Source organism: Streptomyces sp. SX-6, from assembly GCF_059089585.1.
In genome coordinates this window covers 114,834-170,853 of sequence record NZ_JBTHHU010000006.1, presented here as the reverse complement: position 1 = coordinate 170,853, position 56,020 = coordinate 114,834, and the positions used below count along the sequence as shown (strand labels likewise).

55 protein-coding genes and 2 pseudogenes (2 of these 57 only partly in view) are annotated in these 56,020 nt (G+C 71.3%); 27 read left to right on the top strand and 30 right to left on the bottom strand.

Annotation, left to right across the window (positions count from 1 at the left end; translation table 11 throughout):
• Positions 1-1,592, top strand: the 3' portion of a protein-coding gene (locus ACV530_RS09855) for an alpha-mannosidase (RefSeq protein ID WP_494331935.1). 1,420 nt of this gene lie to the left of the window's left edge; only the last 1,592 of its 3,012 coding nucleotides appear in the window; its start codon lies off the left edge, out of view; its stop codon occupies positions 1,590-1,592.
• A 101-nt stretch (positions 1,593-1,693) separates the two neighbouring features.
• Here the strand turns inward: ACV530_RS09855 and ACV530_RS09850 are convergent, their stop codons facing one another.
• Positions 1,694-2,281 (bottom strand): hypothetical protein, encoded by a 588-nt coding sequence (locus ACV530_RS09850; RefSeq protein WP_494331934.1) that lies wholly within the window; start codon positions 2,279-2,281, stop codon positions 1,694-1,696.
• 245 nt (positions 2,282-2,526) lie between these two features.
• Here ACV530_RS09850 and ACV530_RS09845 point away from each other — a divergent pair, with 245 nt between their 5' ends.
• The 3 genes from ACV530_RS09845 (at position 2,527) to ACV530_RS09835 (ending at position 6,735) form a co-directional block, all read left to right on the top strand.
• Positions 2,527-3,090: a hypothetical protein gene (locus ACV530_RS09845; protein ID WP_494331933.1), complete on the top strand. Its 564-nt coding sequence runs from the start codon at positions 2,527-2,529 to the stop codon at positions 3,088-3,090.
• Between the two features lie 79 nt (positions 3,091-3,169).
• A complete protein-coding gene (locus ACV530_RS09840) occupies positions 3,170-5,884 on the top strand; it encodes an alpha/beta fold hydrolase (protein WP_494331932.1) in 2,715 nt (904 codons plus the stop codon).
• The gene (locus ACV530_RS09835; RefSeq protein WP_494331931.1) at positions 5,881-6,735 is read left to right on the top strand and encodes an ABC transporter permease; all 855 of its coding nucleotides are present in this window, start codon (positions 5,881-5,883) and stop codon (positions 6,733-6,735) included. The genes ACV530_RS09840 and ACV530_RS09835 overlap by 4 nt, the downstream gene beginning before the upstream one ends.
• Positions 6,736-7,173: 438 nt before the next feature.
• Here the strand turns inward: ACV530_RS09835 and ACV530_RS09830 are convergent.
• The 10 genes and pseudogenes from ACV530_RS09830 to ACV530_RS09785 all read right to left on the bottom strand — a co-directional run.
• A pseudogene (locus tag ACV530_RS09830) lies at positions 7,174-7,557 on the bottom strand (ATP-grasp domain-containing protein); the annotation flags it as partial.
• A gap of 476 nt (positions 7,558-8,033) precedes the next feature.
• On the bottom strand, positions 8,034-8,639 hold the full coding sequence (locus ACV530_RS09825; RefSeq protein WP_494331930.1) for an HD domain-containing protein: 606 nt from the start codon (positions 8,637-8,639) through the stop codon (positions 8,034-8,036).
• Positions 8,636-9,460: a hydroxyethylthiazole kinase gene (gene thiM / locus ACV530_RS09820; RefSeq protein ID WP_494331929.1), complete on the bottom strand. Its 825-nt coding sequence runs from the start codon at positions 9,458-9,460 to the stop codon at positions 8,636-8,638. The genes ACV530_RS09825 and thiM overlap by 4 nt, the downstream gene beginning before the upstream one ends.
• Positions 9,457-10,713 (bottom strand): glutamate-5-semialdehyde dehydrogenase, encoded by a 1,257-nt coding sequence (locus ACV530_RS09815; protein WP_494331928.1) that lies wholly within the window; start codon positions 10,711-10,713, stop codon positions 9,457-9,459. The genes thiM and ACV530_RS09815 overlap by 4 nt, the downstream gene beginning before the upstream one ends.
• A complete protein-coding gene (locus tag ACV530_RS09810; RefSeq protein ID WP_494331927.1) occupies positions 10,710-11,957 on the bottom strand; it encodes an aspartate aminotransferase family protein in 1,248 nt (415 codons plus the stop codon). Before ACV530_RS09810 ends, ACV530_RS09815 begins: the two co-directional genes overlap by 4 nt.
• The gene (locus tag ACV530_RS09805) at positions 11,954-12,964 is read right to left on the bottom strand and encodes a peptidase (protein WP_494331926.1); all 1,011 of its coding nucleotides are present in this window, start codon (positions 12,962-12,964) and stop codon (positions 11,954-11,956) included. Before ACV530_RS09805 ends, ACV530_RS09810 begins: the two co-directional genes overlap by 4 nt.
• Positions 12,965-13,060: 96 nt before the next feature.
• A complete protein-coding gene (locus tag ACV530_RS09800) occupies positions 13,061-14,029 on the bottom strand; it encodes a hypothetical protein (protein WP_494331925.1) in 969 nt (322 codons plus the stop codon).
• Positions 14,030-14,121: 92 nt separating this feature from the next.
• Positions 14,122-14,568 (bottom strand): nitroreductase family deazaflavin-dependent oxidoreductase, encoded by a 447-nt coding sequence (locus ACV530_RS09795; RefSeq protein ID WP_494331924.1) that lies wholly within the window; start codon positions 14,566-14,568, stop codon positions 14,122-14,124.
• Positions 14,569-14,641: 73 nt separating this feature from the next.
• Positions 14,642-15,526 (bottom strand): SDR family oxidoreductase, encoded by an 885-nt coding sequence (locus tag ACV530_RS09790; protein WP_494331923.1) that lies wholly within the window; start codon positions 15,524-15,526, stop codon positions 14,642-14,644.
• Positions 15,523-16,278 carry an SDR family oxidoreductase gene (locus ACV530_RS09785; protein ID WP_494331922.1) on the bottom strand — a complete coding sequence of 252 codons (756 nt, stop codon included), beginning with the start codon at positions 16,276-16,278 and terminating at the stop codon, positions 15,523-15,525. Before ACV530_RS09785 ends, ACV530_RS09790 begins: the two co-directional genes overlap by 4 nt.
• 89 nt (positions 16,279-16,367) lie before the next feature.
• Here ACV530_RS09785 and ACV530_RS09780 point away from each other — a divergent pair, with 89 nt between their 5' ends.
• The 5 genes from ACV530_RS09780 to ACV530_RS09760 are packed head-to-tail and all read left to right on the top strand — an operon-like array spanning position 16,368 to position 20,635.
• Positions 16,368-17,117: an enoyl-CoA hydratase family protein gene (locus ACV530_RS09780; RefSeq protein WP_494331921.1), complete on the top strand. Its 750-nt coding sequence runs from the start codon at positions 16,368-16,370 to the stop codon at positions 17,115-17,117.
• Between the two features lie 14 nt (positions 17,118-17,131).
• Complete coding sequence (locus ACV530_RS09775) at positions 17,132-17,977, top strand: CoA transferase subunit A (RefSeq protein ID WP_494332032.1); 846 nt, start codon at positions 17,132-17,134, stop codon at positions 17,975-17,977.
• Positions 17,974-18,675 carry a CoA-transferase subunit beta gene (locus ACV530_RS09770; protein WP_494331920.1) on the top strand — a complete coding sequence of 234 codons (702 nt, stop codon included), beginning with the start codon at positions 17,974-17,976 and terminating at the stop codon, positions 18,673-18,675. The genes ACV530_RS09775 and ACV530_RS09770 overlap by 4 nt, the downstream gene beginning before the upstream one ends.
• Positions 18,672-19,754: an NAD(P)H-dependent flavin oxidoreductase gene (locus ACV530_RS09765; RefSeq protein ID WP_494331919.1), complete on the top strand. Its 1,083-nt coding sequence runs from the start codon at positions 18,672-18,674 to the stop codon at positions 19,752-19,754. The genes ACV530_RS09770 and ACV530_RS09765 overlap by 4 nt, the downstream gene beginning before the upstream one ends.
• A 20-nt stretch (positions 19,755-19,774) precedes the next feature.
• Positions 19,775-20,635, top strand: coding sequence for an SCO6745 family protein (locus ACV530_RS09760; RefSeq protein ID WP_494331918.1), 861 nt, complete (start codon positions 19,775-19,777; stop codon positions 20,633-20,635).
• On the opposite strand, the gene ACV530_RS09755 is transcribed toward ACV530_RS09760, so the two are convergent.
• From ACV530_RS09755 to ACV530_RS09745, 3 genes are read right to left on the bottom strand one after another with little or no spacing between them, the layout of a single operon-like run.
• Entirely contained in the window at positions 20,636-21,793 is a 1,158-nt protein-coding gene (locus ACV530_RS09755) for an acetyl-CoA C-acetyltransferase (RefSeq protein ID WP_494331917.1), read from the bottom strand.
• A gap of 26 nt (positions 21,794-21,819) precedes the next feature.
• On the bottom strand, positions 21,820-22,431 hold the full coding sequence (locus ACV530_RS09750) for a TetR/AcrR family transcriptional regulator (protein WP_494332031.1): 612 nt from the start codon (positions 22,429-22,431) through the stop codon (positions 21,820-21,822).
• Positions 22,432-22,445: 14 nt separating this feature from the next.
• A complete protein-coding gene (locus ACV530_RS09745) occupies positions 22,446-23,252 on the bottom strand; it encodes an SDR family oxidoreductase (RefSeq protein WP_494331916.1) in 807 nt (268 codons plus the stop codon).
• Positions 23,253-23,297: 45 nt separating this feature from the next.
• Between ACV530_RS09745 and ACV530_RS09740 the strand changes: the two genes are divergently transcribed.
• Positions 23,298-24,128: an enoyl-CoA hydratase gene (locus ACV530_RS09740; protein ID WP_494331915.1), complete on the top strand. Its 831-nt coding sequence runs from the start codon at positions 23,298-23,300 to the stop codon at positions 24,126-24,128.
• A gap of 98 nt (positions 24,129-24,226) precedes the next feature.
• Positions 24,227-27,643: an NACHT domain-containing protein gene (locus ACV530_RS09735; protein ID WP_494331914.1), complete on the top strand. Its 3,417-nt coding sequence runs from the start codon at positions 24,227-24,229 to the stop codon at positions 27,641-27,643.
• 14 nt (positions 27,644-27,657) lie between these two features.
• On the opposite strand, the gene ACV530_RS09730 is transcribed toward ACV530_RS09735, so the two are convergent.
• From ACV530_RS09730 to ACV530_RS09710, 5 genes are read right to left on the bottom strand one after another with little or no spacing between them, the layout of a single operon-like run.
• Positions 27,658-27,954: a DUF1330 domain-containing protein gene (locus ACV530_RS09730; RefSeq protein WP_494331913.1), complete on the bottom strand. Its 297-nt coding sequence runs from the start codon at positions 27,952-27,954 to the stop codon at positions 27,658-27,660.
• On the bottom strand, positions 27,951-28,274 hold the full coding sequence (locus ACV530_RS09725; RefSeq protein ID WP_494331912.1) for a DUF1330 domain-containing protein: 324 nt from the start codon (positions 28,272-28,274) through the stop codon (positions 27,951-27,953). The genes ACV530_RS09730 and ACV530_RS09725 overlap by 4 nt, the downstream gene beginning before the upstream one ends.
• A 59-nt stretch (positions 28,275-28,333) precedes the next feature.
• Positions 28,334-28,873, bottom strand: a complete 540-nt coding sequence (locus ACV530_RS09720) for a hypothetical protein (protein WP_494331911.1) — start codon at positions 28,871-28,873, stop codon at positions 28,334-28,336.
• The gene (locus ACV530_RS09715) at positions 28,870-30,324 is read right to left on the bottom strand and encodes an ATP-binding protein (protein WP_494331910.1); all 1,455 of its coding nucleotides are present in this window, start codon (positions 30,322-30,324) and stop codon (positions 28,870-28,872) included. The genes ACV530_RS09720 and ACV530_RS09715 overlap by 4 nt, the downstream gene beginning before the upstream one ends.
• 8 nt (positions 30,325-30,332) lie before the next feature.
• Positions 30,333-31,034: a response regulator gene (locus ACV530_RS09710; RefSeq protein ID WP_494331909.1), complete on the bottom strand. Its 702-nt coding sequence runs from the start codon at positions 31,032-31,034 to the stop codon at positions 30,333-30,335.
• 166 nt (positions 31,035-31,200) lie between these two features.
• Here ACV530_RS09710 and ACV530_RS09705 point away from each other — a divergent pair, with 166 nt between their 5' ends.
• Complete coding sequence (locus tag ACV530_RS09705; protein WP_494331908.1) at positions 31,201-32,847, top strand: acyl-CoA dehydrogenase family protein; 1,647 nt, start codon at positions 31,201-31,203, stop codon at positions 32,845-32,847.
• 3 nt (positions 32,848-32,850) lie between these two features.
• Here the strand turns inward: ACV530_RS09705 and ACV530_RS09700 are convergent, their stop codons facing one another.
• Positions 32,851-34,152, bottom strand: a complete 1,302-nt coding sequence (locus ACV530_RS09700; protein ID WP_494331907.1) for a cytochrome P450 — start codon at positions 34,150-34,152, stop codon at positions 32,851-32,853.
• Between the two features lie 58 nt (positions 34,153-34,210).
• Here ACV530_RS09700 and ACV530_RS09695 point away from each other — a divergent pair, with 58 nt between their 5' ends.
• From ACV530_RS09695 to ACV530_RS09665, 7 genes are all read left to right on the top strand, one after another.
• Positions 34,211-34,624: a PaaI family thioesterase gene (locus tag ACV530_RS09695; protein WP_494331906.1), complete on the top strand. Its 414-nt coding sequence runs from the start codon at positions 34,211-34,213 to the stop codon at positions 34,622-34,624.
• Positions 34,625-34,766: 142 nt separating this feature from the next.
• A complete protein-coding gene (egtA, locus tag ACV530_RS09690) occupies positions 34,767-36,005 on the top strand; it encodes an ergothioneine biosynthesis glutamate--cysteine ligase EgtA (RefSeq protein ID WP_494332030.1) in 1,239 nt (412 codons plus the stop codon).
• Entirely contained in the window at positions 36,002-37,330 is a 1,329-nt protein-coding gene (egtB, locus tag ACV530_RS09685; RefSeq protein ID WP_494331905.1) for an ergothioneine biosynthesis protein EgtB, read from the top strand. The genes egtA and egtB overlap by 4 nt, the downstream gene beginning before the upstream one ends.
• Positions 37,330-38,073: an ergothioneine biosynthesis protein EgtC gene (gene egtC, locus ACV530_RS09680; protein ID WP_494331904.1), complete on the top strand. Its 744-nt coding sequence runs from the start codon at positions 37,330-37,332 to the stop codon at positions 38,071-38,073. Before egtB ends, egtC begins: the two co-directional genes overlap by 1 nt.
• Before the next feature lie 46 nt (positions 38,074-38,119).
• Positions 38,120-39,094: an L-histidine N(alpha)-methyltransferase gene (egtD, locus tag ACV530_RS09675; RefSeq protein ID WP_494331903.1), complete on the top strand. Its 975-nt coding sequence runs from the start codon at positions 38,120-38,122 to the stop codon at positions 39,092-39,094.
• Complete coding sequence (locus tag ACV530_RS09670; RefSeq protein WP_494331902.1) at positions 39,091-39,564, top strand: universal stress protein; 474 nt, start codon at positions 39,091-39,093, stop codon at positions 39,562-39,564. Before egtD ends, ACV530_RS09670 begins: the two co-directional genes overlap by 4 nt.
• 106 nt (positions 39,565-39,670) lie before the next feature.
• Entirely contained in the window at positions 39,671-39,892 is a 222-nt protein-coding gene (locus ACV530_RS09665) for a hypothetical protein (protein ID WP_494331901.1), read from the top strand.
• A 48-nt stretch (positions 39,893-39,940) separates the two neighbouring features.
• Here the strand turns inward: ACV530_RS09665 and ACV530_RS09660 are convergent, their stop codons facing one another.
• The 3 genes from ACV530_RS09660 to ACV530_RS09650 all read right to left on the bottom strand — a co-directional run bounded on the left by ACV530_RS09660 (position 39,941) and on the right by ACV530_RS09650 (position 42,174).
• Positions 39,941-40,540: a TIGR03086 family metal-binding protein gene (locus ACV530_RS09660; RefSeq protein WP_494331900.1), complete on the bottom strand. Its 600-nt coding sequence runs from the start codon at positions 40,538-40,540 to the stop codon at positions 39,941-39,943.
• A gap of 225 nt (positions 40,541-40,765) precedes the next feature.
• Positions 40,766-41,617, bottom strand: a complete 852-nt coding sequence (locus tag ACV530_RS09655; protein ID WP_494331899.1) for a helix-turn-helix domain-containing protein — start codon at positions 41,615-41,617, stop codon at positions 40,766-40,768.
• A 23-nt stretch (positions 41,618-41,640) separates the two neighbouring features.
• The gene (locus tag ACV530_RS09650) at positions 41,641-42,174 is read right to left on the bottom strand and encodes a DUF6879 family protein (protein WP_494331898.1); all 534 of its coding nucleotides are present in this window, start codon (positions 42,172-42,174) and stop codon (positions 41,641-41,643) included.
• A 707-nt stretch (positions 42,175-42,881) separates the two neighbouring features.
• Here ACV530_RS09650 and ACV530_RS09645 point away from each other — a divergent pair.
• Complete coding sequence (locus ACV530_RS09645; RefSeq protein WP_494331897.1) at positions 42,882-43,724, top strand: hypothetical protein; 843 nt, start codon at positions 42,882-42,884, stop codon at positions 43,722-43,724.
• Positions 43,725-43,859: 135 nt separating this feature from the next.
• Here the strand turns inward: ACV530_RS09645 and ACV530_RS09640 are convergent, their stop codons facing one another.
• From ACV530_RS09640 to ACV530_RS09630, 3 genes are all read right to left on the bottom strand, one after another.
• Positions 43,860-44,243, bottom strand: a complete 384-nt coding sequence (locus tag ACV530_RS09640) for a VOC family protein (protein ID WP_494331896.1) — start codon at positions 44,241-44,243, stop codon at positions 43,860-43,862.
• Between the two features lie 221 nt (positions 44,244-44,464).
• Positions 44,465-44,767, bottom strand: coding sequence for a hypothetical protein (locus tag ACV530_RS09635; RefSeq protein WP_494331895.1), 303 nt, complete (start codon positions 44,765-44,767; stop codon positions 44,465-44,467).
• Complete coding sequence (locus tag ACV530_RS09630) at positions 44,757-45,944, bottom strand: helix-turn-helix domain-containing protein (RefSeq protein ID WP_494331894.1); 1,188 nt, start codon at positions 45,942-45,944, stop codon at positions 44,757-44,759. Before ACV530_RS09630 ends, ACV530_RS09635 begins: the two co-directional genes overlap by 11 nt.
• A gap of 175 nt (positions 45,945-46,119) precedes the next feature.
• Here ACV530_RS09630 and ACV530_RS09625 point away from each other — a divergent pair, with 175 nt between their 5' ends.
• The 6 genes from ACV530_RS09625 (at position 46,120) to ACV530_RS09600 (ending at position 51,329) form a co-directional block, all read left to right on the top strand.
• Entirely contained in the window at positions 46,120-46,335 is a 216-nt protein-coding gene (locus tag ACV530_RS09625) for a hypothetical protein (protein ID WP_494331893.1), read from the top strand.
• A 139-nt stretch (positions 46,336-46,474) separates the two neighbouring features.
• On the top strand, positions 46,475-47,806 hold the full coding sequence (locus ACV530_RS09620) for an aminotransferase class III-fold pyridoxal phosphate-dependent enzyme (protein WP_494331892.1): 1,332 nt from the start codon (positions 46,475-46,477) through the stop codon (positions 47,804-47,806).
• Positions 47,807-47,821: 15 nt separating this feature from the next.
• The gene (locus tag ACV530_RS09615; RefSeq protein ID WP_494331891.1) at positions 47,822-49,060 is read left to right on the top strand and encodes an SIR2 family protein; all 1,239 of its coding nucleotides are present in this window, start codon (positions 47,822-47,824) and stop codon (positions 49,058-49,060) included.
• A gap of 101 nt (positions 49,061-49,161) precedes the next feature.
• Entirely contained in the window at positions 49,162-50,484 is a 1,323-nt protein-coding gene (locus ACV530_RS09610; protein ID WP_494331890.1) for a UDP-glucose dehydrogenase family protein, read from the top strand.
• 71 nt (positions 50,485-50,555) lie between these two features.
• Entirely contained in the window at positions 50,556-51,017 is a 462-nt protein-coding gene (locus tag ACV530_RS09605) for a GNAT family N-acetyltransferase (RefSeq protein ID WP_494331889.1), read from the top strand.
• 96 nt (positions 51,018-51,113) lie between these two features.
• Positions 51,114-51,329: a dodecin gene (locus ACV530_RS09600; protein ID WP_494331888.1), complete on the top strand. Its 216-nt coding sequence runs from the start codon at positions 51,114-51,116 to the stop codon at positions 51,327-51,329.
• Positions 51,330-51,350: 21 nt separating this feature from the next.
• On the opposite strand, the gene ACV530_RS09595 is transcribed toward ACV530_RS09600, so the two are convergent.
• The 4 genes and pseudogenes from ACV530_RS09595 to ACV530_RS09580 all read right to left on the bottom strand — a co-directional run bounded on the left by ACV530_RS09595 (position 51,351) and on the right by ACV530_RS09580 (position 55,611).
• The gene (locus tag ACV530_RS09595) at positions 51,351-52,136 is read right to left on the bottom strand and encodes a YncE family protein (protein WP_494332029.1); all 786 of its coding nucleotides are present in this window, start codon (positions 52,134-52,136) and stop codon (positions 51,351-51,353) included.
• A gap of 297 nt (positions 52,137-52,433) precedes the next feature.
• Positions 52,434-53,834 (bottom strand): annotated as a pseudogene (locus ACV530_RS09590) (alkaline phosphatase family protein); the annotation flags it as partial.
• Between the two features lie 229 nt (positions 53,835-54,063).
• Complete coding sequence (locus ACV530_RS09585) at positions 54,064-54,360, bottom strand: putative quinol monooxygenase (protein ID WP_494331887.1); 297 nt, start codon at positions 54,358-54,360, stop codon at positions 54,064-54,066.
• An 87-nt stretch (positions 54,361-54,447) separates the two neighbouring features.
• Entirely contained in the window at positions 54,448-55,611 is a 1,164-nt protein-coding gene (locus tag ACV530_RS09580) for a cytochrome P450 family protein (protein WP_494331886.1), read from the bottom strand.
• A gap of 164 nt (positions 55,612-55,775) precedes the next feature.
• Here ACV530_RS09580 and ACV530_RS09575 point away from each other — a divergent pair, with 164 nt between their 5' ends.
• Positions 55,776-56,020, top strand: the 5' portion of a protein-coding gene (locus ACV530_RS09575) for a MarR family winged helix-turn-helix transcriptional regulator (protein WP_494331885.1). The gene runs 235 nt beyond the window's last position; 245 of the gene's 480 nt are visible here — the first part of the coding sequence; it begins with the start codon at positions 55,776-55,778; its stop codon lies beyond the right edge, outside the window.

Here is a 56,020-nt window from a genome sequence, read left to right as displayed (position 1 = left end):
TGCTGGCGCGGGCGAAGCGGCTGGCGGATCTGGAGGGCTCGGCGAGGGTCGTCTTCGAGAAGCCGTCGGCGTTCTTCGAGAAGGCGCACGCGGAATACGCGAACGCACCCGTGTGGGTGGGCGAGCTGTACCTGGAGCTGCACCGGGCGACCCTGACCAGCCAGGCCCGCACCAAGCAGGGCAACCGGCGCTCCGAACACCTGCTGCGGGAGGCCGAGTTGTGGGCGGCGACGGCAGCGGTGCGGGCCGGGTTCCCGTATCCGTACGATCAGTTGGACCGGCTGTGGAAGACGGTGCTGCTGCACCAGTTCCACGACATCCTGCCGGGCACCTCGATCGCCTGGGTGCACCGGGAGGCGGCGCAGACGTACGCGGAGGTGGCGGCCGAGCTGGAGGCCGTCATCGGGGACGCGCTGGCCGCGCTCGCCGGGGACGCCTCGTCCGGTGGCACCGTCGCCTTCAACGCCGCGCCGCACCGGCGCGCGGGCGCTCCCGCGCTGGGTGCCGCGCCTGCGGGGCGCTGCCGCCCCGCGCCGTCCGTGGTCCGGCCGCGCGAGGGCGGCGGCCATGTGCTCGAGAACGGCCTGCTGCGGGCGGAGGTCGACGGGCGCGGGCTCGTGGTCTCCGTGTACGACAAGGAGACCGGCCGCGAGGCGGTGGCGCCGGGCGGGGCGGCGAACCTGCTCCAGCTGCACCAGGACTTCCCGAACCAGTGGGATGCGTGGGACGTCGACCACTTCTACCGCAACACGGTCACGGACCTCACGGAGGCGGAGCTGCTGGAGCCGGTGGAGGACGGGGTGCGGGTGGTCCGCTCCTTCGGCCGCTCCCGCGTCGAGCAGCGCATCACCCTGGCGGCGGGTGCGCGGCGCTTGGACCTGGCGACCGAGGTCGACTGGCACGAGACGGAGAAGTTCCTCAAGGCCGCCTTCCCGCTCGACGTCCGCACGGAACGCATCGCCGCCGAGACGCAGTTCGGACACCTGTACCGCCCGACCCACACCAACACCAGCTGGGACGCGGCCAAGTTCGAGGCGTGCGCGCACCGTTTCGTGCACCTGGAGGAGCCGGGCTGGGGCGTGGCGCTGGTCAACGACTCGACGTACGGCTACGACGTGACGCGCTCGGCGCGCGAACCCGGCACGACCACGACGGTGCGGCTGTCACTGCTGCGGGCGCCGCGCTTCCCCGACCCGCGTACGGACCAGGGCGTGCACCGCTTCCGGTACGCGCTGGTGCCGGGCGCGTCGGTCGCGGACGCGGTGTGCGAAGGCCACCGCATCAACCTGCCCGAGCGGCGGGTGCCGGGGGACGCGTCCGTCGTACCGCTGGTGGAGGTGGACAACGACGCGGTCGTGGTGTCGGCGGTCAAGCTCGCGGACGACGGGAGCGGCGATGTGGTGGTCCGGCTCTACGAGTCGCTGGGCGGCCGGGCACGGGCGACCGTGTCCCCCGGTTTCGGGCTCGCCTCCGCCGCGTACTGCGACCTGCTCGAACGGCCCCTGGAGCCGGCCGGTGCCGAGGACGGCGAAATCCCGCTCACGCTACGGTCGTTCGAGATCGTCACGCTGCGGCTGGCGGTTGCGCGCTGAGGCTTGTCCGGCGCGGCTCGTCGCCTCTCCGCCCCCGGGGCCCGGGGGCGGAGCCCCCGAGTCCTTCCCCGCCGCGACGGCGACCAGCCACGACGGTAGCGTCAGCGCTTCGGCATCCAGTGGTGGACCTTGAAGTGTCCCTTCTCCAGGGTCTCGAACGGGGCGCTGCCCATGCACTTGCCGACGCTGTTCGTCGGTACGCCGTCCATGGCCCAGCTGTAGCCGAGCCGGTTCGTCTTGCCGTCGTCGAGCACGGTGAAGCCGAACCGCTTGCCTCTGAGGTCCCCGATCGCCGGGAGGCCCGGTGCGCCCTTGAAGTGCGACTCGGTGACGATGCCAGTGGCCACGGCGACCGGACCGCCGGTCAGCAGGCAGTCGATGCGGCCCTTGAAGTAGCCGCCCCACTGCTTGCCCATGTGGTGGCTGGCGGAGAAGGTGCCGTGCGCCTTGTCGGCGAACCCGTGGGCGTCGAAGGTGAAATAGACGTTGTCGCCGGGCTTGCGCTTGAGCTTGCCCGATCCGGTGAGCGAGGGCTCGTCGGCGGTCTTCCGGACGGCCTCGGTCTTGCGGACGGTCTCGGCCGCCGCAGCCGACGCCGATCCCGTCGTGCCGAGAGCCAGCGTGCCGCCGGCCATACAGACGGTGAGGGCCGCGGCGGAGACGGCGAAGGGGTGGCGCATGCGGGCCATTGCTTCCTCCTGGCAAGGGTGTTGTCGAGGTGACGGGATCACAGTGCCGTCCGCCGCAGGGGCGGCACATCCCACCACGGGCCGGTGGCGCTCCACCGCGCGGCGGAAGCGCAGCAGTACCGGGGGACACCCGTTCTCAGCCGAAAGAGGCAGTAACTGTACTAACGTTCCGGGTCGTACCAGGCATACAGCCGCCAATACGCTATACCCGACATTCCACCTTGGGTAGTTGCCGGGAGGCTCCTGTGTACGCACCCCGTACCCTCGTCGCACTCGCCGCCACCGCGGCCATCACGGCCGCGGCCGTCGTCGCCACCGGGACCGCCGGAGCGAGCGGGCCGCCGCCCTCTCCGCACCGGAGCGATTTCGCCCAGTTGTCGTCCGCCGTCGACCAGGAGCAGAACGGCACGGTGAAGACGGTGCAGTTCGAGCAGGTCGACGGCCGGAACGGCGTCGACGTCACCAAGGATTCGGTCACGGTCCAGCACGACGGCACCTATCTGCTCGTCGTCGCGCCCCAGGTGTTCACCGAGGAGGGGGGCGTCCAGGAAGGCAACGACCCGACCCGGGGGTGTGCGGACACCTGGTTCTCGGTCAACGGCAGAGACATGTCCGACAGCGGCGTGCGCCTGTGCCAGGCCGCGACCCACAGCACGCACGTGGTCGTCTCGCAGTCCGTCACGCCGCTCAAGGCGGGCGACGTCGTACGGGTCAAGTCCAAGGGCGAGAAGGTGAAGTTCGACGCCACCCGCCCCTCGGACGGCCCGCTCATCCCCAGCGTGATCCTCAGCGTCGCCCGGGTCTCCTGACGGAGACGACGGTCACGGAGACGACGGCCACGAACACGGCCGCCGCCTGAACGGAAGAGCTGCCGAATAGGCTTTCGGCATGAAACTGCGCTTCCCCCGACGGCGGCGCGGGCGGCTGCTCGCCGCCGCGGCCGCCGTCGCCGTGTTCGCCGGGGCGGGCACCTGGACGGTGGCCGCGGCCACCGGCGGTGACCCGCCCGTGCACCGCGAGGACCGGTACCTGACGGTGCCGGAGAGCCCCGGGTCCACGGCCACTGTCCGCATCGACACGTCCTTCTTCACTTCCGGCGACCCGGGCCGCAGGCCCGCCGTGCTGCTCGCGCACGGCTTCGGCGGCAGCAAGGAGGAGACGCGCGGCGAGGCGGAGGAGCTGGCGCGGGACGGGTACGCGGTGCTGACCTGGTCGGCGCGCGGCTTCGGGAAGTCGGGCGGGCGGATCGGGCTCAACGACCCGGACCGTGAAGTGGCCGACGTCAGCCGGATGATCGACTGGCTGGCGAAGCGGCCCGAGGTGCAGCTCGACAAGCCGGGCGACCCCAGGGTCGGCGTCGCGGGCGCCTCCTACGGCGGTGCCGTGTCCCTCCTGGCCGCCGGGTACGACAAGCGGGTCGACGCCATCGCCCCGCAGATCACGTACTGGAACCTCGCCGACGCGCTCTTCCCCGGCGACGTCTTCGCCAAGCTGTGGGCCGGGATCTTCTTCACCACCGGTTCGACGTCCGCCCCGGTGGGCACCGGCGGGACGGCGGGCCCCTCCTCCTCAGGCCCCGCCGCCTCGGGCTTCGGCTGCGGGCGCTTCGAGAAGGCCCTGTGCGACATGTACGAGCGGGTCGCCGTCGCCGGGAAGCCGGATGCGCAGGCCCGTGAACTGCTGGAGCGGCGCAGTCCGTCCGCCGTCGCCGGGCGGATCAAGGTGCCCGCGCTGCTCGTCCAGGGACAGAGCGACTCGCTGTTCCCGCTCGGCCAGTCCGACGAGGCGGCGAAGGCGATCGGCAGCAACGGCGCGCCCGTGGCCGTCGACTGGATCGCGGGCGGTCATGACACCGGCGTCGGCGAGAGCGACCGGATCACGCAGCGCACCCGTGCGTGGTTCGACCGCTACCTCAAGGGCGACCGGGGCGCGGACACCGGCCCCGCCTTCCGGATCAGCCGGACCGGGGGCATCGACACCACCGCCGGGGCGCCGCTCCTGCGCGGGGCGAGCAGCGACCGCTACCCGGGGCTGCGCGACGGGCTGCGCCCGGTGCCGCTGGCGGGCCGCGAGCAGCGCTTCGGCAACCCGGCGGGCGCGGCCCCGCCCGCGCTGTCCGCCGTGCCCGGGCTCGGCGCGGTGGCCGGGGTGCCGGGGCTGGCCACGGGCCTGGCGATGGACTTCCCGGGCCAGTACGCGCGCTTCGACTCGCCCCGGCTCGAGGAGAGCGTGCACGTCACCGGTACGCCGACCGCCAAGGTCAAGGTCGCCTCGGACACCGGCGAGGCCGTGCTGTTCGCCAAGGTCTACGACGTGGGCCCCGACGGGAAGCAGCAGTTGCCGGGGCAGCTCGTCACGCCGGTGCGGGTGAGCGATGCGAAGGACGGCCGGGAGGTCGAGCTGCGGCTGCCCGCCGTCGACCACACCTTCGAGGCCGGGCACCGGATGCGGCTCGTGCTCTCCTCCACCGACCTCGCCCACGCCTCCCCGGCGCAGCCGGCCACGTACACCGTCTCCCTGGCGGGCGGCGGGCTGAGCGTGCCGACCGCGCCGGAGGTACGGGCGGACGCGGACCCGCTGCCGTGGTGGACGTGGGGCCTGCCGCTCGCCGGCGTGGCCGTCGCGGCGGCCGTGCTGCTGACCGGACGCCGGCGTACGGCCGTGCCCGCGCCCGACCCGGCGCTCGCCGATGTGCCGCTGCAGATCACGGACTTGACCAAGCGCTATGCCAAGTCCGCCGACCGGTATGCGGTCCGGGATCTCTCCTTCCGTGTCGAACGCGGCCAGGTGCTCGGGCTCCTGGGGCCCAACGGCGCGGGCAAGACCACGACCCTGCGCATGCTCATGGGCCTCATCCGCCCCGACGGCGGCGAGGTCCGTGTGTTCGGGCATGCGATCCGCCCGGGTGCGCCCGTGCTGTCGCGGGTGGGGGCGTTCGTGGAGGGCGCGGGTTTCCTGCCGCATCTGTCGGGGCGGGCCAATCTGGAGCTGTACTGGCGGGCCACGGGCCGTCCGGCCGAGGACGCGCATGCGGAGGAGGCCCTGGAGATCGCCGGGCTCGGCTCCGCGCTGGAGCGTGCGGTGCGCACGTACTCGCAGGGCATGCGGCAGCGGCTGGCGATCGCGCAGGCCATGCTCGGGCTGCCGGATCTGCTGATCCTGGACGAGCCGACGAACGGTCTCGACCCGCCCCAGATCCGGGAGATGCGCGAGGTGATGATCCGCTACGCGGCGGCCGGCCGCACCGTGATCGTCTCCAGCCATCTGCTGGCCGAGGTCGAGCAGAGCTGTACGCACCTGGTCGTGATGGACCGCGGGCGACTGGTGTCCGCCGGCCCGGTCGCGGAGATCACCGGCTCGGGCGACACCCTGCTCGTGGGCGTCGAGGGCGGCGTCACCGAGGCCGTGGCGGGCAAGGTGGCCGCCCTGCCGGGCGTGGCGTCGGCCGTACGGTCCGACGAGGGGCTGCTGGTGCGGCTCGACGGCGCGACAGCGCCCGAACTGCTGGTGGAACTGGTCCGGTTGGAGGTGCCGGTGGCGAGCGTGGGCCCGCACCGGCGGCTCGAGGACGCGTTCCTGACCCTGATCGGAGGTTCGGCATGAGTACGGCGCAGGCAGCGGCGCCCGGCTACCGGGCGCGGCACACCCTGCCGCTGCGGGTGGAGGCGGCGCGGCAGTTGCGGCGCAGGCGCACGCTCGTGGTCGGGGCCGTCCTGGCCGCCCTCCCGTTCGTGCTGATCGCCGCGTTCGCCATCGGCGGGCACGGCGGCGCGCGCGACGGGCGGGTGTCGCTGATGGACACCGCCACCGCTTCGGGGGCGAACTTCGCGGCCACCACACTGTTCGTCTCGGCGGGCTTCGTCCTGGTGGTGCCGGTGGCGTTGTTCTGCGGGGACGCGGTGGCCTCGGAGGCGAGCTGGTCCTCGCTGCGCTATCTGCTCGCGGCCCCGGTGCCGCGGACCCGGCTGCTGCTGAGCAAGCTGGCGGTGGCGCTGGGGTTCAGCGCGGCGGCGATGGTGCTGCTGCCGCTGGTGGCGCTGGCGGCGGGCACGGTCGCGTACGGCTGGGGCCCGCTGCGGATCCCGACGGGCGGTTCGCTGTCGGGGGCGGTCGCGGCCGAACGGCTCGCGCTCGCCGTGGTGTTCGTGTTCGTCGGCCAACTGGTCACGGCCGCGCTGGCGTTCTGGCTGTCGACGGTCACGGACGCGCCGCTCGGTGCCGTGGGCGGGGCGATGGGGCTGACGATCGTCGGCAACGTCCTGGAGGCGGTCACCGCGCTGGGGCACTGGCGCGAAGTGCTGCCCGCGCACTGGCAGTACTCCTGGCTGGACGCGCTCCAGCCGCAGCTGGAGTGGGGCGGCATGGTCAAGGGGACGGCCGTGTCGGTGTCCTACGCGCTGGTGCTGTTCGCCCTCGCCTTCCGGCACTTCCGGGCGAAGGACGTCGTGTCCTGACGGCCGCCCGACCGCGGTCCGCAGCGCGGGCAGGGAGTCGCTCTCCAGATAGATCTGGGCCACCCAGTGGGACTGTTCGTGCCCGCGGTCGGACACCGGCCAGCCGTCCGGGCGTTCGCGGAGCCCGGCGACGCGCACGAGGGAGCCGAGCAGGCCGGCGATCGGTTCCAGGCCCGCGTAGGCGGGGGCCGGACCGCCCGTACCGCCGCGCTGCCGCAGGTATTCGCTCGGGTAGAGGTGCACGGTGGCCGCCGCCCGGGGGCAGAGGTGGCCCGGGGCCAGGGGGCGGGCGGTGGCCCGTCCGCCGAGCAGGGCGTCGGCCAGTGCGCCGCCGAGGTCGGTGCCGTAGGCGTGGTCGCACTGCCGCAGGACCGTCCGGCCGGGGAAGCGGGCGGCGGTCTCGATGACGGCGCAGGAGCCGTCGGCCATCAGTTTCAGCTCCACGTGCACCGCGCAGGTGGACAGGCCGAGGGCTTCGACGACGCGGCACGCGGCGGCCACCACCCGGTGCTGTTCCGCTTCGGGCAGGGACGTCGGGGAGATGTGCCCGCTCTGGGTGAACGGCGGCACCTTGGGGGTGACGTCCGTGATCGCGACGGGGACGAACTCGCCCTCGCACACGAGCCCTTCGACACAGACCTGGTCGCTCAGCCCCGTGCACGGGTACCACTGCGCGGCGTCGCCGACGAGCAACTCCTCGGCCAGGAAGCTCTGCTGGTGTCCGGTCAGGGCGCCGAAGCCGTCGAGGGACGACCGGGCCGCGCGGAACGCCGCCGCGGCGTCGCGCGGGTGGTCGATCCGCAGGATGCCCGCGGCCGACATGCCGCACCGGGGCTTGAGCAGCAGCGGGCCGTCGAGGTCCGCGAAGGCGTCGGCGACGTCGGCCGCGTCCGTCACCGCACGGTAGCGGGGCGTACGGAACCCGGCGATGTGCAGCGCGTCGCGCATCCGCAGCTTGTCGCGGGCCCGCTCCGCGCCGGCCGCACCGGCTCCCCGCAGGCCGAGCCGTTCGGCCGCCTGGGCCACGGGCACCGACCAGGGCTCGCTGGCGGTGGTGACGGCGTCGGCCCCCCAGGCCCGGGCCGCGGCGGCGACCCGGGCATCGGCGTCCCCGGCCAGGCTTTCGGTGAGCACAGTGTCGGTGAGCACGGGGATGCCGAGGTGGTCGAACAGGGCCCGGTCGGCGGGCTCCAGCCGTTCGGGGCGCGGTACGTACACGGCGACCCGGGCGCGGGCCTGCCAGGGCGGCAGCAGGTACGCGGCCGGCGGCCCGCCGTGGTCGTGGACGACGAGGGCCCTCATGACAGGAGCTCCGGCCGGGCGGCGGGCGTGTAGTAGAAGGCCCGTTCCTGCGGCGCCTCGGGGAACAGGGCGTCGCGCATCACGTCGTACGTGGCCCAGTCCGCCCAGTGCACCAGGGCCGATTCGGGGGTGCGCACCGTGGACTCGCCCTCCACGGAGTGGGTGGCGATGATGTGCACCACCAGGTCGTCGAGGCCCATCTCGGCGGCGAGCCGCGCGCCCACGAAGGGGTGGCGGAGCAGCAACGGGCCGCGCAGCACGGGCCCTTGGGGCGTGGGGCGGAGCAGTGCGAACAGGCCGACGTCGTGGAGGAGGGCGCCGGCGACCACCCGGTTGACATCGACGCGGGCCCCGACCATCTCGTTGCACCGCTCGGCCATGTCTCCGGCCGCCGCGGCCACCAGGCGCAGGTGCTGCACCAGGGACACGCCGGGCCGGACGACCGGGGGGCCGCCCGAGGCGGTCTCCTCGGTGTAGGGCAGCTGTGCGGGGTCGTCCCAGCCGCCGCGGCGGGCGGCCTCGGCGAGGACGCCGACCGTGCTCTTGCGCAGGACGGAGTCGTTGATGCGCTCCAGTTCGGGCATCAGGGTCTGCCAGGTCATGGCGATGCCTCCTCCCTGGTGATGTCCGCGTCGGTCAGGGCCGCGAGGGCGTCGTGGAACGCGGGCAGGAAGTGTCCCGGCCCCGGCGCGCGGGCGGCGGCCCGCTCCCCCGCCAGGCCGTACGCGCGTACGCCCGTCACCACGGCCGCGAGGACGTCCGGCGGCGTGGGCGGGGCCACCGCGAGGAACGCGCCGAGCACCGCGGAGCGTGCGCTGCCGGTGCCCACCACCTGTCCCATCACCGGGGCGCCGCCCTCGACCGTCACGAGGCGGCCGTCGCAGGCGATGTGGTCGGTCGCCCCGGACAGGGCGGCCACGGCGCCTGTGGCGGCCGCCGCCCGGCGGGCCACCTCGGGGGGCGGCAGGGCCACGGCGACCGAGTCGGCGCCCCGCGCGGTGGCCTCGACGCCTGCCAGGAAGGCGAGTTCGGCGGCGTTGCCCGACACCACGGTGACCGCGCCGGTGCCGACGAGGGAGCGCACCACGGTACGGCGGTGGGCGGTGGCGAGCACGCCGACGGGGTCCAGGACCACGGGGATGGTGGCCGTGCGGCAGGCGCGTGCGACCGCGAGCACGGTGGCGTCCGCGCCCGGCACGGACGTTCCGATGTTGAGCACCACCGCGTCGGCTCCCAGGGCGGCCTCGACGGCCTCGTCCGCGTCGTGGGCGAAGAAGGTGCTCGCGCCCAGCGACTTCAGGGCCTGGGCGCAGGCGGCCATCGACACCAGGTTGGTGATGACGTGCACCAGCGGGCCGCGGTCGCGGATGCGGGTCAGCGCGTCCGGCAGCAGGGTGTCGTCGGGGCGGGCCGGGCGGGTCATGGCGTCTCCCTGACCTGTCCCGACCCGGTGATGACGTACTTCTGCGAGGTCAGGCCGGTGACGTCCACCGGTCCCCGGGCGTGCAGCTTCTGGGTGGAGATGCCGAGCATGGGGCCGAGCCCGAATTCGTAGCCGTAGGTGAACCGCGTCGAGGCGTTGACGTAGACCGCGGCGGCGTCGACCTCGCGCTGGAAGCGCAGCGCGTTTTCCTGACACTGCGTCACAATCGCTTCGGAGTGCCCGGTTCCGTACGTCCCGATGTGCTCGATCGCCTCCGTGAGGCCGGGCACGACGCGCAGGGCGAGCGTGGGGCCGAGGTATTCGGTCGCCCAGTCCCGGTCCGTGGCGGCGGTGACGGACGGGTCGGCGGCCCGTACGCCCGGGCAGCCGCGCACCTCCACCCCTGCGGCCGCCAACTCCCGTACGAGCACGGGCAGATAGGCGTCGGCGAGCGCCTGATGGACCAGTACCGTCTCCACGGCGTTGCACATCACGGGGGCGGAGAGCTTGGCGTTGAGCACGATCCTGGTGGCCATGTCCCGGTCGGCGCCGGCGTCGACGAAGATGTGGCAGTTGCCCGCCCCGGAGGCGAGGACGGGGTACGGGCAGCGGCGGCGCACCTCCGCGACGAAGTCGTCGCCGCCGCGGGCCAGGACCAGGTCCAGCGGTTCGGGGCCGGTGAGCAACTGCCAGACGGCTTCCCGGCGTTCGTCGCGCAGGTACTGGACGACGTCGGCGTCGATGCCCTCGGCGGCGAGGCAGCCGCGTACGAGCCGGGCGAGGGCGCGGTTGGTGCGGCCGCATTCCGAGCCGCCGCGCAGCAGGATGGCGTTGCCGCTCTTGACTGCCATGGCGGCCGTCTCGAGGGTGATCTCGGGGCGGGCCTCGTACACGGCCGCGACGACTCCGAGGGGGACGCGCATCCGGCCGACCCGCAGCCCGTTGGGCCGGGGGCCGAGGTCGTGGATCTCGCCGACGGGGTCCGGCCGGTCGGCGAGTTCGCGGATGCCGTCGGTGATCCGGGCGAGCCGGGCGGCGCCGAGGGCCGCCCGGGAGGCGTGTTCCGAAGCCGCCCGTATCTCGGCGGCGTTGGCGGCACGGAGGGCGGGGGCCTGTGCGGCGACGGTGTCGGCGATCCGGTGCAGCAGCCGCTGCTTCGCCGCGGCGTCCAGCCGCGCCGCGGTGCGTGCGGCGTACCGTGCCCGCCGCACCTGTTCGCGGGGCGTCGCCAGGGCACGGAGCGTCGCGGTCATCCGCCGCTCACCTCCCGCAGCGCCGCACAGGCGGCGTCGCACAGCAGGTCCGTCTCGGCGACGGTGAGGTTGAGCGGCGGGGTCAGGCGGACGACGGTGCGCCGCTGGCCCCCGGCGGAGCTCAGCACACCGGCGGTGCGCAGCGCCGCCATGAAGGCCCGTGCCCGCTCGGGCACCGTGAACTCGATGCCGATGAGCAGTCCGCGCCCGCGGACGTCGGTGACGACCGCCTCCCGGCCGGCCGCCGCCCGGGTCAGGGCGTCCAGCAGCCGCAGGCCGGCCGCCTCGGCGGCGCGGGGCAGCCCGGCCTCGTCGATCTCGTCGGCGACCGCCAGGCCGACGGCGGCCGTCAGGGCCACGTTGCCGCCGAAGGTGGTGGAGTGGTCCACGGGCTCCCAGCAGGTGCCCACGTCCTCCCCGGCCAGCATCGCCCCGACGGGCAGCCCGGCCCCCAGCGCCTTGCCGACCACCAGGATGTCGGGGACCACACCGGTGCGGTGGTGGGCGAACATGCCGCCGGTGCGGCCGAATCCGGTGAAGACCTCGTCGAAGACCAGCAGTGCTCCGCGCTCGTCGCACAGGCGGCGCAGCGCGCGCAGGAACGCGTCGGGCAGGGGCACGGCCCCGCCCACGCCCAGGACCGGTTCGGCGATCACGGCGACCAGGTCGTCCTGGAGCCGTGCGTCGAGGGTCCGGACCAGGCCATCGCAGTCCTCGCCGTCGGCGGGTACGGGCAGGTGCACGATGCCCGGGTAGAGGCTGAAGCCGGGCAGGCCGCGTTTGTAGATGCTCATTCCGGTCAGGGCCAGGGCGATGCCGGAGCGGCCGTGGTAGCCGTCCTCCAGTGCCACCAGGGAGTTGCCGTAACGGCCTTTGCGGCAGGCGTACTTCTTCGCCACCTTGACCGCCGCCTCGACGGCCTCGCCGCCGCTGTTGGCGAAGAACACCCTGCGGAACGAGGGCCCGGCGAGTTCCAGGAGCCGCTCGGCGAGGGCGAGCACGGGCTCGTTGAGCTGGAAGCTGGAGTGCACCAGGAGGCGGCTCTGGCGCTCGATCGCCTCCAGTACCCGCGGGTGGCCGTGGCCCAGGGCGTGCACCCCGGGCCCGGCGACGGCGTCGAGGTAGCGGCGTCCGTCGGCGCACTCCACCCAGGAGCCCTTGCCGCGCACCACGGCCGGCTCGGCGAGCAGGGTCGGGACGAGCACGTCGGCGCGGACGCCGGCCACCGTCGGGGCGGCGGTCACGAGTGACCGTCCGCGATCGAGCCGAGCGCGTCGTCGCGGGCCTTGACCGCCGCGGCCAGCGGGCCGTCGCCTTCGACGTTCAGGCCGTCGGGCGGCGGCGGTGCGCCCGCCGCCGTGCCGGGCGGGCTCTGCCGCATCTCGGGGGCGAAGCGCTCCACGGTCTCGAGCACGATGGCGGCCTGGTCGGCCATGCGTTCGCCGTCCACGCCGTCGGTGACCACGCCGTGGGCGGCCAGGGAGGAGTTGCCCGATTTCAGGTGCACGGGCCGGGCGACCCGGACGATGTCGGGGACCTCGTAGGTGCGGATGAACCCGCCGGAGGCCGGGGGGTTGTCGGTGTGCAGGTCCAGCGGTACGTGCACCGACTGCCGGATGGTCGCCATCGCGGCCAGCGGGAGGTCCCGTACCGGGTTGACGCTGTCGGCCCCCAGCCCCGCCAGCAGCTGCACGCTGGCGGCGTTGGCGTATCCGAGGTGCGCCGAGGCCTTGAAGCGCACCTCGGCGGGTATGCGCCGGTGGGTGCGGGCCCGGGCCAGGACGTGCAGCAGGCCCTCGTCGTAGACGACGAAGTTGCGGCAGCCCAGCTCGATTCCGCGCAGGACGTCGTCGAGTGCGTTGCGCACCTGGTCCATGCCGCGCAGCCGGTAGCCGATGAAGCCGCCCTGCGGTGTGAGCCGGGTCGGGCTGGTGTCGTAGGTCGCGCGCGGGCCGACGGAGAAGAACATCGCGGCACCCTCGTCGTGGGCGAGGGCCAGGCAGTCCTTCACCTCCTGGCGGGTGTGCCGGAACAGCCCCAGCGTCTCGGTCGCCCGGTTGACGACGATGCCGCGGCGACGGGCCCGGCGGAACACACCGGCCAGTGTGGCAAGGCTGTTGATGACGGGGATTTCCACGCGGAAATCCGCGCCGTCCTCGAAGGTGGCGGGCGAGGCCGCCATTCCGTGGTCGTCATGTGCCGCGAAACCCAATTGCTTCAATATCTCGGCACCGGGTGTCGTCGTATTCATTCGCACCCACCACCTCTCGGGGAGGCCTGAGACACATGGATTCGACCATAACAGCGGGCCGGATCACCGCAACTCGTCCCCGGAATTCAGCGGATGTCAGCGGATGTCCGGGGCCGCCAGCACCACCTTGCGGCGGTAGGGCTCGCCGCTCGCCATGAGCGTGTAGGCGCGCTGCGCCTCCTGCACGGGCAGCACGTGCGAGACCACCGCCGCGAGGGCGTCGCGGTGGCCCAGCGCGAACGCCTCGGCGCGCCGCAGGTACGGCGCCCACGGCGGGGTCACCGCGGTGCGCAGCGTCAGGCGCTTGCGGAACAGCTCCTCGAACGGCAGCCGGTACCAGGGCTGCGAGGGCACCCCGAAGGCGAGGATCTCGCCGTCCGCGCGGCACAGCCGCACCGCGGTGGACAGGGTGCGTTCCTGGTGCCCCACCGCCTCGACGCACAGGTCGGCGCAGTCCGGGCCGAGGTCGTCGGCGTCGCGGGCGATGGCGTCGAACCCGAAGGCGGCGGCATCGTCCGTGACGACGCGCGGATCCACCCCGAGCACGGTGCGCGCCCCGCGGTCGCGCGCCACCAGCCCGTGCAGCAGCCCTACCGGCCCGCACCCGACCACGACGACGGTGCGTCCGCGCATCTCGTCGCACCGGTCGGCCCCGAACAGCACCGTGGCCAGGGGCTGGACGAGGGTGGCGACGGCCAGCTCGCGGCGCTCGGTCCAGCGGCGGTCGAGCATGCGGTACCGCCCCACCTCGACGGTGAAGTGGCCGCGCAGCCCGCGGTCCTCGGACGGTACGGCGATCACGTGCCGCCCCTCCAGGGAGGCGTCCTCGGCCGCCCGGGTGACCACGCCGACGCATTCGTGCAGCGGAAATCCCGAGAGCGAGCGGCCGCCGGACGGTCCCGCCATGAATTTCGGCATGTCGCTGCCGCAGATTCCGGCCGCCAGGAAACCGACCTCGATACCGCCGGGCGAAATGCGTTCCGCGCGCTGCTCGCTGGATTCCCGCAGGGTCCCCGGGCCGACAAGTCGGAATGCCCAGGTGCGCTCGTCCGTGCCGATCGACAATTCAGCCACCTCTCCGGGAACGGTGCAACACGGCCCACACGTGCGTTCGTTGCCACGTGCGGGCCGGTTCCAAACAGCCGGAGCGGCCGTGCTCAGTGCTCGCCGGGCGCGGGTTCCAGGACGAAGACCGGGATCACGCGGTCGGTCTTCTCCTGGTAGTCGGCGTAGTCGGGAAACGCCTGGACGGCCCGCGCCCACCAGAGGGCCTTCTCCTCCCCGGTGACCTCACGGGCCGTCATGTCCCGGCGCACCGGCCCGTCCTGGAGCTCGGCCCGGGGGTCGGCCACGAGGTTGTGGTACCAGACCGGGTGCTTGGGCGCGCCGCCCAAGGACGCGACGGCCGCGTAGCTGCCCTCGTGCTCCACCCGCATGAGCGGGGACTTGCGGATCCTTCCGCTCTTCGCACCCCGGGTCGTGAGGATGATGACGGGCATCCCCCGCAGCGTCGTGCCCTCGGTGCCCCCGGACCCCTCGTACTGTTCGACCTGTTCGCGCACCCACGGTGTCGGACTCGGCTCGTACTCGCCTTCGAGCGGCATGTCATTCCTCCGTCGTCATAGCCTCGTATTTCTGCACGACCCTGCCGCACCACTGTCGTCCAGGCAAGATCGTCTACTGCGTCCCATGGACGGGCCGGGCCACGCGGGCCTCGGTGAGCAGGCGGCGTACGGCCTCCCCCGCCCCGGCCGGGGTCCAGCGGTCGCCCTTGTCCGTGACGGGGCCGGGGTGCCAGCCCTCCAGCACGGTGATGCGCCCGCCCTCGGCGCCGAAGACCTGGCCCGTGACGCCCTCGGAGGCGGCGGAGCCGAGCCAGACGACGAGCGGGGAGACGTTCTCCGGGGCCATGGCGTCGAAGGTGCCGTCCTGCGGGGCGGCCATGGCCGCGGCGAAGGTGTGCTCGGTCATCCTGGTGCGCGCGGCCGGGGCGACGGCGTTGACCTGGATGCCGTAGCGGGCCAGTTCGGCGGCGGCGACCAGGGTGAGGGCGACGATACCGGCCTTCGCCGTGGCGTAGGCGGCCTGGCCGACGCTGCCGAACAGCCCTGCTCCGGACGTGGTGTTGATGACGCGCGCGTCCGGGGCGCGGCCCGCCTTGGCCTCGGCGCGCCAGTATGCGGCGGCGTGCCGGAGCGTGAGGAAGTGGCCCTTGAGGTGGACGCGGACGACGGCGTCCCAGTCGTCCTCGGTGAGGTTGACGAGCATCCGGTCGCGCAGGCAGCCGGCGTTGTTGACCAGGGTGTCCAGCCGGCCGTAGGTCCGCAGGGCGGTGGCGACGAGAGAGGCGGCACCCGCCGCATCGGCAATGTCGCCGCAGTGCGCCACGGCGTCGCCGCCGCGCTCCCCTATCTCCTCGGCGGCCCGCCGGGCGGGGTCCGCGTCGAGGTCGTTGACGACGACCCGGGCGCCCTCGGCGGCGAGGGCGAGCGCGTGGGCCCGGCCGAGGCCGCGCCCGGCGCCGGTGACGGCGGCCACACGGCCGGTGCAGATTCCAGTCAACTCTCGTACCTCCCGGGCACGTTGGCTGCGGACAGGAAGGCGGGCCGCTCCCCGCCGCCGTGGACGAGCAGGCTCGCCCCGGTGATGTAGGCGGCGTGGTCCGAGGCGAGGAAGACCGCGGCCTCGCCGGCCTCGTCCGGCTCGGCGAGGCGGCCGAGCGGCACGGTGCGGGCGACGGCGGCGAGGCCGTCCGCGTCGCCGTAGTGCAGGTGCGCGGACTCGGTGCGCACCATGCCGAGGACGAGCGTGTTGACGCGGATGTGCGGGGCCCATTCGACGGCCATCGTGCGCGCGAGGTGCTCGAGCCCCGCCTTGGCGGCCCCGTAGGCGGCGGTGCCGGGCGAGGGGCGGGTGCCGCTGACGCTGCCGGTCATCACGATGGAGCCGCCGCCCTGTTGGCCGCGCATGATGCGGTGGGCGGCGAGCGAGGCGGTGAGCGGTGCCGTGAGGTTGAGCTCCAGGACGCGGGCGTGGCGCTCGGCAGGCGCGTCGTCCAGCGGCCGCCAGGGTGTGCCGCCGGCGTTGTTGACCAGGACGTCCAGCCGCCCGTACTCGTCCGCGATCCGGTCGAACAGGCCGTGGATCAGGTCGGGTTGACGCAGGTCCACGGGCAGGAAGCGGGCGGCTGACGGCTCGTCCGGCGGGTGGCGGGCACAGACGACGACGTGCGCGCCCGCCCGCGTGAACGCCCGGGCGATGCCCGCGCCGACGCCGCGGGTGCCACCGGTGACGACAACGACCCGTCCGTCCATCTCGCCGCCCTCCCGCGACGGCCGGTTCACTGCTACCGTCGCACCAGTTCACCTAACAAACGTTTGGTGGAAAGGTAGCTGATCCCCCGATGGGTGTCTCCACCGCACGCCCCGAACCGGGCATCGCCGTCGTCACCGTGGACTTCCCTCCCGTCAACGCCCTTCCGGTGCGGGGCTGGTACGACCTCGCCGGGGCCGTACGGGCGGCAGGGGCCGAACCCGAGGTGCGCTGTGTGGTGCTGGCGGCGGCCGGGCGGGGCTTCAACGCGGGCGTGGATCTCAAGGAGATACAGCGCACGCCCGGCCACGACGCCCTGCTCGGCGCGAACCGGGGCTGCGCCGAGGCGTTCGCCGCCGTCTACGAGTGCGAGGTCCCCGTCGTCGCGGCGGTGCAGGGCTTCTGTCTCGGCGGCGGTGTGGGCCTCGTCGGCAACGCCGATGCCATCGTGGCCGCGGAGGACGCCGTCTTCGGGCTGCCCGAGCTGGACCGGGGGGCGCTCGGCGCGGCGACCCACCTCGCCCGGCTCGTGCCCCAGCACCTGATGCGCACGCTGTTCTACACCTCCCGCACGGTCGGCGCGCAGGAGCTGCACCGGCACGGAGCCGTGTGGCGCGTCGCACCGACAGCCGAACTCCCACAATATGCACAGGAATTGGCACGCGAGATCGCCGCGAAGGACGGCACCCTGCTGCGGCTGGCCAAGGCGGCACTCAACGGCATCGACCCCATGGACGTGCGCCGCAGCTACCGCTACGAGCAGGGCTTCACCTTCGAGGCCGGCCTCAGCGGCGTCGGCGCGGCGCGCCGCCGGGCGTTCCTGGAAGGAGGGCCGGCGTGAGCGCCGACAAACGGATGACGGCCGACGAGGCGGTGGCCCGGCTGCACAGCGGCATGACCATCGGGATCGGCGGCTGGGGTTCGCGCCGCAAGCCGATGGCGCTCGTCCGGGCCCTGCTGCGGTCCTCCCTCACCGACCTCACCGTGGTCTCCTACGGCGGCCCGGACGTGGGGCTGCTGGCCGCGGCGGGGAAGATCCGCAGGCTGGTCACCGCCTTCGTCACCCTGGACTCCGTCCCGCTCGAGCCGCACTTCCGCGCGGCCCGCGAGCGCGGGGCGCTCGAACTCACCGAGCTGGACGAGGCGATGCTCATGTGGGGGCTCACGGCCGCCGCGCACCGCCTGCCGTTCCTGCCCGTACGGGGGCTCGGTTCCGACGTGATGCGGGTCAACCCGGAGCTGCGTACGGTCGTCTCGCCGTACGCGGACGCCGAGGAGCTCGTCGCCGTGCCCGCCCTGACGCTGGACGCGGCCCTGGTGCACCTCAACCGCGCGGACCGGCGCGGCAACGCCCAGTACCTGGGGCCGGACCCGTACTTCGACGACCTCTTCTGCGAGGCCGCCCGGGAGGCGTACGTCTCCTGCGAACGGTGCGTCGAGAGCGCGGACTTCGCGAAGGAGGGCGGTCCGCAGACGCTGCTGGTGCAGCGGCACTGCGTCACCGGGGTCGTCGAGGCACCGGAAGGGGCGCACTTCACCTCCTGTGCGCCGGACTACGGGCGCGACGAGGCCTTCCAGGCGGCGTACGCGCAGGCCGCGCGCTCCCCGGACGGATGGCGGGAGTTCACGGAGCGCTTCCTGTCCGGGAGTGAGGACGGCTACCGGGTGGCGGTGGCGAAGTGGCGCGGGGGGCGGGCATGAGCCGGGCCGACGTGTGCGCCGTGGCCTGCGCGGAGGCGTGGCGCGGGGACGGCGAGATCCTGGCGAGCCCGATGGGTGTGATCCCCTCGATCGGGGCGCGGCTGGCCCGGCTCACGTTCGCGCCGGACCTGCTGCTCACCGACGGCGAGGCGCTGCTGGTCGCCGACGACGGCAGCGTGGAGGGCTGGCTCCCCTACCGCAGGCACCTCGCGCTGGTCACCGGCGGCAGGCGGCACGTGATGATGGGCGCGAGCCAGCTCGACCGGTACGGCAACCAGAACATCAGCCGCATCGGCGACTGGCGACGGCCGGACCGTCAGTTGCTCGGGGTGCGCGGTGCTCCCGCCAACACGCTCAACCATCCGGTCAGTTACTGGATCCCCCGGCACTCCCCCCGGGTGCTGGTCGACAAGGTGGACATGGTGTGCGGCGTCGGCCACGACCGGGGGCAGCGGGTACGGATCCGGTGCGTGGTGACCGACTTGGCCGTGCTCGACTTCACCGGCCCGGACCGTACGATGCGCGTCCGCTCCCTGCACCCCGGGGTGACCGCCGGGCAGGTGCGGGCCGCCACCGGCTTCCCGCTCGCCGTGCCCGCCGGGGTGCCGGTCACCCGGGAGCCGACGGCCGGTGAACTGCGGCTGCTCCGCGAGGTGATCGACCCGGAGGGCAGGCGGGAGCGGGAGGTGGGCGGATGACACTCGTCGCACCGACGCTCGTCACGCCCCTGACCCGGCTCGTGGGCGTCCGGCACCCCATCGTGCAGACCGGCATGGGCTGGGTCGCGGGCCCCCGGCTGGTCACGGCGGTGGCCCGGGCCGGCGCCCTCGGGGTGCTGGGGTCGGCGACCATGACCGTACCCCAACTGCGTTCCGCCGTACGGGAGGTGAAGGAGCGCACGGACGCGCCTTTCGGCGTCAACCTCCGTGCGGACGCCGGGGACGCGGCCGAGCGCGTCCGCGTCCTGATCGACGAGGGCGTGCGGGTGGCCTCCTTCGCACTGGCGCCCTCGCGCGAGCTGATCGCCCGGCTCAAGGACGCCGGGGTCGTCGTCATCCCCTCCGTGGGCGCCCGGCGGCACGCCGAGAAGGCCGTCGCGTGGGGCGCCGACGCGCTCGTCGTGCAGGGCGGCGAGGGCGGAGGCCACACCGGGGAGGTCGCCACGACCGTCCTGCTGCCACAGGTGGTCGACGCGGTGGACGTCCCCGTCGTCGCGGCGGGCGGCTTCCACGACGGCCGCGGCCTCGTCGCCGCGCTCGCGTACGGCGCGGCCGGCATCGCGATGGGCACCCGCTTCCTGCTGACCGCCGACAGCACGGTCCCGGCCCGGGTGAAGGCCGTCTACCTCGCCGCGCAGGCCGGGGACGTGACCGTCACGCGCAAGGTCGACGGCCTGCCCCACCGGATGCTCCGCACCCCCTTCGTCACCGCCCTCGAACGGGCCGGTCCCGCCTCGGCGTTCGCCCGGGCGGTACGGCACGCGGCGGCCTTCCGGCACGTCTCCGGGCTGGGCTGGGGGCAGTTGCTCCGGGACGGACTGGCCACGAAGCGCGGCAGGGACCTGGGCTGGGGCCAGGTGCTGCTGGCCGCGAACACCCCGATGCTGCTCAAGGCGGCCATGGTGGACGGCCGTACGGACCTCGGGGTGATGGCCTCCGGGCAGGTCGCCGGGGTCATCGGGGACCTGCCGTCCTGCGCCGAACTCGTCGGCCGGATCATGGACCAGGCGAGCGCGACTCTGCGAAGGTTGCCCTCGCCATCCATGTCGACGGATTGACGATTGACGGAGGTCTCGCGATGGAGGAACCCACGGAACCCACCACGGTGGCCCGTGCGCTCTGGCAGCTGTTCGAACCGGTCCACGCGGTCACCTATTTCGCCCCCGAGGCGCTGGCGGCCTACGAGGAGGCCGGTCTGCGGGGCTGGCGCCGTGGCTACTTCGCGGGCCGGGCCGCCCCGTTCGGGCCCGTCGGGCCGGAGCCGGTGGCGGCGGCGTTCTTCGGCTTCGCCCCGGGCATGGTGGCCCGGGCGCTGCCGTCGGTGTGGGAGATCGTCTCGCCCGGCCAGGCCCTCGGCATCCGGCGCGCGGGGGCGCGCGCCGCGCTGGAGCGCCTGCTGTCCGGGCTGGAGGACGAGGCCGGGCGGGCGGGCGTGCTGCTCGGCGAGTACGCCCGGGGGCTGGACCACAGCGGGCGGGTCCTCGCCGCCGCGAACGGGGCGCTGGGCTTCCCGGCCGACCCGCTCGACCGGCTGTGGCACGCGACCACGCTGCTGCGCGAGCACCGCGGGGACGGCCATGTCGCGGCCCTGGTCGCGGCCGGGCTGGACGGCTGCGAGATCCTCGTGCTGCGGGCGGGCGCCGACATCCCGCGCTCCGAACTCCAGCCGTACCGGGGCTGGACGGACGAGGAGTGGGACGCGGCGGCCCGGCGGCTGGCCGGGCGCGGCCTGCTGTCGGAGGACGGCTCGGCGACGGACGAGGGCCGCCGGCTGCTGGCGCGGGCCGAGGAGGCCACGGACCGGGCGGCGGCACGCCCCTGGCAGGAGCTGTCCGCGGCGGAGGTTAAGGAACTGACCGACGTCCTGCGGCCGTTGGCCGGAGCCTGCGCCTCCGCGCTGCGGTTCCCCAACCCGATGGGTCTGCCGGACCCGTCCTGATCACAACCGTTCGATGACGGTCACGTTGGCCTGTCCGCCGCCCTCGCACATCGTCTGCAGCCCGAACCGTCCGCCGGTGCGCTCCAGTTCGTGCAGCAGCGTGGTCATCAGCCGTGCGCCGGTGGCTCCGAGGGGGTGCCCCAGGGCTATCGCGCCGCCGTTGACGTTGACCTTGTCCGGGTCGGCTCCGGTCTCCCGGAGCCAGGCCAGGACGACCGGGGCGAACGCCTCGTTGACCTCGAACAGGTCGATGTCGCCGAGGGTCAGGCCGGTCTTCTTCAACGCCTGCGCCGTGGCGGGGATGGGGGCCGTCAGCATGCGGATCGGGTCGTCGCCGCGCACGGAGAGGTGGTGGATGCGGGCGCGAGGCGTGAGGCCGTGGTCGGCGACGGCCCGTTCGCTCGCGATGAGCAGGGCGGCGGCGCCGTCCGACAGCGGCGAGGAGACGGCGGCGGTCAGCCGCCCGCCCGGGACGACCGCGGGGAGGGCGGCCATGCGCTCGAGGGTCGTCTCCCGGCGCGGGCCCTCGTCCGCCGTCACGTCCCCGTAGGCGGCGAGCTCGCGGGCGAAGCGGCCCTCGTCCGCGGCCCGTACGGCCCGGCGGTGCGAGCGGAACGCGTACTCCTCCATCTCCCGGCGGGAGATGCCCCATTGGTCCGCGATCAGCTCCGCGCCGTGGAACTGGTCGACGGGCCGGTCGCCGTAGCGCTCCCGCCAGCCGCGCGAGCCGGCGAACGGCCCGTCGACCAGACCGAGCGGGACGGCAGCCCTGCGCGTGGCGAAGCCGACGGGGATCTGCGACATGTTCTGGGTGCCGCCCGCGACGACCAGGTCCTGGGTGCCGGAGAGCACGGCCTGGGCGGCGAAGTGGACGGCCTGCTGCGAGGAACCGCACTGCCGGTCGACGGTGACCCCGGGCACGGACTCGGGGTACCCGGCGGCCAGCCAGCTGGTGCGGGCGATGTCACCGGCCTGCGGGCCGACCGCGTCGAGGCAGCCGAGGACGACGTCGTCGACCGCGGCCGGGTCGACCCCCGTGCGCCGCATCAGCGCCCTGATGACGTGCGCCCCCAGGTCTGCGGGGTGCGCGGCGGCGAGACCTCCGCCGTGCCGGCCGACCGGGGTGCGTACCGCTGCGACGATGAATGCCTCGGCCATGGTGCAACTCCCTAGATGCGTACGGCCTAGATGCGTACGGCGATGCCGTCCAGGACCATCGACAGGTACTGCCGGGCGATCTCCTCCGGGCTGTGCGGGCCGCCCGGGCGGTACCACGAGACCGCCACCCACACCGTGTCGCGCAGGAAGCGGTAGGTGAGACGGACGTCGAGGTCGGTGCGGAAGACTCCCTCGGCGGCCCCGCGCCGCAGGGTGCCCAGCCACACCTCCTCGAACTTCCTCCGGGACTCGGCGAGATAGCCGAAGCGGGGCCGGTCCGCCAGGTGCCGGGCCTCCTTCTGGTAGACCGCGACGGCGGCACGGTGCCGGTCGATCTCGCGGAAGGACTCGGTGACGAGGGCCTCGAGGGTCTCCCGGGGGCCGAGCCCGGCGGCGAGCACGGCGTCGTAGCCGCTCCACAGCTCGTCCAGGAAGGTGGAGAGGATCTCGTCCAGCATCGACTCCTTGGAGTCGAAGTGGTAGTAGAGGCTGCCCGCGAGCATGCCCGCCTCGTCCGCGATCCTGCGCACGGTGGTGGCACGGTAACCCTGGGCGGCGAACACCTCGGCGGCGGTCGCCAGCAGCTCGCGGCGGCGCTCGGGCGAAGCGGGCACGGTGGTCTTCTTGCTGGTCGGCACGGTGTCATTGTCGGTCACGCGCGCTGGCTGCTGACGGAGACGGTCTCGCCGGTCATGTACGAGGAGTAGGGACTGGCGAGGAAGACGATCACGTTGGCCACCTCCCAGGGCTGCGCGGCCCGCCCGAACGCCTCCTGCCGGGCGAGCTCCTCGAGCAGGCCGGGGGTGGTGACCTTCGCCAGGTGAGGGTGCAGGGCCAGGCTCGGCGCGACGGCGTTGACGCGCACCCCGTACGCCGCCGCCTCCACCGCCGCGCACCGGGTGAGGGCCATGACCCCGGCCTTGGCGGCGGCGTAGTGCGCCTGGCCGCGCTGAGCGCGCCAGCCGGCGACGGAGGCGTTGTTGACGACGGTGCCGCCGGTGCCGCCCGCCCGCATGCGCCGCAGGGCGGCGCGCGTGCAGCGGAACGTGCCGGTCAGGGTGGTGCCGACGACCGCGTCCCACTGCTCGTCGGTCATGTCCGTGAGCTCCGCGGTGCCGCCGAGGCCCGCGTTGTTGACGAGGATGTCGAGCGCACCGTGGCGCTCCTCGGCGAGGTCGAGCAGAGCGGCGATCCGCGTCTCGTCGGTGACATCGCATGACACGCCCGCCACCCGCTCCTCGCCGAACTCCTCGGCGAGCGCGGCGACGACATCAGCGAGCCGGCGCCCATGCGCATCACCGAGGACGACGCGGGCACCTTCCTCGAGGAAGCGCCGGGCCGTCGCCCCGCCGATGCCGGTTCCCGCCGCGGCGGTGATCACGGCGGTGCGGCCTGACAGCAGTGCATGCCCGGGAGGACAGGGGCTGGGAGGACAAGAGGAAGCCTCGACGCCGCTCATGAGCGCACGGTAACCTACCAAACACTTGTTAGGGAAGGACTCGGCATGACGGTGCGCTACGAGCTCCACGGCCCGGTCGCCACGGTCACGATGGACCGCCCCGAGTACCGCAACGCCCAGAATTCCGCGATGACTTACGCCCTGGACGACGCCTTCGGCAAGGCCGCCGCCGACGACGCCGTCAAGGTCGTCGTCCTCGCGGGCGCGGGCGACCACTTCTCAGCGGGCCACGACATCGGCAGCCCGGGCCGCGACGCCCATCTCCCCTTCCCGCGCCGGGCGGGCCTGTGGTGGGACCACTCGGACAAGGCGGGCGCGGAACAGCGGTACACCCGCGAGTCCGAGGTCTACCTGGGCATGTGCCGCCGCTGGCGCGAACTGCCGAAGCCGGTCATCGCCTCGGTGCAGGGCGCCTGTGTGGCGGGTGGGCTGATGCTGGCGTGGGTGTGCGACCTGATCGTCGCGAGCGAGGACGCCTTCTTCGCGGACCCGGTGGTACGGATGGGCATCCCGGGGGTGGAGTACTTCGCCCACCCGTGGGTGATGCCGCCGCGCATCGCGAAGGAGCTCCTGTACACCGGCGACCGGATGAGCGCGCGGCGCGCGTACGAGGTCGGCATGGTCAACCTGGTCGTACCACGCGACCAACTCACCGCCCGCACACAGACCTTGGCCACCCGCATCGCCACCATGCCCCGCATGGGCCTCGCCCTCGCCAAACGCGCCGTCAACCAGGCCGAGGACCTCCAGGGCCTCCACTCCGGCCTGGACGCGGCCTTCGGCCTGCACCACCTGGCCCACGCGCACAACGCGGAGACGTCCGCGGACGCGCTCGGCGGGATGGATATCCGCGCGATGAGGGACGAGGCCGGCTGACCGCACGGCCGTGTTGCGATACGCCACGGCCGTGCTTCCATGGAATTACGCGGCAGCGCTCCCGCCCCTCCCCGGTGCGAACAAGAGGGAGCGAAGCGATGATCAAAGTCGTGCGGCACCCGGAGGGCAAGAAGCGCCCGCACAACGCGCCCTGGTACACGCTCTATCCGCGGCGGGGCCTGTCCCGCCTCGGACAGGGGCTGCGATACCGCTGGCGCACGGCTCGGACCCGGTGGGAGGCGCGCCGCAGCATCGTTCCCGATCGCAGCTGGCGCCACTGGCAGCCATCCTTCACCTGGCTCATCCACGCCTATGCCATTTTGGGCACGCTGCTGTTGCTGTTGTTGGCGGATCAGTACCTCAACCCTACCCCGTTGTTCAAGCATTTGGAGAACGGGGACGGGTTCAAGACGGCCGTGGAAATCGTCGGCCCCTTCCTGATGACCGCCTTGTTCCTGGGGATCTTCCTGCTCTTCTGGTACCGCAAGACCAGGAAGCCGGTCGTGGAGAAGGCTCGCAAGAGCCCTCATGAGCTGGTTCCCACTTCGGGAACGATCGTCGACCAGATCGTGGGGCGCCGGGAACTCGCCCAGGTCATCGCGCAGACGCTCCGCGACCGCAGAACACGCAAGCCCTATCTGCTGATCGGCGGGGTCGGAACCGGAAAGACCGCCGTTCTGGTGGAGTTGACGCGCTTGCTGGCGGAGCAGCATGCGGTCCCCGTCCCGATTGAACTGCGTGAGGCTGCCACCGATGGTGAGCTCGATTTCGAGAAGATAGCCAAACGTCGCTTTCTGGAGCTGGCGGACCAGAGTGCCCCCACCATCGCGCAGGGCGAACGGACCTGGCGGCAATTGCGTCTGGACGACAAGGCGGTCGTCATCGCGGACGGCCTGGAGGAGGCCGTACAGGACGAGCAGCATCGGGACGACCGCGACAGCATCATCCGTCGCGCCATCGACCGCGCGTACCGGCAGGAGCTGCCCCTGATCATCGCCTCCCGCCCGCACACCCCACTGGAAAGCGCACCGGCGGCGATCATGGAGCTGGAGCCGCTCAGCGAAGAGGCGGCACTGGAATACCTGTTGCAGGACGCACGGGAGGCGGATGAGCGGCGGCTGGACTGGATCGTGGAAACCGCCAACGTCTCGGACTCGCCGATCTATATGCAGATCGCCCGGATGCTGCAACAGAACGACTGTCTGGAGCACTTGGGGCTGCGTCACCACCCGGACCCCCTGGACACCCGCAGCCATGACTGCTCAAGGCTGCGGCTGCTGCTTCTGGACACGTGGCGGCAGGCGCTGGTCGAGGGGCGTCTGAAGAGCGAGCTGGTGATGTCCCGCACGGAGCGCGAGGAGAGCATCGAAGCGATATCCGCGCTGGCTTGTGTAGGGCTGATGCAGGACAGCCTTGAGGTGATCTTCGACGACGTCATCGGGCGAGGCGCGGAACGCGCGGCGGCAGGCGACCCCTCGGCCCTGACGGCAGGACAGTTGGAGATCATCACGCGGGCGGCACGGGATGCCATCGCCTCGGTCAGTGGTGAGGTTCTGGCCGAGGACAAGTATCAAGTTCACCGACAACTGGCGAAGTACGCCGCCTTCGGGCATCAGCTCGGCCTGACGGTGAGCTATGAGAACAAGGTGCGCTTCCCGCACAGCATCATCCAGGCATTCCTCGGTTTCCATCTGCTGAGCCGCATGGCCGATGAGAAGGTTGTCGAGATAGTGGAGCCCGCACTCGAAACGCCAGGCCCCGGACGAGAATTGCTGATAGCACTGATTCTTCTGTCGCGGCAACGTCCGGATGCCGCCGAGGCGTTGACCCGTATGCTGTGTGACGCCACTGGTGGCCGCAAGGACGCCAAGGCTTTGGATCTCTGTGCCGCGGCTCTGGAGATCTGCGCCGTGACTCCGGATCTGTTGGAGCGCGGTGACATCGCCGGGGAACTGAAGAGAGCCTGGAAGGAGGTTCTGGACGATCCGCGGACGGTCGAGGAGGCGAAGCTGCGGCTGGTGCGCCGGTACGGTGAGGTGCTGCGGGAGGCAAGCGAGACAGGTAGGCAGCCCTCCTACGACCTGCTGTTCGAGATCGGCTGTATCGAGGAGTCGCATCCCATTCGGCTGGCCATAGCCCAGGAGATGGGTGCGGGTGGCGATGCTGCGTACCGGGCAATGCTCAAGGGCTTTGCATCGGGTGAGGATCCCGTGGCGCGATTTCTGCAGGAAAAGCGCAGGCTTCAGAGAGAGCGGGCGGACGTCTACCAGGAGTGGTTGAGCACTGCCGACGCCCAGGGAAACGAGCGGCCCCAAGATGAGGATTTCCGCAGGCAAGTGGAGGACTTGGAACGGTCCAAGGAACGACTCTGCCGTCAATTCGTCATGCGAGGCTGGACAGTTCCCATGCTCGTGGGCTCGGTCAGCGAGAAGTACCGTGACGAGGCGAAGGAACGGCTCGACTTCTGGCTGGAACACCTCGACCCCGCCGCCAACGGGCAGCCCGACCTGCCGCTTTGCTTGGAGATCGCACTGGCCCAGGGTTTCAAGAACATCGCGAACCGAAGGCGGCGGCACCCCAGCACCTCCGAGGAGACCAGGACCTTCCTGATCCAGCGGGCCGAGAAGATGCTCGGCCGCAGCCGCTACTGGTACTCCCAGCTCAGTCTGCTGCAGGCGCTGTGCCTCTGGGAGCTGCCGGATGCCGTAGGACAGGAGGCCAGAAGCACGGCGGAGCACCGGCGGAGGCGGCGGTCGCGCGCGTCATCGACCAGCGGTCACGACCAGGCGGCGCGCGGCACCACCGACCCCGTACAGTCGGTGGCGCACTGGCTCTCCCTGATCGGCTCCGAGCATCGTGCGGCGGCGGGCGGCGCCGACCACGACCAGCTCCTCCATCCCTTTGTGGCGGAGACGGGCGATCTGGTGACGCTGGCTCTGGAGACGGGGCATCCGGAGTTGTTCATCTGGATCGACGAGAAGCGGGCCCTGGACAACGTGGGGTCCCGGCCGGCCGATCCGGACCGCTACCGTAAGCACAGTCTGTGGATCCCTCCCTCCGTGGGCTGGAGCATTCTCCATCCCCGTGCCCAGCGACTGGTCGCCGACGTCCTCATCATGAACAACCTCACCTGGCGCAACGGGAAGTTCGACGAAGTGGAGGAACGGCTGAGGCTGGCGAACCAGGGGAGACTCCCGCCCTGCCTCACCCAAGACCGCGGCCCGCTGCATCCCGAGTTCACCGTCGGCAAGGCGGAGGCCGACCAACCCGGCAGCACCTGTCTGTCCAACTGCCGCTTCCGGCTGTGCCCTTACCCGCCCCGGGGCCGTCAGCCGCAGGCCGAGATCGAGGAGCCGTTCTGCCGGCAGCAGCAGGCACTCCTGCACACCAGGGCGCATTGGCACCTGGTCGCGGTGAGCCGCCATACGCCGCCCTGGGTCGGCACCCCTGTCAGAAAGCTCCACTCCTTCTGGGAGACGATGGCAGACCGCACCCGCACCACGGCCGGCCGTTAGCCCACCTCGCGCACTCAGGAGGGCTTCACGCCCCGTACCAGAAGCACCGGCCCCTCGGTAGCTGCCAGGCGGTCCTTGGAAATGTCCAGGTATTCCGGCGAGTTGGCCCATGCGGTGAACGCGTCGTGGTCCGGGAAGGCCAGGAGGATCACCTTGTCCTGGTTCCATTGACCCTCGACCACTTCCGGCTGTTCGTCGGCTGCCAGCAGCCGGCCGCCGTACTGGTGGAGCACCGGCATGAAGCGGGCCACGTAGGTCTCGTAGCGGGGGCGGTCGTGGACGGAGAGCTGGGCTATCGCGTAGACGGTCATGACGTCGTCCTGTCGGTGACTTCGGGGACGATCATCGCGGAGACGGGGACAGTGGCCGCGAGCCGCTCCTCGAGAAGCTGCTGGTACCGGTCCGAGGTGTAGACGGCGTGGGCGTGGTCGGCGTCGCGGAAGCGCAGGACGACCGTGTGGGTGCCGCCGGGCGGGCGCCCGGTCTCGGGGAGGTGGACCGTGCGGTCCGTGCTGGCGAGGAGTTCGCCGGAGCCGGGCGGCGCCAGCAGGACGGGCGCCGCGGCCTCGCGGTACGCGTCGAGGCGTTCGGGGTCGGTGACGTCATAGTTCAGGATCAACAGCGCGGTCATGGCAGCACAGTCCGCCCACCGCGTCCGTGCGGGCAAGGCGGTGTGACGGAAGTCTCCGCTCAGGAACCCACGTTGACGGGCGAGAAGGGGCCGGGGCAGGTCAGGTCGGAGAGCTTCTTGCCCAGGCCGGCCAGGGTCACCTTGACCTCCCTGGCCGGCAGGCCGCCCGGCACGGAGTTGCTGGCCGCCGTGCACACGAGCTGATTGCGCGCGGTCTGGCTGAGGCGGCTGACATCGAGGGGCAGGCTGATGGCCGCCTTCCCCTCGCCGGTGCTGATGGTGATCCCCCCGCCCGGCTTCATGCCGATGTCGCTGTAGAGGCCGCGCAGCCGCTCGGCCTCGTTGGGCCCCTGGAGCATCAGCAGCACAGCCTCGTCCGCGCTCACCGGCCCGTTCGCCGGGCGCCGCACCGGGAAGACGCTGTTGCTGTTGGGGATGGCGAAGTAGAGGGTCACGTCCTGTGCACGCACACCGGGCCGTTTGACCCCGGTGGCGGGCTGCCCGAACTCGATGACGTCCGTGGACTCGACACCACAGGCGGTGAGCATGCCCAGGGCCAGCACCACGGCTGCCGCTGCTGTCGCGCGTCGTGTTCTCACGTCTCGTCACCTCCGGTGCGCAGCGGGAGGTCCACGGTGAACACGGCTCCTCCCTCGGGCCTGTTGGCGGCCCGGATGGTCCCGTCGTGCAGGCGCACGTTCTCCAGGGTGATGGCGAGGCCGAGGCCGCTGCCCTCGGAGCGGACCCGGGCGGCGTCCGCCTTGTAGAAGCGGTCGAAGACGTGCGGCAGCACCTCGGGGTCGATGCCGTCGCCGTGGTCGGAGACCTCGATCAGCAGCCGCTCCTCCTCGGTGGCCCGGACCGTGACGCACACGGGTTCCCCGCCGTGCCGCAGGGCGTTGCCGACGAGGTTGGCGACCACGACGTCGATGCGGCGGGTGTCGAGCGACGCCCGTACGCCCTCGGGCAGTTCGGCCCGCACCTTGTCCTGCCAGCCGCGCGCCTGGAGGGTCTTGCGCACGGTCTCGGCGACGTCGACCTCGTCCAGGTGCAGGGAGGCGGCGCCCGCGTCGAAGCGGGAGATCTCCATCAGGTCCTCGACCATGCGGGCGAGCTTGCCGGTCTCCTCGCTGATGAGGCGCACGGCGTAGGCGGTGTCGGGGTCCAGCGCGCCGGCGCCGGCGTCGTCGTCGAGGACGTCGACGACGGCGGTCATCGCGGCCAGCGGGGTGCGCAGTTCGTGCGACACGTCGGCGGCGAAGCGGCGGGAGTTGGCCTCCATGCGGCGCAGTTCGGCGACGTTCTTCTCGAGGGCTTCCGCCATGCCGTTGAACGTCCGGGAGAGTTCGGCGAGTTCGTCGCGCCCGGTGACCTCGAGCCGGGTGTCGAGCGCGCCCTCGGTGATCCGCTGGGTGCCGCGGCGCAGTTCGCGTACCGGGCGCAGCACGCCGCGGGCGGCGATCAGGGCGGGCACGATGGCGAGGGCGACGGCGGGCAGGGCACCCTTCTGGGCGGCCTCCACGAGGGCCTGGACGTTGGCCTGGTCCTCACGGAGCGGCACCTGGGCGTAGACCTCGAGGCCGGACATCTGGGAGGTGTTGCTGTAGGTCACGGGCAGGCCGATGACGAGCCAGGGGCGGCCGCCGAGGTCGACGCGCTGGACGGCGGGGATGCCCGCCCGGACCTTCTTCTGTACGTCGGCGGGGATAGCCGAGCCGGGGCCCATGCCGGCGGCGGAGACCATGGGTTCGTCCTTGTAGCGGGCGGAGACGATCCAGTGCTGGGTCTCGCCGGCGCGGCCGAGGCCCTGGGTGAACTTGGCCAGGTCCGAGGTGTTGGGCGGGAAGTCGTTGAGGTCGGGCGCCTGGGAGTTGACCTGTCCGCGCAGGGTGTCGACGGCGGCGTCCTGGGTGTGCTTGAGGATCGCGGTGCGCGCGGAGCGGAAGGTGAGCCCCGCGGTGGCGAGCGCGCTCAGCGCGGCGACGAGCAGGAAGGCCACGACGAGCCGGGCGCGCAGCCCTCGTACGAAGGAGCCGGCGCGGCGGAGCACCGGCGGTCTCACAGCGGGCCGAACCGGTAGCCGAAACCGCGGACGGTCTGGATGTAGCGGGGGGTGCGCGTGGAGTCCTCGACCTTGGTGCGCAGCCGCATCACGCAGGCGTCCACGAGGCGGGCGTCGCCGTGGTAGCTGTGCTCCCACACGTGCTCGAGGAGCTGCTGGCGGCTGAAGACCCGGCCGGGGGTGGCGGACAGGTAGAGCAGCAGTTTCATCTCGGAGGGGGCGAGCGCGAGGTCCTGGCCGTGCTTGGCGACGAGCAGGCCGGCACGGTCGATGGTCAGGTCGCCGTGGGTCTCGGCGGCCTGGGGCGTCGGGACCGCCTCGCCCGCGCCGTCGACCGGGGCGGCCCGGCGCAGGACGGCGCGGATGCGGGCCTCGAGGACCTCGCCGCGGGCGGGCTTGACGATGTAGTCGTCGGCGCCGGCCTCGAGGCCGAGGACGACGTCGATGTCGTCGCCGCGGGCGGTGAGCATGATGATCGGGATCTGCTGGGTGGCGCGGATGCGGCGGCAGACCTCGAAGCCGCTGACGTCGGGGAGCATCAGGTCGAGCAGGACGAGGTCGGGCCGGAAGGCGCCGAGCGCGGCGATCCCGGCCTCGCCGGTTGCCGCGGCTTCGACGTCGTGGCCGCGGCGGCGCAGGGTGAGGGTGACCCCTTCCCGTACGGCCCGGTCGTCCTCGATCAGAAGCACGCGTGACATGAGGACAGTATCGGTCGGGTAAACACACGAATGCGCCACCTGTCTGCCACCTGGCAGAACTGTCACTGATTCCTCATAATCCCCGCCCGCCCCACAGGCATCGAGGCACCGAGGATAATGACCGGCACCGATTGACTGAACCCCGTCAAGACGACCGGAGGTCGACGTGAGTGCCACGCATGAGGTCTTCAACCAGGCTCCGCCCCTGACCGGCTTCTCCACCGCCGACGAGCCGGCCCTGCTGGAGGCCCTGCGGCGCGACGGCGGCGGCTGGGGCGAGGCGGAGGTGCGCGAGCTGGGTGCCCGGGCCGGCACGGAGGAGGTGCAGGAGTGGGCGCGGACGGCCGAGAGCAACCCGCCAGTGCTGCGCACCCACGACCGGTTCGGCCACCGGATCGACGAGGTCGACTTCCACCCCTCCTGGCACCACCTGATGGCCGCGGCCGTCGAGAGCGGCCAGCACGCCGCCCCCTGGGCGGACGCACGCCCCGGCGCCCACCTGGTGCGCGCGGCCAAGTTCTACGCCTGGGCCCAGGCCGAACCCGGCCACGGCTGTCCGATCTCGATGACCTACGCCTCCGTGCCCGCCCTGCGCGCCCAGCCCGAGCTGGCCGCCGCCTACGAGCCGCTGCTCGCGTCCCGCACGTACGACTACGGGCTGCGCCCGCCGCTCGGCAAGCGGGGACTGATCGCCGGCATGTCGATGACGGAGAAGCAGGGCGGCTCGGACGTCCGGGCCAACACGACGACGGCCGTGCCGGCCGGCGACGGCTCGTACCTGATCACCGGGCACAAGTGGTTCACGTCCGCGCCGATGAGCGACGTCTTCCTGGTGCTGGCGCAGACGGAGCAGGGCCTGACGTGCTTCCTGATGCCCCGCGTGCTGCCCGACGGCACCCGCAACGCCCTGCGCCTCCAGCGGCTCAAGGACAAGCTCGGCAACCGCTCCAACGCCTCCGCGGAGGTCGAGTACGACCAGGCCGTGGCCTGGCCGGTGGGCGAGCCCGGGCGCGGGGTGCGCACGATCGTCGAGATGGTCAACATGACCCGCCTCGACTGCGTCATCGGCTCCGCCGCCGGCATGCGGGCCGGGCTGCGCCAGGCCCTGCACCACGCCCGGTACCGGAAGGCGTTCGGCACGGAGCTGATCGACCAGCCGCTGATGCGCAATGTGCTGGCCGACCTCGCGGTCGAGTCCGAGGCCGCCACCGTGCTGGCGATGCGGCTCGCGGCGGCACTGGACCGCTCCGAGGCCGGGGACGCCGCCGAGGGGGCGCTGCGGCGGCTGGGGCTGGCGGCGGGCAAGTACTGGGTGTGCAAGCGGGGCAGCGCCCACGCCGCGGAGGCGCTGGAGTGCCTGGGCGGCAACGGCTACGTCGAGGAGTCCGGCATGCCCCGCCTCTACCGGGAGGCTCCGCTGCTGTCCATCTGGGAGGGCTCGGGCAACGTCGCGGCGCTGGACGTGCTGCGCGCGCTGCAGCGCGAACCCGCCGTGCTCGACGCCTACTTCGCCGAGGTCGGCGCGGCGGCCGGGGCGGACGCCCGGCTCGACGCCGCGGCCGGGCGCGTCCGTACGCTGCTGGGCTCGCTCGACGATCCGCACCGGGCCCAGCTGCTCGCCCGCCGTCTCGCCGAGCAGCTCACGCTCGTCCTCCAGGGCAGCCTGCTCGTCCGCCACAGCACCCCGGCCGTCGCGGACGCCTTCTGCGCCTCGCGGCTCGACGGCGACTGGGGCGGGGCGTTCGGCACCCTGCCGCCCGGCACCGCCCTGGGGGCGGTCCTCGAGCGCGCGGCGGTGAAGGACGCGGGGTGACCCTCAGCGGGCCGGCCGCCACCGGACGGGCAGGTGTTTGAGGCCGTTCTGGAGGTTGGACGTCAGCCGTACGGCCTCGCCCGCGCGCTCGAGGCCGGGCAGCCGGTCCAGCGCGGCCCGCAGCATGGCCCGCAGCTGGGTGCGCGCGAGGTGGGCGCCCAGGCAGACGTGCGGGCCGTACCCGAAGCTGACGTGGTCGTTGGGCGTGCGCGTGATGTCGAAGCGGTCGGGGTCGGCGAAGACGCGCTCGTCGCGGTTGGCGGAGGCGTGGTAGACCACGACCTTCTCGCCGCGGCGGATGCGCCGGCCCGCGAGCTCGGTGTCCCGGGTGGCCGTGCGCCGGAAGTCGATGACGGGCGGCCAGTACCGCAGGATCTCCTCCACGGCCGGGGCCGTCAGCTCCGGCCGCTCCCTCAGCAGCGCGCACTGCTCCGGGTGGTCGAGGAGGGTCAGCAGCCCGCCGGGGATGCCGTTGCGCAGCGTCTCGTTCCCGGCCACCGCGAAGAGGAAGAACATGTTCTCGAACTCCTCGCGGGTCAGGCCCGCCTCGCACATCCGCGCCATCACGCTGCCCGGGCGGGGCCGGCCGGCGAGGGCGTGCGCGTAGGCGAACATGTCGGGCAGGGCCGCGCGGGAGCGGGGGTTGAGCGGGGCGCCGTCGGGCCGGGTGAGCGCCGTGGGGCGCAGGGCGAGGGCGGCCCGGCCGGCGGGGCTCAGCACGGCGGGGTCGGCGGTGCTCGACAGCGCGTGGTCCGGGTCCTGGTAGCCGATGATCCGGTTCGACCAGTCGAAGAGCAGTTGCCGGTCCTCTTCCGGCACGCCCAGGACGTGGGCGAGGGTCCACACGGGCAGGTCCGCGGCGAGCTCCACGAAGTCCGCCTCGCCCCGGTCGGCGACGGCCTCGACGAGAGCGTTCGCCCGGTCCTCGACGACCCGCTCCAGCTCCCGCACCGCACGCGGGGTGAAGGCCGCGGCGACGATACGGCGCAGCCGCAACTGGGCGGGCGGGTCCTGGTTGAGCATCATCGCCCGGACGAACTCGAGGTCCTCCGCGCTGTCCGGGTCGCGGAGCTGGGTGGCGCCCAGGTGCGAGGAGAAGAGCTCGGGGCTGCGCAGCACGTACTTGACGTCGGCGTGCCGGAAGACCGCCCAGTAGCCGGGGCCGGCGGGCCAGGATCCGACGGCGGGCTCGGGCACCCGGCACACGGGGCTGTGCTCGCGCAGCTCCTTGAACAGGCCGTAGGGGACGCCCCGGGCATAGGTCTCGGGATCGAACACGGCGGCGGTTGTCTCGTGGACGGTCACCAGCGGACCGTACGTCGCACACTGGCGACCTCGTCAAGAGGTCACCAGACTGGGCCGCATGACGACGACCCCGCAGACAGCGGAAGAGATACTCGCCGAGAACTTCGCGCCCTGGGTGCGCGATCTCGGCCTGACCGTGGTGGAGACCGGCGAACTCCATGCCGTGCTGAGACTCCCGTGGTCACAGCGGCTGGCCCGGGAGGGAGGCGGCATTTCCGGTCAGGCGCTGATGGCCGCCGCCGACACGGCCACGGTCATCGCCGTCTCGGCAGCCAGAGGCGGCTACGGGCCGATGACGACCGTCCAGCAGTCGACGACGTTCCAGCGCCCCGTGCGGGAGACGGACGTGCTGGTGCTGGCCCGCATCACCAAGCTCGGCCGCCGCCTGGCCTTCACCGATGTCACCCTCACCGCACTGGGCACGGACGAACCGGTGGCCCACGCCTCGACGGTCTACGCCTTCCCGGGATGACCAGTTCCGGATCCTTGCCCGCCCCTGACGAGGCCGGGCCGAGTGCCGGAAGCGGTTTGGGGGTACAGGGCAGAGGGGCTATCGAAGGAGGGCACCGAGCGTGGTCGATGAAACCAAGGCATACGGCGAGGGCTCCACCCGGATGGTCGACGAAGAGGAGGCCGAAGCACTGGTCCACGGCATCTGTTTCAAGACCGGTCCACCCAGGTTCCTCGGGGTCGAGCTGGAATGGCTCGTCCATGATCTGCACGATCCGCTCCGTCCCGTGACCCGCTCCCGGCTGGCGTCCGCCGCCGACCGCCTGCACGCACTGCCCCTGCGGTCCCTGCTCACCGTCGAGCCCGGCGGGCAGATCGAGTTCAGCTCGCAGCCCGCCGTCTCCCTCACCGCCTGCGTCGAGGACGTCTCCGCAGATCTCGCTCTCGCCCGCGCCGAGTTGCGCGGCCTCGGGCTCTTCCTGGCCGGCTACGGCAAGGACCCCTGGTTCCACCCGGACCGCATCATCGCCACGCCTCGCTATGACGCGATGGAGATCTACTACGACCGCTGGAACGGGGCCGGGCGCACCATCATGAGCCGGACCGCGTCCGTCCAGGTCTGCGTCGACGCCGGGCACGAGGGCCCCGGTCCGCTCGGCTACGGGCGCCGCTGGCGGCTGGCGCACCTGCTGGGCGCCGTCCTGTCCGCCGCGTTCGCCAACTCGCCGCTGCACATGGGGCGTCCCACCGGCTGGCGGTCGACGCGCCAGGCCACCTACGCGCGGATGGATCCCGGCCGCACCCTCGCCCCGGCGGAGGACCTCGAGCCCCGCACGGCCTGGACGGAGTACGCGCTGGACGCGCCGGTGATGTTCGTCCGCCGCGACACCGATCCGTGGGAGCCCGTCGAGGGGCTGGCACTGCGCGACTGGCTGCGCACCGGCCGACCGCGGCCCGTCACGGCCGGCGACGTCACGTACCACCTGACCACGCTGTTCCCGCCCGTCCGGCCCCGCGGGCACCTCGAGCTGCGCATGATCGACGCACAGCCCGGGGAGGACGGCTGGCTGGTGCCGCTCGCGGTGACCGCGGCCCTGTTCGACGACCCGGCCGCCGCCGAGTCCGCGCAGCGCACGGTCAAGGCCCTCGCCGACACGGCGGGCCGGGAACCGACGCCGCGCAACCGGCTGTGGCGCACCGCGGCACGGCGGGGCCTATCCGATCCCGAGCTGCACGCCGCCGCGGTCAGCTGCTTCGCGGCGGCCCGCGAGGCACTCCCCCGCATGGGCGCCTCGCCGCACATCCTCGACACGGTCGACGAGTTCACCGAACGCTACGTCGCCCGGGGCCGATGCCCCGCCGACGACCTGCTCGACCGCGTCGCCGCCCGGGAGCCGGCATGAGCGCCCCCGGCCAGGACCCCGGCGTCCTGCGGCGGCGCGCCGCCGACGCCCTGCTCGCGGCCCGTGAGCGCACCGGTGCGCTCACGGACTGCGTGGACGACCCCGAACTCACCGCCCAGCACTCACCGTTGATGTCCCCGCTCGTATGGGACCTCGCGCACATCGGCAACCAGGAGGAGCTGTGGCTGCTGCGCGCCGTGGGCGGACACGACGCGCTGCGCCCGGAACTCGACTCCCTCTACGACGCCTTCGAGCACCCGCGCGCCGAGCGGCTCTCGCTCCCGCTGCTGGCGCCGAAGGAGGCCCGGGTCTATGCCGCTGACGTGCGCGGCCGGGCCCTGGACGTCCTGGAGCGCACTCCCCTGGACGGCGGCGGACCGCTGCTCGAGGCGAGCTTCGCCTTCGGCATGATCGCGCAGCACGAGCAGCAGCACGACGAGACCATGCTGATCACCCACCAGCTGCGTGCCGGGCCCGCCGTGCTCACCGCTCCCGAGCCGCCGCGCGCCCCGGCGGAGGACGCCTCGCTGCCCGCCGAAGTCCTCGTCGGGGGCGGCCCGTTCACCATGGGCACGTCGACCGAGCCCTGGGCGCTCGACAACGAGCGTCCGGCCCATGTGCGCTCCGTGCCGTCCTTCTGGATCGACACGCTGCCGGTCACCAACGGCGCGTATCTGCGCTTCGTCGACGACGGCGGCTACACGGACCCGCGCTGGTGGCATCCGCGGGGCTGGGAGCAGGTGTGCCGCCACGGTCTCGGTGCCCCCCTGTACTGGCACCGCGAGGACGGCACCTGGCTGCGCCGGCGGTTCGGCCGCGTCGAGCCCGTACCGTCCGACGAACCGGTTCTGCATGTGAGCTGGTACGAGGCCTCGGCCTATGCCGCATGGGCGGGGCGGCGGCTGCCGACGGAGGCGGAGTGGGAGAAGGCGGCCCGCCACGACCCGGACTCGGGCCGCTCGCGGCGCTATCCGTGGGGCGACGAGGACCCCACCCCCGAACACGCCAACCTCGGCCAGCGCCATCTGCGTCCGGCGCCCGCGGGCGCCTACCCCAAGGGCGCCTCGCCGCTGGGTGTACGGCAGTTGATCGGGGACGTGTGGGAGTGGACGTCGAGCGACTTCCTGCCCCATCCCGGGTTCCGGGCCTTCCCCTACCGCGAGTACTCCGAGGTGTTCTTCGGCAGCGCCCACAAGGTGCTGCGCGGCGGTTCGTTCGCCGTGGACCCGGTCGCCTGCCGGGGCACCTTCCGCAACTGGGACCTGCCGGTGCGCCGGCAGATCTTCGCCGGGTTCCGCACCGCACGCGACGCGGGGGGCCGCTGATGTGCCGGCACCTCGCCGTGCTGGGGCCGGACGCGCTCGTCCGGGACACGGTGGTCACACCGCCGTACTCCCTCGTGCGCCAGTCCTGGGCCCCGCGCATGCAGCGCCACGGAACGGTGAACGCGGACGGTTTCGGCATCGGCTGGTACGCGCCGGAGGACCCGCTGCCCGCGCGCTACCGGCGGGCCGGGCCCATCTGGGCGGACGCGTCGTTCACCGACCTCGCCCGGGTGATACGGACCGGGGCGCTGCTCGCCGCGGTCCGGGACGCGACCGTGGCGGATGCGGACGGGGAGGCCGCCGCGGCCCCCTTCGCCACCGGGCCCTGGCTGTTCAGCCACAACGGGGCGCTGACCGGCTGGCCCGACTCCGCCGCGGCGCTGGTGCCGCTGCTGTCGCCCGACGCGCTGCTGCGGCTGGAGGCGCGCTGCGACTCCGCGTTCGTGTGGGCGCTCGTCAGGCGCCGGCTGCTCGGCGGTGACACCCTCGGGCCGGCCCTGGCCCGTACCGTGACCGCCCTTGAGCAGGCCGCGCCCGGCTCCCGGCTCAACCTTCTGCTCACCGATGGCGCGTCCATGGCTGCCACAGCCTGGGGAGACAGCCTCTGGTACCTCACCGGCCCCGCGGGCCGCACCGTCGTGGCCTCGGAGCCGTACGACGACGACCCGCGCTGGACCGAGGTCCCCGACCGCACTCTCCTCACCGCGGACCGCGCCGACGTCACTCTGTCCCCCCTGCGATAAGCACTCGCTGCGACACGCACCCGATCCCGCGCAAGGAGCCCTGTCCGTGAGCCCGTTCGCGCTTTCCCGTACCCTCCCGCTCGACGCGACCGCCGCCGCCCTGCGCGCGGACGTCGCCGAAGGACTGACCCGCTCGCCCAAGGAGCTCCCACCGAAGTGGTTCTACGACGCACGCGGCAGTGAACTCTTCGACGAGATCACCCTGTTGCCCGAGTACTACCCGACCCGCGCCGAGCGCGAGATCCTCATCACCCGCGCCGGGGACATCGCCCGCGCCACCGGTGCCCGCACGCTCGTCGAGCTCGGCTCGGGCTCGTCCGACAAGACCCGCCACCTCATCAGCGCCCTGCCCGCACTCGACCACTACGTCCCCGTGGACGTCAGCGAGAGCGCCCTGCGCGGCGCGGCCCGCACCCTGCTCGCCGAGCACCCGGCGCTCACCGTGCACGCGCTCGTCGCCGACTTCCAGTACGGGCCCCCGCTGCCCGACACCCCGGGGCCGCGCCTGATCGCCTTCCTCGGCGGGACGATCGGCAACCTGCTGCCCGCCGAACGGGCCGCCTTCCTGTCCGGCCTGCGCTCCGGCATGGCCCCGGGCGACGCCCTGCTCCTCGGCACCGACCTGGTCAAGGACGAGCGCACCCTGGTCGCGGCCTACGACGACGCCCAGGGAGTCACGGCGGCCTTCAACAAGAACGTCCTCGCCGTCATCAACCGCGAGCTCGAAGCCGACTTCGACCCGGCCGACTTCGACCACGTGGCCCTGTGGGACGCGCGCCACGAATGGATCGAGATGCGGCTGCGCGCCCGCGGCCCGGTGGCGGCGAAGATCCAGGCACTCGACCTGGCCGTGCACTTCGAGCCGGGCGAGGACCTGCGCACCGAGGTATCCGCGAAGTTCCGCCACGACGGCGTACGGGACGAACTGGCGGCGGCCGGGCTCGAACTGACCCATTGGTGGACGGATGCGCAGGGACGATTCGCCTTGTCCCTGTCCGTGCCGGTTAGTCTCCCCGGATGAACGAAGAACAGGCGCTCCCCCTCCCCACCGGCTTCGAACGCGGCACGGACGGCCCGAAGGTCATCCTCACCGGCGTCGACGGCTCCGACACCTCGTGGCGCGCGGCCGCGTACGCGGCGGGCCTGGCCCGCCGCCAGAACGCGCAGCTCGCCCTCGTGTACGTCCAGCCGATGCTGCCCGGCAGCGCGGCCGTTGGCGCGCCCGTCGCGGAGATGACGGAGGAGGTAGCCCAGGAACTGCTCACCGAGATCCGCGACCAGGCGGAGCGCCTGCGCGGAACCTACGCCATCCGCTGGGAGTTCCACACCTTCCGCGGCGACCCCTACACGGGCCTGGTACGGGCGGCCGACGACCTCAAGGCCGACGCCGTGATCGTCGGCGCCTCCGAGCAGGCGGGCCACCGCTTCATCGGCTCGGTGGCGGTCCGGCTCGTCAAGGCGGGCCGGTGGCCGGTGACGGTGGTGCCGTAGGCGGAGTGGCCGATTCGGCACGGGTGCCCTGTCGGGGCCGGTGGACTGGCCCCATAGTGAGGGGCCTTCCACCCGCACACTCCGAAGCGCGTGAGGGGCTGCCCGCATGACCGACCCGATCGGGCCCACCATGGCCGGCGGTATCCAGACCATGACCGCCAAGGGCTACGACATCACCTTCTTCCCGGACGCCAACAACTTCCTATCCCGCTTCCGCTACCGGGTCACCGTCCTCAGCACACGCAGGAGTTGGACGGGCCCATGGACCCACTCCTGCGGAAGCGGCGCCCTGCACATCTTCGTGCCACCGCTCCTGAGAAGCAGGTGACGCCCGTCCGTGCCCGCATGCGCAGGAGCGATCGCGGCGTCAGCCGAGCTACCGCTTTGCGGGCCAACTCGGGCAGCGTCCGAGAAGCAGAAGTATCCGTTCGAACAGATCGTCCGTAGCCGCCGCGTCCAATGCGGGCCGGAACGAGGCGTCCTCCCGCTCGCGAGCGGGCCCGGTGGGGACTTGTTCGGCGATCGGCAGCACGGCCGTCAACAAATCCGTGTCGAATTCGGCCCGGACCCCGATCGAGGCGGCGACGTCCCAGCCGTGGACCACATAGTCCAGGAAGTGGAAGCCGATCGCCTGCGGCGCGGGGAACATCTGGCCGCCACGGACCTCCGGGAGCCAGAACGAGCGTGCCGGCACGTCCTCTTCGGCGAAAGCGGCCGCAACCTCTGCGGCCGACGCGGCGAACACCCCCGCCGGATCGTCACCGACCGGACGGTCGGCCCAAACGCCACGATCGCGGGTCTCACCCCGAGCCGCCGCCGCAAAGCCGTAGTTCTGTCCCGTCATGTGCGCCAACAGCTGCCGCAACGTCCACTCCCCACAGGGCGTCGGCCGGTCGAGCATGCCGGCATCGACCTGATTGACAATGGACTCGGTGATCTTCAGTGCGCGCGCGTCCAACTCACGAATATCCGTCATGCCGGCGATCGTATCCACGGGGTACGACAACGCCTCGGCCGATCGAACCCGGCGAACGTTGCCGGCCCACCGCACTGGGCACACACGGGCGGTGGACTCCGGGGTGAAGACGTACGAGCCCAGCGGCACCGGAGGACTGAGCCGAAGCTCGACCGGAACATGAGGGTGCACGCACCCCCGCTCACACCAGGCCGCTTGGCCAAGTCAGGCGAGACGTCGGGCCAGTTAGCCCAGGGCCTCGGCCGCGGAGGCGATCAGTGACCGTACCTGTGCGCCGTAGACGGCCCGCTTTTGCAGCTCGGCAAAGGTCTTGAGGTAGTCACGCACTTCGCCCGGGGCGGTCACGGTCACCTGGGCAGTCAGCAGTTCGACGTGCACCCGCACGTCGTCGTACACGTTGAACGTTTCCACTGCCCAGATGGGCCGCTGGCCCTTGGACGGAATCACGCCCAAGCTGACCGAAGGCAGGGACATCACCGACAGTAGGTGGCCGAGCTGGGCGGCCATGGTCTCAGTGTCACCCATCTGGTAGCGGAGAACGGCCTCCTCTATGAGCATGACGAACCGGTGGTCGCCTTCGCGGAGCACCCGTGATCGTGCGAGTCGGGCCGCGACCGCTTCGGGGATGTCATCTCGAAGCTCCCTCAGCCAAGCGACCGACTCAAGGACAGCTGTCGCGTATCCCTCGGTTTGAAGGAACCCGGAGATGAGGTTGGAGCTGTACGAGCGGAAGAGTCTGGTGCGCTCATACAGAGGGACACTTTCCTCTTGGATGTATCGCAGAGTCTGCTTCCGGTGGAGTCGCCTCCACTGTAAGTACATGGACTCAACAGCACGGTTGGCTGCGATGAGGTCGGCGGCCTGGTCCTCGGCACCGCATGCAGCACACCACGCGCGGATGTCGTCGTCCGAGGGCGCTGTCTTGGCGTTCTCGATGCGGCTGGACTTTGCCTTGTGCCAACCACAGCGAACAGCCAGATCATGCCCGGTGAGTCCCATGTCCCGCCTGATCTCCTTGAGCCGTCCGGCCAAGGCTTCGCGGGCCGCCTGGGCACTGGACGAAGAGGCAGTGGGCATGATCTGGCCGTCTGATACTCGCGCTAGACCTTGTACTCCTCGTGCGGGACCGCACGCTCCCACACCGCCTCGAACGCCGAGGCGCACAGCCTGATGACGGCCTGGTCCTCGACATGCTCGAACGCGACCACATCACCGTCACCGTTGAAGTGGTTGAAGCAAACGAGCCGATCATCGAAGAGCCAGAAGTCGTTGCCCGGCAGAGCGATGTCCGATGCGTTCCGGCGCGGCAGCCACCTGACTTGTTCACCTGCGGCGACGTTGGTGAAGGTGCCCGAGTGCTCGAACCTGATGTACTCGCTCACCGGCTCCGAGACAATCCGGGCCCGACGCACCGCGACCCCGCGCTCCACTGCGCACGAGATGAGATCGAGCCAGGGGCGCCACCATGACTGGCGGTCGTCGGGATTCAGCCGGTGGCCGGCCCTCCAGGCCGCGAGCCCGGACTTCTCGTAATCCACGGCGTAGGCATCGCGCATCTCCAGGTGCACCGCAGACCACCTGGCCGAGTCCAGCAGTTCCTCAAAGCTCGCCAGCTGCTGCTTGCTCTGCGGCATCGCACGCCTTCCTGATGATGGGGATCATCCGGTACGGCATCCGGATAACCGCCTCGCCGTCGGGGCTGGGGCTGTTCTTACTGCACTCAGCCTGAGTCTCTTCGTCGGCCGACCAGCCCTGGAAGAGCACATCAGGCTCGACTTTCCACCCGGGCCGCCGGGCAACTGTCATCTCCAGCTTCCGGGTCGATCCCGACGAACAGTAGCGCCATCACCACCTCCCGTGTCGAGCCAGTTGCGATCAGTTGCAAACGAACTGCGATACGACGAACAACCGGCCAGCTACCTTGAGTTGGGCTATCTGCCCGAGCCGGGGCCAACCCAGCACATCTGGGGGCGACTCGACTCAGCAGCCCACTGGTCGCAGTGGACACCGACACTCGACACCCGAAGCCCGGGTCCGGATCGACGACTCTCAACAAGCCTCTACAACTGGGCATTTACATGACTTGGCACACCGGGACTTGAGCTTTGAGCTTCGGGGTCCGGGATTCGAGCCCTTTATCCAAGGAATGGTTGGTTGGACTCTTTCCCGCCCACCCTCCCAACTCCCGTGCGCTGCGCACTCGTACGGATGACATTTTCCGATCGGCGCGTCGCGGCCCGCCGCGGCCGTATAGCGTGCGGAACAAGCAAACGGCCCCCGCCGGTGCTCCAACACTCGACGAGGGCCTGACCACGCAAGATCGCTGAAGAGGAACGATCACATGGCTACCGCCCACCTTATCGCCGCTCCCCCCATGGCCGCACCCGGCTACGGCAAACACACCGCACCCGACCAGGCACCCCGCACCGCCCACGACTTCGCCCACCTGCCCACCCGCGAAGCAGCCATCGCCACCCACCTCGACCGCCTCCCCGACGGCGCAGCCATGGACGTAAAGACCCTGGCCAAGACCATCCCCGCCTACGGCCAACAAGCCATCCGCACCGCCCTGAACAACCTCTCCGACGCCGGACACCTGCGCCGTATCCGCGAAACCACCGGCACCCAGTGGGTCACCCGCACCGTCTTCAGCCGCACCCCACACGACGACACCTGGTGGTCAACCCTCCTCGCGGGCGATACCCCGAAAGAGGAAGAGCATCAGCCTCAGGAGACGCCCGGCAGCCCCTCCCCGGCCTACACCGCACTCGCCACCCTCGGCCGCGCCAACCCCCGCCTCGCCCTCTCCGCCGCCGAATGCGAAGCCCTCGAACCCCTCGCCGCACAATGGCTCCAACGCGGCATCACCACCCACGAATTCACCCGCCTCCTCACCACAGGCCTCCCCTCCGAACCCATCCACTCCCCCGGCGCCTTCACCCGCACCCGCCTCACCACCAAAATGCCACCCCAACTCCCCGAACCCATGGCGCATCCCACCATCCGCCGCATGGAATGCACCAACTGCGGCGCCGTCGGCCACCCCGACGCCCTCCCCGGCGGCCTCTGCCGCCGCTGCCACCACAGCGCAGCCGCAGACCCCGACCTCGACGCCGAATTCCGCGCCCGCGTCGACCAACTACGCGCCGTCGTCCGCGACCGGCCACGCCACCAATCGCGCTGACAGCATGCCCAATTAATGCTTGGCCGGGTCAAGCCAGAAGTTGGGAGATGGCGGCGGCAGTTCACTGCCGCCGACCTCGGTGTACTTGTCGTTCAGCCACGAGGCCTGAGCGGCTTGGCGCCAGGACGCATGTGGTCAGAGGGGCTGGATCCGGGTGCGCAGGAGGCAGAATTCGTTGCCTTCCGGGTCGGCCAGGACGTGCCAGCTCTCGGTGCCGGTCTGGCCGACGTCGACGGGCCTGGCGCCGAGAGCGAGCAGCCGCTCCAGCTCGGCGTCCTGGTCGCGGTCGATGGCGTTGACATCGATGTGCAGTCGAAGCTTCCCGGTCCGCGGGTCGCTGCTGGGGCCGAAGACGAGGGTGGGCTGCGGGCCGCCGAAGTCGGCGCCGGGTGGCCCGATCGCGATGAACCCGCCGTCCCCCCGGCCGAGTTCGACATAGCCGAGGACCTTGCTCCAGAATGCAGCGAGTTGGTCAGGATCGGCGGCGTCGATGACCAGCTCACTGATGCGGCATGCCATGCCCGCGAGTGTACGTAGACAACCTGACTGTGGCTACAGCGTTAAGCCCTGCTCCACGCTGGTGACCGCCTCTCCGCGAAGACACAGGCACCCTCCTCGGCGCCTTCGCGCTGTTCACCGACCGTCGGGGCTGACCACCGCGTCGTGGGAAGGGCTGTCCGGACCTCCGGCCCGAGAGCGCAGGCGAGATCGGCCCGGCTGCGATCAGCGATGCAAGCGTCTTACTGATCCCACTCATTGACGATCGGGTCCGGCCATTCCGGCATGGCGGAGACGAGGTCCTCCGGCAATGCGGCACGGACCTTCGCCCATACCTCGTGAAGGTGTGCGGTTCCAGCGGCCCTTGCTTCGTTCTTCGTCGCGTGCAGCTCGCCCACCGTCTCGTTGTGGGGCGGCTGCCCGATCTCGGCGACCCATTTGCCTTCGTGGGCAGGCCAGACGCGCACGTGGGTCAAGTGGGAGGGCGCAGGCAAATTGGCGATCCCACGGGCGGCAGCTTCCTTGAGTACTTCGTCAACGGTCACTGTGTTTGCTCCTGTTCATATCGGTCAGCACTGCGTCCAGGCGGGCGGACTTCACGACCCGAGACAAGCCGAGCGCGGTGTTCGCATAGTGGACCGCTTCGTCTCTGGCCTTCTGTCGGTACAACACCGTGGCCAATTTCCCGGCGGCGATCGCCTTTGCCCGTGCTCGGTTCGAGGTCTGCGAGTCCACTGCCCGCCGCAGCCGAGCAACCAGTTCGGCGGGAACCCTTCCTGTGGTCTGCGAGAGCATGAACAGAGCATCACCGATGTCGCCGTGGAGCTTGTGTTCGGTCAGGTACCAGAACTGCGGCGGGTCGTCCTGAAGGTCGGTGACACGGCTGTAGATCGTCTCGGCGAGGCTGATGTTCTTCATCACCTGCCGCTCGTCGCCATTGAGGGCGTGTGCCTGTGCCCGCAGGACGGCGAGCATGGACAGCGCCGAGGTGGGAACCGTATCCTCGGCCATCTCCAGGAGAGCGAGTGTGGCCTGCGGCTGATGGGCAGCGAGTTCGACGCGGGCCAGGCCGGAGGCCACGTGGCAGACCATCGCCTCGTCGCCGCCCTCGACCGCAGCCTTGAGGGCGAGGGCGAACACCCGGCGCGCTTGTTTCTCGCTGCCGGCGTCGAAGTGGGTCCACCCGGCGAGGTCGCCGAGGTTGCCGATGCCCGTGCAAAGCCGGGCGCGTACGGCCGGAGTGGTGGAGGAGCCGGTGAGGTCGATGGCGCGCTGGAGTTCGGCCATGGCCAGGTGCCGGGTGTGGACTCCGCCAGTGCGGCGGTCCCATTCCTGGAGGGCGAGCGTGCGCTCTGACAGCGCGGTCAGGTCGCCTTTGCCGAGCCTGGTCGGGGCATCAGGGAAGATCCCCGCCAGTGGCAGCGAAAGGAACGTGCGTCGCTGCGAGGCCCCCACCTCCTTCCGCGTGCGGTCGCGCCGAGTCCGTTTCGAGTACAGGCCGAGCTGTGCGTCGGTGGTCACGCCGTAGACCGTGCGCAGGCCATGCCGGTAGTCGTCGTTGGGCCAAGTGACCTGACCCCGTTCTAAGCGGGAGATCCAGTTACCGTCAACGCCCGGTCGGGTGCCGGTCATCGCTTCGACGGCGTCGCATACGCGTTCTGCTGCCTGGTTTTGTGTCCAATCCCGGTCCTGCCTGAGCTGTGCAATGACCCTGTTCTCCACTGATTGCCCCAATATCTCAACAGTGGTTGGGAGTTGGAGAGAACAGCCTAGTGAAATGCCTGGCAAAACGGCTAGCAGAACGCCGTGGACTCGGCCCCCTCTCGCGCCGATCCTCGTGAGTCACGCACCCCAGTCCCGCGGGTGCGAGAACCCTGACGAGAGAGGACATGGACCTGTGATCTTCTACGCCACCCCGCAGAAGAAGGACGCGACCTACGACCACCAGACCGAGCGAGTCACGCTAGCCATCAAGATCCACCACCGCGACGGCACCACCGAGAAGACGACCTTGGTCATCACCCCGGACGAACTGCACGTCTACGCCATCCAGTTCGAGCAGATGATCGCGAAGCGTAAGGCGGCCCAGGCCGCTGACAGGACGATGACATGAGCGGCCTGCACCGCCCACGCCTCACCGCTTCGGCCCGCCCCGGCGTCCGCGCCTGACCTGCCGCAGGACGACTGACTGCTCCACGACCGCCACGCGCTTCCCACCTGCCCAATGAGCACACCCGAGAAGGGACTTCGCTGTGGATCGTTACCTGCCTCGTCGCGAACGGCTGCTGACGTCACACCGCCCCTTGCCGGACTTCGACGTCGTGGGATCAAGCGGCCCCTGGCTGCACCGCGCTGATGGCCGCCGGACCTTCGACGGATCGAGCGGGCTTCTCTGCGTAAACGTTGGGCAGGGCAGCTCCACAGTCTTCGCCCGGATCAAGCACCAGTTCGCCCGCTACTCGTTCGGCAGCGCCGCCGTCGTGCAGCCCCACATCCAGCTGGAACTGATGGACCGCCTGTGCCGCGCCGTGGGCCGCCCGCAGGACTCCGTCGCGCTGACCACGTGCAGGACACTCGGCGTGGAGGTCGCGATCGGGCTGGCGAGGAACATCACGCGGGTCCGGGACGGTAAACGCCGCGGGGACGTCCTGACGTCCGACCTGAGCTATCACGGGATGAGCGCACTTACCCTCGCGCTCGCGGGCAACCACGCCCGCCGACCGCGCCCGGAGGACGCGCTCGGCCTCGGGCCCGCCTTCCCCGCGCCCTACCCGCCGACGCACAGCCACGAAGGGCGTGCGTGCGATGCCTCGTGTGCCGACGAGATCGCGAGGGTGATTGACAGGAGGGGTGCAGAGAACGTCTCCGCGGTCCTGATCGAGCCCGTCAACGGGAGCACTGGCGGCGCCTACGTGCCACCCGACGGGTACCTGCGGCGGGTGTCCAAGATCTGCCGGGAACGGAACGTCCTTGTCATCCACGACGAGGTGCTGACCGGGCTGTGGCGCACCGGCACGCCCTTGGCCAGCAACCATTGGGACGACGCGGAGCCGGACTTGTGCATCCTGTCCAAGGGCCTGGGGGCCGGGTACACGGGAGTGGGGGCCGTGCTGGTGTCGCCCGAGATCGCGCCGTTGATCAGGTATCAGAATACGGACCCGCTGCCCGCAATGGGCACCATGGCCACCCATCCGCTCCAGGCGGCGGCCTGCCTGGGCGTCCTGGACGAGCTGGAGTCCATGGATCTCGACGCCCTCACGGCCCGCGGGGAAAGGCTCGGGGAGTCCCTGCGAGCCCTGGTCGGCCTGGGGCCGGTGCGGGACGTCCGAGGCCTCGGGCACCTGTACGGGATGGAAGTCGAGCCCGGTCTGCTCTGGCCCCTGATGGAGGAGGCCGAGAAGCGCGACGTCCTCTTCTACCCATTCACCGGAGCTGGCCAGAAGAGCGAGGGCTTGGTCATCGCGCCTCCGGTGACCTCGACGGACGAGGACATCGACTTCCTGGCCACGGCGCTCTCCGACGCGGTGACCGCCCTGGACCGAATCGGCTGGGCCGTACCACCGGCCGGTACCTGCATCGACTGAATCAAGGAGGACACCGTGTTCCTGCCCCACCCCGTCATCGAGCAACTGTCCGGCGAACAAGTGGCGACGTGGAACCGGCACTTCGCCGGCGACGGCCACGAGCGGCCCCGCAGTGTCGAGGAAGGCATCTGGCGGCGTACCCAGGACCCGGCCAACACTGAGCAGTCCGGGTGGACCGAGAGCACCTCGGGTCGTCGGCGGGTCGTGCACTACCGGAACAACTACGCGTTGGACTACACCTACCCGATCCCAAGGCTGGTGCTGTCCGAGATGTACCTGTACGTGTCGTACACCGCGCCAGCCGAGGAGATCAGCGCCTACGCCAAGTCCGTCCAGGGGTGGCTTGGCGAAGGCCGATGGAAGCCGAAGCGGCCGGGTATCTGGCAGCGCCGCGATCTGGCGGCTTCCGTCGCCGAGTTCGACGTGCACCCGCAGGACGAGCGTGCCGACCGGGCCACGCCCGCAGGGTTCCGCTCGTTGGACGTACTGTTCACCTCCGAGGGCTACAGCAGCCCGGCGCGCACTCTGCGGAACCTGCCCTGGGATGTGCTCGCCGGTGGGATGCGTACCAAGGAGCAGCGGGGCAACCCGGCCATCGCCGAAGACCTCGCCGGGATCTTGGACTTCCTGCCGTTCCAGGTGGAGGTGGGGTGCGGCACCTCGATCGAGGCGGGGATCCCGCCGCTGCACTACCTGCACGAGGTGTATCGGGTGACCGCGCGGAAGGACAACACGCTCACGCAGTCGCACGCGTTCACCCTCTCCCCCCAAGCTGACACCCTGGTTCAGGAGCTCCTGCTGGACGCCCCGGCCAAGGCCCGGGATCTGACACGGATGTTCGCCGCGTGTTTCATCGCGCAGCCCACCTCCGCTCACCGGGCTTTGAAGGCGCTGCATGATGCCGGGCACATGGTCGGGCCGGTCATCACCCACAACTTCGATGTGCTCTCCGCGCGGGCGGGACTGCCGGAGGTGTTCGTCCGTCGGTACGACCAGAAGATCCCGCCCGTGCCCCTGCTCGATGAGGTCCGGTCCCTGCTGGTGATCGGCCTTCACGCCGACCGGCGCGCGGTGCAGGCGCGTGCCCGCGCCAAGGGGATGAAGATCTTCTACGTGGACCCGGAAGGACTCATGGAGAACAACATCTTCAGGGACTACCCCATCGAGGGAGCCCGAGACGAGGACACAGTGGTCCGGGCGGCAGCAATCCCGGCACTCGGGCGCCTGTGCGAGCTCCTCGACGTGACCGTGTGACAGACCCACGCAAGGCTCAACTGGCCCTGTTCCAGGGCGATAGCGTCGTGGGGCCGCGCGCTCGGTGCGGCCCCCGGCATCAACCGAGAAGGACAGCAAGCATGCGCGTTTCCGTGATCGGCTGTGGTCACCTCGGCATCCCGCACGCGGCGGCGATGGCCGAACTCGGCCACGAGGTCATCGGCGTGGACGTCGACCAGGCCAAGGTGGACCGGCTCAACGCCGGCGAATGCCCCATCTACGAGACCGGCCTGCCCGAACTCCTTGCCCGTCACACCGCGAGCGGGCACCTGCGGTTCACCACCGACATCCACGAGGCCGCCGACTTCGCCGAGGTGCACTTCATCGGCGTGGGCACCCCCATCGACGCCGACGGACGCTCCTACGACACCGGGCAGGTCTACGGCGCCATCCGCCAACTCGCCCCGCACCTCCGTCGCCCCTGCACGATCGTCGGGAAGAGCACCGTCACCGTCGGCACCACCAGCCAGGTCACCGCCCTCGCCCAGCGCCTGGCCCCCGCCGGCACGGGTGTTGATGTCGTGTGGAACCCGGAGTTCCTCCGCGAGGGACATGCAGTGCAGGACACCCTCCGCCCGGACCGCATCATCGCCGGACTGACCTCCGCCGAGGCCGAGAAGACGATTCGCGCCGTCTACGCCCCCATCCTGGATGCCGGTGTCCCCCTGTTCGTCACCGACCCGCAGACCGCTGAACTCGCCAAGGGCGCAGCGAACACCTTCCTCGGCCTGAAGATCAGCTACATCAACGCCGTCGCCGACATGTGCGAGGCCGCCGGCGGCGACATCTCCCAGATCGTGGACATCCTCGGTATCGATCCCCGCATCGGCAGTGGTGGTATGAGGCCCGGCATCGGCTACGGCGGCGGTTGTCTCCCCAAGGATGTCCGCGCCTTCACCGCCTCCGCCCGGCAGCTCGGCGCCGAACAGGCCGCTGCCCTCCTGCATGCCGCCGAGGAAATCAACGAGAGCCGCACCGACGTGGCCATGGACCTCATCACCCGCGCCCTGGGAGACCGGCCCATCAAGGGTGTCCGGGCCACCGTGTGGGGCGCCGCGTTCAAGCCCGGCACCAGTGACGTCCGTGAGTCCCCGGCTCTCGCCTTGGCCCACGCCCTCCAGCAGGCTGGTGCCACCGTCATCGTGCACGACCCGCAGGCCGTGGCCACGGCCATGACTCGCAACCCCGAACTCGACTACACCGACGACCTGACCGCCTCCCTCGACGGCGCCGATCTCGTCGTCCTTGCCACCGAATGGCCCGAGTACCAGCAGGCCAACCCCCAAGCCCTCATGGGCAGCCCGGCCACCCCCCTGCTCGTCGACTGCCGTACCGACCTTGCCCCCGAGCCTTGGCGCGCGGCGGGCTGGACCGTCCACCAGCTCGGACGACCCGGGAAATAGAACCGGGCCCCCGCGTGCTGGGGACCTGTAAGGCGCCATCAAACCCTGGAAGGTTGTGGAGGTCTCGTGCTGTGAGCAGTGATGCCGTTGTTCTCCGTCGTGCGGGCGACGCCGACGCGCTCGGAGCGGCCGATGTGTGGCTGCGTTCCTTCACCGCCGCGCTGCCGTCGGTGCGTCGTGCGCATGACGATGCCGAAGTGCGGGCCTGGTTCTCACGCGTGGTTGTGCCGCAGTACGAGACCTGGGTGGCGGTTATCGAGAACAGTGTGGTGGGGCTCTTGGTGCTCAACGGCGTGGAGCTGAATCAGCTCTACCTCGATCCAGCGTGGCGCGGACGGGGGCTGGGCGATCGGTTCATGTCCCTGGCCAAGCAGCGCCGGCCAGACGGGCTGGCGCTGTGGACGTTCCAGGTCAACAAGTCAGCGCAGCGGTTCTACGAACGGCACGGCTTCATCGCGGTCGAGCGAACGGACGGGCTGCGCAACGAGGAGCGAGAGCCGGACGTCCGCTACGTCTGGCAGCACCAGAAATAGCGCAGAGGTCCCTCGGACGCCACACCCCTCGCGCGCCCCGGCTTCCACTGAGGCACCGTGGAAGGGAGGCCTCTGGCCGGCCAGTAGGGAGAAGGCATGTCCGACCACATCTACCGGGTGACCGAGATCGTCGGGTCCTCCGCCGAGAGCGTGGACGCGGCGATCCGCAACGGGATCAGCCGCGCCGCGAAGACCCTGCGCGGGCTGGACTGGTTCGAGGTGACCCAAGTTCGCGGCCACCTCGAGGACGGATCCATCGCGCACTACCAGGTGGGACTCAAGGTGGGCTTCCGCCTGGAGGACGCCGAATAGCCCCCTCCAGGCTCTGCCCCGTCACGCCACCACGACACCGCTCGGCGACGTGGCCAGCCCCAGCGGCACGCTGCCGACGACCTCGAGGGTCTTCGTGTCGATGGCGTCCACCGTGCTGGAAGCGTTGGTCGTGACCCAGACCGTGTCCCCGGCCGCGGTGATGCCGGTGGGGATGTGGTGGACCCGGACCGTGGCGATCACCCGGTGGCTTCCGGCGTCGAGCACGGTCACCGTGTCGTCGTTGGCGCCCGTGACGTAGACGCGGGCGCCGTCCGGGCTCGTCGTGACCTGCCATGGGTTGCGGCCGGCGCCGATCCGTCCGCGCACCCGGTGGGTTCGGGTCTCGATCACCCACACGACATTCCGCCGGTAGTCGGCCACGTAGACGTGTTTGCCATCCGGATGCACGGCCACGCCGTTGGCCCCGGCCTGGCCCTTCAGGGTCTGTCTGGTGCGACCGTTCCCGGCGTCCAGGACGAACAGCCCGTCGGCGCACGTCACATACAGCGTCTTCCCGTCCGGGGTCGGTGCGAGGTGGCGTGGCGCGAGGCCGGCCCGCCAGGTCGCGGAGACCTTGTCCGCATCCGTGCGGATCACCGATACGGACCGTGAGCCGTCCGCTCCCGGCTCCGGGCCGGTGTCGGCGACGTAGACGTGCTTGCCGTCGGGCGACGCCACCACGCCGTGCGGGTACAGCCCGACCGTGACCGAAGCGACGATCCTCCCCTTCCTGGTGTCCAGCACCGAGACGTTGCTGGCCCCCGAGTTGGTGATGTAGAGCTTGCGCCCGTCGGGGGTTCTGGCCATGCCGAAGGGGTTGGTTCCGGCGTCGATGCTGGCGACCAGCGTGTGGCGCGAGGCGTCGAGCACCGAGATGGTGTTGCTGACGATCCCGGCCGCGTAGACGTGCACTCCGCTGACCGGCCCCTTCCCGGGCACCGAGCGCTGTATCCCGGGGAAGTTCGTGCCCGAAGTGCCGTGCGGGAAGTCGTCCTTGTGCGTGGTGGCGTTCTCGACGATACGGCTCCTGGCGTACGGACGGCCCCCGCTCAGCGCGCTGATCCGGACCGACGGAGGCGCTACGGCCTTGGAACTCGCGTCGTTCTCCTGGTGCGGAGGGTCCTGGTCCGCGCCGGGGAACTCCGCGGGCGGCAGGGTCGCGACTTCGTGCTCGGCGATCCAGAACTCGTCCCGTGTCGAGGGCAGTTCCGGGAACGGCCGACTGTTCCGCAAGCCGAGTGCCGAGGTGAGATCGCCGAACGTACGCCGCCGCCAGTCGCTGATGTTCGGCTCGCGCACCCCGGTGACCTTCTCCAGGAACCGCAGGACCGAGGTGTGGTCGAAGGGCTCGCTCGCCACAAAGCCGCCCTGGGACCACGGCGAGACGACGAAGCACGGCACCCGGATCCCGCCCCCGATCGGCAGGCCGCGTACATACTCGTCCGGCGTGCCCTTCGGCGGCATCGGCGGTACCACGTGGTCGAACAGGCCGTCGTTCTCGTCGTAGTTGATGATGAACACGGTCTTGTGCCAGAGATCCCGGTTGGCGGCGACCGCGTCCAGCTGCCGGGCGAGGAAGTCGGCACCGGACGCCGGAAGGTAGTCCGGGTGCTCGCATCGGGGCGAGGGCGGGATGATCCACGAGACCGTGGGCAGCCGCCCGTTGCGCGCGTCCTCCTCGAACGAGCCCGCCGGGCCGATCGTGAGGCCGTGCTCGTGAAGCGGGTCGCCCGGGGCGGAGTCCTGGAAGGACTGGAAGAACTCCAGCGGGTTGCAGCCGTAGTCGTCCTCTTCCTGGTACACGTGCCAGGAGACGCCCGCCTTGGTGAGTCGCTCCGGGTAGGTGGTCCAACGGAACGGCTTCGGAATGTCGTTGCTGATGACGGGACCACCGTACCGGCCGCCCGGATCGACCGTACCGCTCCACAGGTACAGCCGGTTCGGCCAGGTCGGCCCCAGCACGGAGCAGTGGTAGGCGTCGCAGATCGTGAAGCACTCGGCGAGCGCGAAGTGGAAGGGGATGTCGTCCCGTTCGTAGTAGCCCATCGTGTACGGGCCGTGCCGTTCGCCGTCGGCCTTGCGGTGCGCGGGGACCCAGTTGTCCATCTTGCCGCCGTTGACGGCCGCGTGCTGCACCGTCCAGGCGTGGCTGGTGGAGGGGATCGCCTGCGAGCTGGTGGTACGGGTGTCGAGGTGGAACGGCAGGAGGTAGCCGTCGGGGTTGGCCGGGTCCGGCTGGTGGAAGACGGAGCGTCCATCGGGCAGTTTCAACGCGTCCGGATCGTCGAATCCCCGTACCCCGGCCATCGTGCCGAAGTAGTGGTCGAACGACCGGTTTTCCTGCATGAGCACGACGACGTGCTCGATGTCGTCGAGGGAGCCGGACCGTCTCGGCGTCTCCGCCATGGCCTGGCGCAGGTTGGGCGGCATCAGGGACGCCGCGGCGGTGAGGCCGCCGATGCCCAGGGCCGATCCGAGCAGCCGTCTTCGGGAGAACTCAGCCATGGTCCACCTCGGTGCCGAAGGTCAGGAACGCGCGCCAGCACACACCATGTCGCCTCGCGGCACAAGAGAACACACAGGTCTCCGCTGCACCTGTGGTCGAAAACGCAAGGATCCGGCCTGCTATCGGGCCGCCAGGACGCGCCGGCGGAGCGAGCAACTTTCCGTCATCACCGGCACGTTCATGGCGGCGTCACCCGTCGTTGTCCATCAGGGCCCGCCTTGTCGGATCTCACACCGATGCGACGGGGGCGCTCGGGTGCACCTCACGTTCGATGCGCGGCATGATCTCGGGAATGTAGATGTCCTGGATAGCCACGCCGGAGCCGTGGGTGTCCCACTGGTCCTGGCTCGCCCAGCGCTCGACCAGGACAAATCGCGCGGCGTCCTCGTGCGATTGGTACGCCTCCCAGCTGACGCAGCCGTCTTCGGCCAGGCACAGCGGACGCATACGGGCCAGAGCATCCGCGACGTGGGCGATATCTCCGGACTTGGGCACGCGGATGATGACGATGAGGTCGAACACCATTTGCTCCTCTCCTACTTCTCGATCGAGGGGGACACAGCCCGGGCACCCTATCCTGACTGGCGGTTGACCTGCGCAAACACCCCAGGATCAGCCGTGCAGCATGACGGGAAGAGCCGTCAGTCGGCTGCCCTGCAGTCCGCCGAGGGTGCTCTGGCGGAGTTCGGCGAAGGGCACGGCGAGGCGGGCATCGGGATAGTCGGTGCGCAACACCGTGGCCACCGCCCGCAGTTCGAGCTGGGCGAGCTGGGCACCGATGCAGTAGTGCGGGCCCGCCCCGAAGGTCAGGTCCGGTCCGCCGGGTGTGCGGTCGGGGTCGGTGTTGATTCCCTGGATGTCGACGAGTACGGGAGCCCGCTCGGGCAGCCGTGTCCCTGCGAGTTCGAGTTCGGTGGTGGTGAACCGCCAGAGAGTGAAGGGGGCGGGCGGGTGCTGCCGGAGCGTCTCCCGGACCAGCTCTTCGATGTCCCGCACATCGACGCCGCGTTGGGGGCGCTCCGCGAGAGTGTGCGCGATCAGGACGCCGAGGGAGGCGTCGGTGGTGAGCTGTCCCGCGAAGATCAACGCGAACAGGTGGTACCGCAGTTGGTCGCGGGTGGTGTGCGCGGGAACACGGTCCCGCAGCTCGGCGGCGAGACCCTGGCCGGTGTCGTCGAGTCCGGCTCCGGCGAGCTCCGCGAGGTCGGCGATCGCCTTCGCCTGCTCCGGCCCGCCGTCGAGCATCCGCCGGCAGGCGTCGGCGGCCCGGCCGACGCGGTCGAGGGGTATGCCGAGCAGGTCGAGCAGGACGGTGAGCGGGTAGCGGGTGGTGAACCCGGCCGTCAAGTCGACCACCCTGCGCTCGGTGGCAAGTTCGGCCAGCAGCGTCCGGGCGATCGCGTGGACCCGGTCGGACTGCTCGCCGATCCGCTTGGCACTCAGCAGCGGGGCATGGGCGCGCCGCAGCTCGGCGTGGTCGGGGCCGTCGAGAGTGGTGAGCGAGGGCTGTTCGGCGGCGGTCCGCTCGAGTCCGGCGTTGTACTGGTTCCAGCCGGGGGGAGCGAACGCGGGGTCCTTGGCGATCCGGGGGTCGGCGAGCACCTGGCGCGCCGGCGCCTCACCGGTCACGACCCATGCCCGCCCGCCTGCTGGGGCGTCGACTTGGACGACGGGGCCGACGGCGCGCAGGGCGGCGCGGACCGGATCGGGTTCGGCGATGCCACGGACGGCCGCGGCAAAAAGGTTGACGCCATCCAGATAAGGAGCGGTTTGCATCAGGACTCCACGAGCCGAGGGAACGGGGCAGGGCGGTGCAGGGGACTTCTGGTGCTCCAGGCCAAGCAGCTTCACCATGAAGTATCTTTATGGTGAAGTCATTCCACGGGCAAGTTAGGCTGGAGGACTCCGAGTTGTCAATCTGTCCGGACGGAGAGGGCCCAGTGGAGAAGACGACGGCCGGTGATGTCTCAACCCAGCGCGAGCGGCTGACAGAAGAGCTCATGGCATACGGCGCGAGTTTCACCGAGCTGGGCCGCCGATTCGCCGCCCGGCTCGGCGTGCACTCCACAGACGCGTTCGCCTTGCTCGAGATCGCCTCCGCCGAAGAGAGCGGTGCCCCGCTGTCGCCGGCACTGCTCAGCAGGCGCATCTCCCTGTCCTCGGGAGCCATGACCGCGCTCCTGAA

Coding starts and splice junctions, on each gene's coding strand:
- ACV530_RS09850 (WP_494331934.1), bottom strand. CDS start 2,281: ATGGCCCGCATGCGCCACCCCTTCGCCGTCTCCGCCGCGGCCCTCACC.
- ACV530_RS09840 (WP_494331932.1), top strand. CDS start 3,170: ATGAAACTGCGCTTCCCCCGACGGCGGCGCGGGCGGCTGCTCGCCGCC.
- ACV530_RS09835 (WP_494331931.1), top strand. CDS start 5,881: ATGAGTACGGCGCAGGCAGCGGCGCCCGGCTACCGGGCGCGGCACACC.
- ACV530_RS09825 (WP_494331930.1), bottom strand. CDS start 8,639: ATGACCTGGCAGACCCTGATGCCCGAACTGGAGCGCATCAACGACTCC.
- thiM (WP_494331929.1), bottom strand. CDS start 9,460: ATGACCCGCCCGGCCCGCCCCGACGACACCCTGCTGCCGGACGCGCTG.
- ACV530_RS09815 (WP_494331928.1), bottom strand. CDS start 10,713: ATGACCGCGACGCTCCGTGCCCTGGCGACGCCCCGCGAACAGGTGCGG.
- ACV530_RS09805 (WP_494331926.1), bottom strand. CDS start 12,964: ATGAATACGACGACACCCGGTGCCGAGATATTGAAGCAATTGGGTTTC.
- ACV530_RS09795 (WP_494331924.1), bottom strand. CDS start 14,568: ATGCCGCTCGAAGGCGAGTACGAGCCGAGTCCGACACCGTGGGTGCGC.
- ACV530_RS09785 (WP_494331922.1), bottom strand. CDS start 16,278: ATGGACGGACGGGTCGTTGTCGTCACCGGTGGCACCCGCGGCGTCGGC.
- ACV530_RS09780 (WP_494331921.1), top strand. CDS start 16,368: ATGGGTGTCTCCACCGCACGCCCCGAACCGGGCATCGCCGTCGTCACC.
- ACV530_RS09775 (WP_494332032.1), top strand. CDS start 17,132: ATGACGGCCGACGAGGCGGTGGCCCGGCTGCACAGCGGCATGACCATC.
- ACV530_RS09770 (WP_494331920.1), top strand. CDS start 17,974: ATGAGCCGGGCCGACGTGTGCGCCGTGGCCTGCGCGGAGGCGTGGCGC.
- ACV530_RS09765 (WP_494331919.1), top strand. CDS start 18,672: ATGACACTCGTCGCACCGACGCTCGTCACGCCCCTGACCCGGCTCGTG.
- ACV530_RS09760 (WP_494331918.1), top strand. CDS start 19,775: ATGGAGGAACCCACGGAACCCACCACGGTGGCCCGTGCGCTCTGGCAG.
- ACV530_RS09755 (WP_494331917.1), bottom strand. CDS start 21,793: ATGGCCGAGGCATTCATCGTCGCAGCGGTACGCACCCCGGTCGGCCGG.
- ACV530_RS09745 (WP_494331916.1), bottom strand. CDS start 23,252: ATGAGCGGCGTCGAGGCTTCCTCTTGTCCTCCCAGCCCCTGTCCTCCC.
- ACV530_RS09740 (WP_494331915.1), top strand. CDS start 23,298: ATGACGGTGCGCTACGAGCTCCACGGCCCGGTCGCCACGGTCACGATG.
- ACV530_RS09735 (WP_494331914.1), top strand. CDS start 24,227: ATGATCAAAGTCGTGCGGCACCCGGAGGGCAAGAAGCGCCCGCACAAC.
- ACV530_RS09730 (WP_494331913.1), bottom strand. CDS start 27,954: ATGACCGTCTACGCGATAGCCCAGCTCTCCGTCCACGACCGCCCCCGC.
- ACV530_RS09725 (WP_494331912.1), bottom strand. CDS start 28,274: ATGACCGCGCTGTTGATCCTGAACTATGACGTCACCGACCCCGAACGC.
- ACV530_RS09710 (WP_494331909.1), bottom strand. CDS start 31,034: ATGTCACGCGTGCTTCTGATCGAGGACGACCGGGCCGTACGGGAAGGG.
- ACV530_RS09695 (WP_494331906.1), top strand. CDS start 34,211: ATGACGACGACCCCGCAGACAGCGGAAGAGATACTCGCCGAGAACTTC.
- egtA (WP_494332030.1), top strand. CDS start 34,767: ATGGTCGACGAAGAGGAGGCCGAAGCACTGGTCCACGGCATCTGTTTC.
- egtB (WP_494331905.1), top strand. CDS start 36,002: ATGAGCGCCCCCGGCCAGGACCCCGGCGTCCTGCGGCGGCGCGCCGCC.
- egtC (WP_494331904.1), top strand. CDS start 37,330: ATGTGCCGGCACCTCGCCGTGCTGGGGCCGGACGCGCTCGTCCGGGAC.
- ACV530_RS09670 (WP_494331902.1), top strand. CDS start 39,091: ATGAACGAAGAACAGGCGCTCCCCCTCCCCACCGGCTTCGAACGCGGC.
- ACV530_RS09665 (WP_494331901.1), top strand. CDS start 39,671: ATGACCGACCCGATCGGGCCCACCATGGCCGGCGGTATCCAGACCATG.
- ACV530_RS09660 (WP_494331900.1), bottom strand. CDS start 40,540: ATGACGGATATTCGTGAGTTGGACGCGCGCGCACTGAAGATCACCGAG.
- ACV530_RS09655 (WP_494331899.1), bottom strand. CDS start 41,617: ATGCCCACTGCCTCTTCGTCCAGTGCCCAGGCGGCCCGCGAAGCCTTG.
- ACV530_RS09650 (WP_494331898.1), bottom strand. CDS start 42,174: ATGCCGCAGAGCAAGCAGCAGCTGGCGAGCTTTGAGGAACTGCTGGAC.
- ACV530_RS09645 (WP_494331897.1), top strand. CDS start 42,882: ATGGCTACCGCCCACCTTATCGCCGCTCCCCCCATGGCCGCACCCGGC.
- ACV530_RS09640 (WP_494331896.1), bottom strand. CDS start 44,243: ATGGCATGCCGCATCAGTGAGCTGGTCATCGACGCCGCCGATCCTGAC.
- ACV530_RS09610 (WP_494331890.1), top strand. CDS start 49,162: ATGCGCGTTTCCGTGATCGGCTGTGGTCACCTCGGCATCCCGCACGCG.
- ACV530_RS09600 (WP_494331888.1), top strand. CDS start 51,114: ATGTCCGACCACATCTACCGGGTGACCGAGATCGTCGGGTCCTCCGCC.
- ACV530_RS09595 (WP_494332029.1), bottom strand. CDS start 52,136: ATGGCCAGAACCCCCGACGGGCGCAAGCTCTACATCACCAACTCGGGG.
- ACV530_RS09585 (WP_494331887.1), bottom strand. CDS start 54,360: ATGGTGTTCGACCTCATCGTCATCATCCGCGTGCCCAAGTCCGGAGAT.
- ACV530_RS09580 (WP_494331886.1), bottom strand. CDS start 55,611: ATGCAAACCGCTCCTTATCTGGATGGCGTCAACCTTTTTGCCGCGGCC.